This window comes from Arthrobacter sp. R4, assembly GCF_051365025.1.
Taxonomy (GTDB): Bacteria; Actinomycetota; Actinomycetes; order Actinomycetales; family Micrococcaceae; genus Arthrobacter.
Window position 1 is genome coordinate 225,350 of sequence record NZ_JBLWIJ010000008.1, and the last position, 57,064, is coordinate 282,413.

Annotated in this window: 54 protein-coding genes and 1 tRNA gene (2 of these 55 cut by a window edge); 45 read left to right on the forward strand and 10 right to left on the reverse strand. The window is 64.3% G+C overall.

All coding sequences use genetic code 11. From position 1 onward, the window contains the following. A protein-coding gene (locus tag ACLKOZ_RS05015; protein ID WP_436473269.1) for a peptide chain release factor 3 crosses the window boundary here: on the forward strand, window positions 1-1,352 show its 3' portion. Its footprint begins 262 nt before the window's first position; only the last 1,352 of its 1,614 coding nucleotides appear in the window; its start codon lies beyond the left edge, outside the window; its stop codon occupies window positions 1,350-1,352. A 107-nt stretch (window positions 1,353-1,459) separates the two neighbouring features. Next, the gene (locus tag ACLKOZ_RS05020) at window positions 1,460-2,689 is read left to right on the forward strand and encodes a beta-ketoacyl-[acyl-carrier-protein] synthase family protein (protein ID WP_436473271.1); all 1,230 of its coding nucleotides are present in this window, start codon (window positions 1,460-1,462) and stop codon (window positions 2,687-2,689) included. Here ACLKOZ_RS05020 and ACLKOZ_RS05025 read toward each other — a convergent pair. Then, the gene (locus ACLKOZ_RS05025; RefSeq protein ID WP_436473273.1) at window positions 2,676-4,394 is read right to left on the reverse strand and encodes a sensor histidine kinase; all 1,719 of its coding nucleotides are present in this window, start codon (window positions 4,392-4,394) and stop codon (window positions 2,676-2,678) included. The genes ACLKOZ_RS05020 and ACLKOZ_RS05025 overlap by 14 nt on opposite strands. 103 nt (window positions 4,395-4,497) lie before the next feature. Then, on the reverse strand, window positions 4,498-5,871 hold the full coding sequence (gene radA / locus ACLKOZ_RS05030; protein WP_337345487.1) for a DNA repair protein RadA: 1,374 nt from the start codon (window positions 5,869-5,871) through the stop codon (window positions 4,498-4,500). Between the two features lie 243 nt (window positions 5,872-6,114). Between radA and ACLKOZ_RS05035 the strand changes: the two genes are divergently transcribed. The 6 genes from ACLKOZ_RS05035 to ACLKOZ_RS05060 are packed head-to-tail and all read left to right on the forward strand — an operon-like array spanning window position 6,115 to window position 12,874. Then, entirely contained in the window at window positions 6,115-7,374 is a 1,260-nt protein-coding gene (locus tag ACLKOZ_RS05035; RefSeq protein WP_376044548.1) for an ABC transporter substrate-binding protein, read from the forward strand. A 52-nt stretch (window positions 7,375-7,426) separates the two neighbouring features. Beyond that, on the forward strand, window positions 7,427-8,449 hold the full coding sequence (locus ACLKOZ_RS05040; RefSeq protein WP_337350684.1) for a carbohydrate ABC transporter permease: 1,023 nt from the start codon (window positions 7,427-7,429) through the stop codon (window positions 8,447-8,449). A 5-nt stretch (window positions 8,450-8,454) separates the two neighbouring features. Next, window positions 8,455-9,378, forward strand: coding sequence for a carbohydrate ABC transporter permease (locus ACLKOZ_RS05045; protein WP_436473518.1), 924 nt, complete (start codon window positions 8,455-8,457; stop codon window positions 9,376-9,378). Beyond that, complete coding sequence (locus ACLKOZ_RS05050) at window positions 9,378-10,820, forward strand: GH1 family beta-glucosidase (protein ID WP_436473276.1); 1,443 nt, start codon at window positions 9,378-9,380, stop codon at window positions 10,818-10,820. Before ACLKOZ_RS05045 ends, ACLKOZ_RS05050 begins: the two co-directional genes overlap by 1 nt. A gap of 46 nt (window positions 10,821-10,866) precedes the next feature. Further along, the gene (locus ACLKOZ_RS05055; protein WP_337345492.1) at window positions 10,867-11,886 is read left to right on the forward strand and encodes a LacI family DNA-binding transcriptional regulator; all 1,020 of its coding nucleotides are present in this window, start codon (window positions 10,867-10,869) and stop codon (window positions 11,884-11,886) included. Then, window positions 11,870-12,874 (forward strand): Gfo/Idh/MocA family protein, encoded by a 1,005-nt coding sequence (locus tag ACLKOZ_RS05060; protein ID WP_436473278.1) that lies wholly within the window; start codon window positions 11,870-11,872, stop codon window positions 12,872-12,874. Before ACLKOZ_RS05055 ends, ACLKOZ_RS05060 begins: the two co-directional genes overlap by 17 nt. Here the strand turns inward: ACLKOZ_RS05060 and ACLKOZ_RS05065 are convergent. After that, window positions 12,871-13,998, reverse strand: a complete 1,128-nt coding sequence (locus ACLKOZ_RS05065) for an FUSC family protein (protein WP_436473280.1) — start codon at window positions 13,996-13,998, stop codon at window positions 12,871-12,873. The genes ACLKOZ_RS05060 and ACLKOZ_RS05065 overlap by 4 nt on opposite strands. A gap of 233 nt (window positions 13,999-14,231) precedes the next feature. On the opposite strand from ACLKOZ_RS05065, the gene pstS reads away from it, so the two are divergent. The 5 genes from pstS (at window position 14,232) to ACLKOZ_RS05090 (ending at window position 18,627) form a co-directional block, all read left to right on the forward strand. Next, window positions 14,232-15,350, forward strand: a complete 1,119-nt coding sequence (gene pstS / locus ACLKOZ_RS05070) for a phosphate ABC transporter substrate-binding protein PstS (RefSeq protein WP_436473282.1) — start codon at window positions 14,232-14,234, stop codon at window positions 15,348-15,350. A 111-nt stretch (window positions 15,351-15,461) separates the two neighbouring features. Beyond that, a complete protein-coding gene (gene pstC / locus ACLKOZ_RS05075; protein WP_376044445.1) occupies window positions 15,462-16,394 on the forward strand; it encodes a phosphate ABC transporter permease subunit PstC in 933 nt (310 codons plus the stop codon). After that, window positions 16,395-17,504, forward strand: a complete 1,110-nt coding sequence (gene pstA / locus ACLKOZ_RS05080) for a phosphate ABC transporter permease PstA (RefSeq protein ID WP_436473285.1) — start codon at window positions 16,395-16,397, stop codon at window positions 17,502-17,504. 43 nt (window positions 17,505-17,547) lie between these two features. Continuing rightward, the gene (gene pstB / locus ACLKOZ_RS05085; RefSeq protein WP_337345498.1) at window positions 17,548-18,327 is read left to right on the forward strand and encodes a phosphate ABC transporter ATP-binding protein PstB; all 780 of its coding nucleotides are present in this window, start codon (window positions 17,548-17,550) and stop codon (window positions 18,325-18,327) included. Between the two features lie 126 nt (window positions 18,328-18,453). Continuing rightward, on the forward strand, window positions 18,454-18,627 hold the full coding sequence (locus ACLKOZ_RS05090; RefSeq protein ID WP_436473287.1) for a hypothetical protein: 174 nt from the start codon (window positions 18,454-18,456) through the stop codon (window positions 18,625-18,627). Here the strand turns inward: ACLKOZ_RS05090 and ACLKOZ_RS05095 are convergent. From ACLKOZ_RS05095 to ACLKOZ_RS05105, 3 genes are all read right to left on the reverse strand, one after another. After that, window positions 18,624-19,640, reverse strand: coding sequence for an inorganic phosphate transporter (locus ACLKOZ_RS05095; protein ID WP_337350691.1), 1,017 nt, complete (start codon window positions 19,638-19,640; stop codon window positions 18,624-18,626). The two genes, ACLKOZ_RS05090 and ACLKOZ_RS05095, sit on opposite strands and share 4 nt — an antisense overlap. A 1-nt stretch (window position 19,641) precedes the next feature. Next, window positions 19,642-20,259 carry a DUF47 domain-containing protein gene (locus ACLKOZ_RS05100; protein ID WP_436473290.1) on the reverse strand — a complete coding sequence of 206 codons (618 nt, stop codon included), beginning with the start codon at window positions 20,257-20,259 and terminating at the stop codon, window positions 19,642-19,644. Window positions 20,260-20,526: 267 nt separating this feature from the next. After that, complete coding sequence (locus ACLKOZ_RS05105; RefSeq protein ID WP_337345501.1) at window positions 20,527-21,186, reverse strand: hypothetical protein; 660 nt, start codon at window positions 21,184-21,186, stop codon at window positions 20,527-20,529. A 224-nt stretch (window positions 21,187-21,410) separates the two neighbouring features. Between ACLKOZ_RS05105 and ACLKOZ_RS05110 the strand changes: the two genes are divergently transcribed. The 9 genes from ACLKOZ_RS05110 to araA all read left to right on the forward strand — a co-directional run bounded on the left by ACLKOZ_RS05110 (window position 21,411) and on the right by araA (window position 30,515). Next, window positions 21,411-21,483, forward strand: a tRNA-Lys gene (locus ACLKOZ_RS05110). A 243-nt stretch (window positions 21,484-21,726) separates the two neighbouring features. Next, window positions 21,727-22,854: a Fic family protein gene (locus ACLKOZ_RS05115; RefSeq protein ID WP_436473292.1), complete on the forward strand. Its 1,128-nt coding sequence runs from the start codon at window positions 21,727-21,729 to the stop codon at window positions 22,852-22,854. 192 nt (window positions 22,855-23,046) lie between these two features. Further along, a complete protein-coding gene (locus ACLKOZ_RS05120) occupies window positions 23,047-23,658 on the forward strand; it encodes a hypothetical protein (protein WP_436473294.1) in 612 nt (203 codons plus the stop codon). Window positions 23,659-24,451: 793 nt separating this feature from the next. Beyond that, window positions 24,452-24,664, forward strand: coding sequence for a hypothetical protein (locus ACLKOZ_RS05125; RefSeq protein WP_436473296.1), 213 nt, complete (start codon window positions 24,452-24,454; stop codon window positions 24,662-24,664). An 84-nt stretch (window positions 24,665-24,748) separates the two neighbouring features. Continuing rightward, complete coding sequence (locus ACLKOZ_RS05130) at window positions 24,749-24,973, forward strand: hypothetical protein (protein ID WP_436473298.1); 225 nt, start codon at window positions 24,749-24,751, stop codon at window positions 24,971-24,973. A 398-nt stretch (window positions 24,974-25,371) separates the two neighbouring features. Beyond that, window positions 25,372-26,394 carry a LacI family DNA-binding transcriptional regulator gene (locus tag ACLKOZ_RS05135; protein WP_436473300.1) on the forward strand — a complete coding sequence of 341 codons (1,023 nt, stop codon included), beginning with the start codon at window positions 25,372-25,374 and terminating at the stop codon, window positions 26,392-26,394. Between the two features lie 110 nt (window positions 26,395-26,504). Beyond that, a complete protein-coding gene (gene araB, locus ACLKOZ_RS05140) occupies window positions 26,505-28,247 on the forward strand; it encodes a ribulokinase (protein WP_436473302.1) in 1,743 nt (580 codons plus the stop codon). Then, window positions 28,244-28,948: an L-ribulose-5-phosphate 4-epimerase gene (locus ACLKOZ_RS05145; RefSeq protein ID WP_436473304.1), complete on the forward strand. Its 705-nt coding sequence runs from the start codon at window positions 28,244-28,246 to the stop codon at window positions 28,946-28,948. Before araB ends, ACLKOZ_RS05145 begins: the two co-directional genes overlap by 4 nt. Window positions 28,949-28,994: 46 nt before the next feature. Continuing rightward, window positions 28,995-30,515: an L-arabinose isomerase gene (araA, locus tag ACLKOZ_RS05150; protein WP_436473306.1), complete on the forward strand. Its 1,521-nt coding sequence runs from the start codon at window positions 28,995-28,997 to the stop codon at window positions 30,513-30,515. A 96-nt stretch (window positions 30,516-30,611) separates the two neighbouring features. On the opposite strand, the gene ACLKOZ_RS05155 is transcribed toward araA, so the two are convergent. After that, a complete protein-coding gene (locus ACLKOZ_RS05155) occupies window positions 30,612-31,307 on the reverse strand; it encodes a GAF and ANTAR domain-containing protein (RefSeq protein ID WP_436473308.1) in 696 nt (231 codons plus the stop codon). Window positions 31,308-31,872: 565 nt separating this feature from the next. On the opposite strand from ACLKOZ_RS05155, the gene ACLKOZ_RS05160 reads away from it, so the two are divergent. The 11 genes from ACLKOZ_RS05160 to ACLKOZ_RS05210 all read left to right on the forward strand — a co-directional run bounded on the left by ACLKOZ_RS05160 (window position 31,873) and on the right by ACLKOZ_RS05210 (window position 42,649). Next, window positions 31,873-33,399 (forward strand): alpha-N-arabinofuranosidase, encoded by a 1,527-nt coding sequence (locus ACLKOZ_RS05160; RefSeq protein WP_436473310.1) that lies wholly within the window; start codon window positions 31,873-31,875, stop codon window positions 33,397-33,399. A 60-nt stretch (window positions 33,400-33,459) separates the two neighbouring features. Beyond that, window positions 33,460-34,035, forward strand: a complete 576-nt coding sequence (locus ACLKOZ_RS05165; protein ID WP_337350698.1) for an HhH-GPD-type base excision DNA repair protein — start codon at window positions 33,460-33,462, stop codon at window positions 34,033-34,035. Between the two features lie 113 nt (window positions 34,036-34,148). Further along, window positions 34,149-35,153, forward strand: coding sequence for a LacI family DNA-binding transcriptional regulator (locus ACLKOZ_RS05170; RefSeq protein WP_436473312.1), 1,005 nt, complete (start codon window positions 34,149-34,151; stop codon window positions 35,151-35,153). Between the two features lie 26 nt (window positions 35,154-35,179). Then, on the forward strand, window positions 35,180-35,617 hold the full coding sequence (locus ACLKOZ_RS05175) for an SRPBCC family protein (protein WP_436473314.1): 438 nt from the start codon (window positions 35,180-35,182) through the stop codon (window positions 35,615-35,617). Between the two features lie 59 nt (window positions 35,618-35,676). Continuing rightward, window positions 35,677-36,231, forward strand: coding sequence for a cysteine hydrolase family protein (locus ACLKOZ_RS05180; protein ID WP_436473316.1), 555 nt, complete (start codon window positions 35,677-35,679; stop codon window positions 36,229-36,231). A 125-nt stretch (window positions 36,232-36,356) separates the two neighbouring features. Further along, window positions 36,357-37,232 (forward strand): carbon-nitrogen hydrolase family protein, encoded by an 876-nt coding sequence (locus ACLKOZ_RS05185; protein WP_436473318.1) that lies wholly within the window; start codon window positions 36,357-36,359, stop codon window positions 37,230-37,232. 81 nt (window positions 37,233-37,313) lie between these two features. Continuing rightward, window positions 37,314-38,666, forward strand: a complete 1,353-nt coding sequence (gene hisD, locus ACLKOZ_RS05190; RefSeq protein WP_436473320.1) for a histidinol dehydrogenase — start codon at window positions 37,314-37,316, stop codon at window positions 38,664-38,666. 76 nt (window positions 38,667-38,742) lie between these two features. Continuing rightward, entirely contained in the window at window positions 38,743-40,059 is a 1,317-nt protein-coding gene (locus tag ACLKOZ_RS05195) for an ABC transporter substrate-binding protein (protein WP_436473322.1), read from the forward strand. 91 nt (window positions 40,060-40,150) lie between these two features. Then, a complete protein-coding gene (locus tag ACLKOZ_RS05200; protein ID WP_436473324.1) occupies window positions 40,151-41,023 on the forward strand; it encodes a carbohydrate ABC transporter permease in 873 nt (290 codons plus the stop codon). Then, complete coding sequence (locus ACLKOZ_RS05205; RefSeq protein WP_376044433.1) at window positions 41,020-41,907, forward strand: carbohydrate ABC transporter permease; 888 nt, start codon at window positions 41,020-41,022, stop codon at window positions 41,905-41,907. Before ACLKOZ_RS05200 ends, ACLKOZ_RS05205 begins: the two co-directional genes overlap by 4 nt. A 19-nt stretch (window positions 41,908-41,926) precedes the next feature. Continuing rightward, the gene (locus ACLKOZ_RS05210) at window positions 41,927-42,649 is read left to right on the forward strand and encodes an alpha/beta fold hydrolase (RefSeq protein WP_436473327.1); all 723 of its coding nucleotides are present in this window, start codon (window positions 41,927-41,929) and stop codon (window positions 42,647-42,649) included. A 96-nt stretch (window positions 42,650-42,745) separates the two neighbouring features. Here the strand turns inward: ACLKOZ_RS05210 and ACLKOZ_RS05215 are convergent, their stop codons facing one another. From ACLKOZ_RS05215 to hisD (ACLKOZ_RS05225), 3 genes are read right to left on the reverse strand one after another with little or no spacing between them, the layout of a single operon-like run. After that, window positions 42,746-43,504, reverse strand: coding sequence for an HpcH/HpaI aldolase family protein (locus ACLKOZ_RS05215; protein ID WP_436473329.1), 759 nt, complete (start codon window positions 43,502-43,504; stop codon window positions 42,746-42,748). Then, a complete protein-coding gene (locus ACLKOZ_RS05220; protein WP_436473331.1) occupies window positions 43,501-44,259 on the reverse strand; it encodes an SDR family NAD(P)-dependent oxidoreductase in 759 nt (252 codons plus the stop codon). The genes ACLKOZ_RS05215 and ACLKOZ_RS05220 overlap by 4 nt, the downstream gene beginning before the upstream one ends. After that, complete coding sequence (hisD, locus tag ACLKOZ_RS05225; protein ID WP_436473333.1) at window positions 44,256-45,593, reverse strand: histidinol dehydrogenase; 1,338 nt, start codon at window positions 45,591-45,593, stop codon at window positions 44,256-44,258. Before hisD (ACLKOZ_RS05225) ends, ACLKOZ_RS05220 begins: the two co-directional genes overlap by 4 nt. Before the next feature lie 121 nt (window positions 45,594-45,714). Between hisD (ACLKOZ_RS05225) and ACLKOZ_RS05230 the strand changes: the two genes are divergently transcribed. The 12 genes from ACLKOZ_RS05230 to ACLKOZ_RS05285 form a co-directional block, all read left to right on the forward strand. Next, a complete protein-coding gene (locus ACLKOZ_RS05230) occupies window positions 45,715-46,710 on the forward strand; it encodes a LacI family DNA-binding transcriptional regulator (protein ID WP_436473335.1) in 996 nt (331 codons plus the stop codon). Window positions 46,711-46,821: 111 nt separating this feature from the next. Beyond that, window positions 46,822-47,802: an ester cyclase gene (locus ACLKOZ_RS05235; RefSeq protein ID WP_376044427.1), complete on the forward strand. Its 981-nt coding sequence runs from the start codon at window positions 46,822-46,824 to the stop codon at window positions 47,800-47,802. 32 nt (window positions 47,803-47,834) lie between these two features. Continuing rightward, the gene (locus tag ACLKOZ_RS05240) at window positions 47,835-49,010 is read left to right on the forward strand and encodes a cupin domain-containing protein (RefSeq protein ID WP_436473338.1); all 1,176 of its coding nucleotides are present in this window, start codon (window positions 47,835-47,837) and stop codon (window positions 49,008-49,010) included. Between the two features lie 282 nt (window positions 49,011-49,292). Further along, window positions 49,293-50,708 carry an MFS transporter gene (locus tag ACLKOZ_RS05245; RefSeq protein ID WP_436473340.1) on the forward strand — a complete coding sequence of 472 codons (1,416 nt, stop codon included), beginning with the start codon at window positions 49,293-49,295 and terminating at the stop codon, window positions 50,706-50,708. 126 nt (window positions 50,709-50,834) lie between these two features. Beyond that, the gene (locus ACLKOZ_RS05250) at window positions 50,835-51,137 is read left to right on the forward strand and encodes an urease subunit gamma (RefSeq protein ID WP_337345513.1); all 303 of its coding nucleotides are present in this window, start codon (window positions 50,835-50,837) and stop codon (window positions 51,135-51,137) included. Between the two features lie 11 nt (window positions 51,138-51,148). After that, window positions 51,149-51,478, forward strand: a complete 330-nt coding sequence (locus tag ACLKOZ_RS05255) for an urease subunit beta (protein ID WP_337345514.1) — start codon at window positions 51,149-51,151, stop codon at window positions 51,476-51,478. Then, window positions 51,475-53,205 carry an urease subunit alpha gene (gene ureC, locus ACLKOZ_RS05260; protein ID WP_337345515.1) on the forward strand — a complete coding sequence of 577 codons (1,731 nt, stop codon included), beginning with the start codon at window positions 51,475-51,477 and terminating at the stop codon, window positions 53,203-53,205. Before ACLKOZ_RS05255 ends, ureC begins: the two co-directional genes overlap by 4 nt. Before the next feature lie 21 nt (window positions 53,206-53,226). Continuing rightward, the gene (gene ureE / locus ACLKOZ_RS05265; RefSeq protein ID WP_436473343.1) at window positions 53,227-53,712 is read left to right on the forward strand and encodes an urease accessory protein UreE; all 486 of its coding nucleotides are present in this window, start codon (window positions 53,227-53,229) and stop codon (window positions 53,710-53,712) included. 103 nt (window positions 53,713-53,815) lie between these two features. Further along, window positions 53,816-54,484, forward strand: coding sequence for an urease accessory protein UreF (locus ACLKOZ_RS05270; protein WP_436473520.1), 669 nt, complete (start codon window positions 53,816-53,818; stop codon window positions 54,482-54,484). Window positions 54,485-54,496: 12 nt separating this feature from the next. Beyond that, complete coding sequence (ureG, locus tag ACLKOZ_RS05275) at window positions 54,497-55,114, forward strand: urease accessory protein UreG (RefSeq protein ID WP_337350705.1); 618 nt, start codon at window positions 54,497-54,499, stop codon at window positions 55,112-55,114. After that, complete coding sequence (locus tag ACLKOZ_RS05280; protein ID WP_436473346.1) at window positions 55,111-56,091, forward strand: urease accessory protein UreD; 981 nt, start codon at window positions 55,111-55,113, stop codon at window positions 56,089-56,091. The genes ureG and ACLKOZ_RS05280 overlap by 4 nt, the downstream gene beginning before the upstream one ends. Further along, window positions 56,091-57,064: the 5' portion of a HoxN/HupN/NixA family nickel/cobalt transporter gene (locus ACLKOZ_RS05285; protein ID WP_436473348.1), read on the forward strand. 79 nt of this gene lie beyond the right edge of the window; 974 of the gene's 1,053 nt are visible here — the first part of the coding sequence; it begins with the start codon at window positions 56,091-56,093; its stop codon lies off the right edge, out of view. The genes ACLKOZ_RS05280 and ACLKOZ_RS05285 overlap by 1 nt, the downstream gene beginning before the upstream one ends.

Here is a 57,064-nt window from a genome sequence, read left to right on the forward strand (position 1 = left end):
GCGACACCGTCATCAACCTGCTGGACACTCCCGGCCACGCGGACTTCTCCGAGGACACCTACCGCGTGCTGGCCGCCGTCGACTGCGCAGTGATGCTGGTGGATGCCGCCAAGGGCCTGGAAACGCAGACCATGAAGCTGTTCGAGGTCTGCAAGGCGCGCAACCTGCCCATCATCACCGTCATTAACAAATGGGACCGGCCAGGCCTTGACGCCCTGGCGCTGATGGACGAGATCACCGAGCGGACCGGCCTCCAGCCCATGCCGCTGACCTGGGCCGTGGGCATCTCCGGAGACTTCCGCGGCGTGTGGGACCTCCGCAACGACCGGTTCGCCCGCTTCCAGCGCAACAACGCAGGTGCCAACATCGCCCTGACCGAATACTTCACGCCGGAGGAAGCTGCCGAGAGCCAAGGAAGCAACTGGACGGACGCCGTGGACGAAGCCGGCCTGGTGATCGACTCCAACCTCGAGTTCGACGTCGACGCCTTCCACGCAGGCACCGCCACACCCATCCTGTTCAGCTCCGCCGCCCTGAACTTCGGCGTCAAGGAACTCCTGGATGCCCTGGTGGACTTCGCCCCGCCCGCGGCGCCCCGGCCGGTCGTTGACGGCAGCCCGCGCGCCGTCGAGTCCCCGTTCTCCGGTTTTGTCTTCAAAGTCCAGGCCGGCATGAACAAGGCCCACCGCGACCACGTTGCCTTCATCCGCGTCTGCTCCGGCGTCTTTGAGCGCGGCATGGTGGTCACCCAGACCCGCACGGGGAAGTCGTTCGCCACAAAGTACGCCCAGCAGGTATTCGGCCGCGAACGCGAGGTCATCGACGAGGCTTACCCTGGCGACGTCGTGGGCCTGGTTAACGCATCCTCGCTGCGCGTCGGCGACAGCCTGTTCCTGGAGGACGCGGTGGAGTACCCGGCCATCCCGCTGTTCGCCCCGGAACACTTCCAGGTGGCCCGGTCCAAGGACCCCAGCAAGTTCAAGCAGTTCCGCCGCGGCATCGAGCAGCTTGAGCACGAGGGCGTTATCCAGCTGCTCCGCTCCGACCTCCGCGGCGACCAGGCGCCGGTGCTTGCCGCCGTCGGGCCTATGCAGTTCGAAGTGGTGGAGGACCGGATGGCGCACGACTTCAGTGCCCCCATGCGGCTGGAACGCCTGCCCTACTCCATAGCCAGAATTTCGACGGCGGATGCCATGCCGGCCCTGGCCAACGTGCCGGGCGCGGAGGTGCTTTTGCGGTCCGACGGCGAATACCTCGCCTTGTTCAACGACGTCTGGGCCCTGCGCCGGATCGAGAAGAACCATCCGGACCTGACGCTGATCCCGATCGGGACGCACAACCCCGCCAAGTAGCTGTTCCCTCCAATCCGTCGACTGAACGGAGCCGAATACCCATCGGGACATCCGGGCTGCCCGGAACAACGGCAGCCGCTCCCGAACTAAGAAAGCCAGGTACCCAGATGTCTGCAGTCCAACCACGCGCGCTCATCACGGGCGCCGGCACCATCAACCCTTTGGGCTCCAACGTAGGGCAGACCTGGGAAGCGTTGCTTACCGGCCGTTCCGGGATTGCCCCGCTGGCCGAGGAGTGGGCCGGGCAGTTGCCCGTGCGGATCGCCGGCCAGGTCACCGCCGACCTGTCCGAGCACCTGACCACCCGCGAGCTCAAGCGAATGGACCGGTGCGGACAGCTTGCCTTGGTGGCCGCACGTGAAGCCTGGCAGCAGGCGGGGGCACCCGACGTCGACCCAGAGCGGTTCGCGGTAGTGATCGGCTCAGCCTATGGCGGCCTCGGTTCCACGATTGAGCAGGACAGGGCGCTGGCCAGCGGGGGCCCGCGCCGGGTATCGCCGCACACCCTGACCCGGCTGATGGTCAACGGCCCCGCCGCCTGGGTGTCCATCGACCTCGGTGCACGCGGCGGAGCCCGCACACCTGTCAGCGCCTGCGCGTCCGGAGCCGAAGCCATTGTCCAGGGTGCCGAAATGATCCGTTCGGGGGCGGCCGACGTGGTCATTGCCGGGGGCGTGGACGCCTCGGTGAACGACCTCGTTATCACCGGGTTCTCCCAGATCCGGGCGCTCTCCACGCGCAACGGCGAACCCCAGCGGGCTTCGCGCCCGTTCGACGGCGGCCGTGACGGTTTTGTGCTCGCCGAGGGCGCGGGGATTGTCGTCCTGGAGAGCGAGGCCCACGCCCGTGCGCGTGGTGCCGCCGTCCTGGCAGAGGTCGCCGGCGGAGCGGTGACCTCTGACGCGAACGACATCGTAGCTGCCGACCCGGCGATGCAACGCAGGGTCATGCAGAAAGCCCTGGCATCGGCCGGGATGGACGCCGCTGACATCGGATTTGTCCACGCCCACGCCACCTCCACCCCGGTAGGAGACCGGCTGGAAGCGCAGGCGATCACAGCCATATTTGGTGCCGACGTTCCCGTGACATCCACCAAGGGCCACACCGGCCACCTGCTGGGCGGGGCTGGGGCCCTTGCCGCCGTCGTAGTGGTCCAGGCCCTGCAGACCGGGCAGCTCCCCGGGACGCTGAACGTGGAGGCCCTGGATCCTGAAGTGGACCTCAATATCGTCACAGACAAGGCCCACATGCTGGAGCCTGGTTCCGCTCCGGCCGGGTTGGTGAACGCCTTCGGCTTCGGTGGACATAGCGTTGCGCTGGTAATTAAGGGGAACTGAACACCTCAGCCTCAGGGCCGGGGGCGCTGGTGAGGCTGCACGGCAGGACAAACGTCGCCGTCGTTCCCGCGCCCGGGGTACTGGTGAGGCTCAGGGAACCGCCGTGGCCTTCGATGATGGTCTTGCTGATGGGGAGTCCCAAGCCGGCGCCTGGGATGGCCGTTTCACGCGAACGCGAAGAACGGAAGAACTTGGTGAAGGCCTGCTCCTGGTCTTCGGCGCTCATGCCGATCCCCGGGTCCGTGATGGAGCAGATGATCTCCGGTCCGGCCCTGTAAGCCCGGGCTGTGATACGGCCGCCGTCGGGGGAGTATTTGATCGCGTTTGAGAGCAGGTTGCCCACCACTTGGCGGATGCGGGCAGTGTCCATCTTGGCTGTCAGCGGTTGCTCGGCGTCAAGCACCAGCTCGAGCCCCCTGTTGGCTGCCTGGGGGGCAGTGGACTCGACGACGTCGGCAAGGAGCCGGGCGAGATCGGCCTCCTGGAGGGTGAGGTCCACCCGTTCAGACGCCACGGCAATAAGATCGTTCACGAGGCTCAGGAGGTGCGTCGCGTTGCGGTGGACCACCTGTAGTTCCGCCTCGATCCCTTCGTGGCCAGGCTCATCCAGGACGAGTTCGAGGTAGCCGAGGATGGACGTGAGTGGTGTTCGCAGTTCATGGGAAACGGTGCCGACGAATTCGTCTTTGGCTGCCAAGGCGGTGATCAGGGCGGTCACGTCAACGAACGTAATGACGCCCCCGCCGCTGAGGCCGTCCTTGGACGGGATGGCATGTGCGCTCACCGAGTACCCACGCTGTTCCTCTTCGTCGCCGGCCCACAGCAGCTCGTCCGTGAACATTTCGCCCCGGGTAAACCGGGCGACCGGAAGCATCTCCGGTGGCACCGGGGTGGCCCGGTCGCCTTGCAGCACGCGGACCCGGGGATCAGACTCGGCAAGGCGGGCAAGTGCCGGATCAGCGCGGATAGCCCGGTTGGTCAGCACGTTGTTTCCTTCCTCGTCAACCACCCAGACCCCCACACCCACAGCGCCAAGGACGGCGTCGAGGAGCCGTTGTCGGTCCACGCTCTCGGCGAGTGTCTCCGCCAGGGCGAGGTCTTTCCTTAGCAAGGCTTTGCGCTGGCGATGGAGCGTCCCGGCGACGATATGCGCGGACACGGCGATTGCGGTCATCACGAGTGGCAGGAAAATGGTCCGGATCATTGATCCTTGCGTGGGCACTGAGCCCAGGACTGCGGCAGGGACGACAGTGCTTAGGGAGGCTCCGAGGACGGCCAGGACAACCCTTCCGCGTTGCCGGCCCACCGACAGCCAGATCACGGGGAAGACCAGCATCAGGCTTAATACGTTAAAGCTGGGCCCTCCAGCTTCACGTGTAAAGCCGATCACAAGGCAATCCAATACCGGAATCACCGCGAAGGCGCCGGCTGGCAGCCTGCCCCAGGGAATTGCCACGCAGGCCGCGAAGATTGCCGCATGCGCCAGCAAGGCCAGCCTGAAGCGTTCGTCCATGAGGGTGGCCGGGCTGAAAAACCAGGCGGCTACGACAATGAACACCACGGTGACAGTGAGCGGAAGCTGGCTCATCACCACCCGGCCCCGGACGCCAAGACCTCCGAAGATCGCGTCTATCCGCCCAGCGAGGCGGCTGCCTTCCGCGGGTTCCTCGGGCGCGGGAATGCTTTTTTGTATTCGATTAGTCACTCCGGCCCCCCCAAGGCGCAGCGGTGAGACCTCCGGCTGCCTGAAGGTCGTTTCGTCAGCCTAGCGCCTTGCCCGGCCGGGGCGCAGTTATTACCGGTGCTTCTTATCCGATCAGCAGGCTCAGAGCCTCGGTCAGGTGCTCCACCTCCCGCACGGAGAAGCCAGCCGGCACTGGTCCCGGGCCGTTGTGGCTGGCCGGGACGACGGCGTGCGTGAAGCCCAGGCGGTGGGCCTCCTGGATGCGCTGGTTGATACCAGGGACGGGCCGGACCTCGCCCGCCAGGCCTACCTCGCCGAAGGCGATCAGCCGGATGGGCAGCGGTTTCCTGGCCTTGGCCGAGGCAACGGCCAAGGCAACGGCGAGGTCTGTGGCGGGTTCGCTGAGCTTCACGCCGCCCACAGTGGCCACGTAGGAGTCGTCCTTGTGCAGGAGGCACCCCGCGCGCTGCTGCAGAACGGCCAGGAGCATGGACACGCGCGAGCTGTCCAGGCCGCTGGTGGCCCGGCGCGGCTGCGAGTTGGGGCTTTCGGCAAGCAGCGACTGGACCTCGGCCAGCAACGGGCGCCTGCCCTCCATGGTCACCGTGATGCAGGTGCCGGACACGGGCTCCTTGGTGCGGCTGACAAAGAGTCCGCTGGGATCAGCCAGGCCCTGGATGCCGTCCTCGTTAAGGTCAAAGCAGCCGACGTCGTCGGTGGGACCGTACCGGTTCTTGACTGCCCGAAGCAGCCGGAGCCTTGAATGGCGCTCACCTTCGAACTGGCACACCACGTCCACCAAGTGCTCCAGCAGCCGCGGTCCGGCGATGGAACCGTCCTTGGTCACGTGGCCCACGAGCAGCGTGGTCATGTTGCGCCGCTTGGCCGCGGCGATGATGGAGGCGGCGACCTCCCGCACTTGGGAAACTCCGCCAGCGCTGCCATCAACGTCCGCGCTGCTGAGGGTCTGCACCGAGTCCACAATCAGCAGCCGTGGCTCGATCTTCTCCACTTGGCCAAGTGCCTGCCCCAAGTCTGTCTCGGCGGACAGATAGAGGGAGTCCGCGACGGCGTCGATCCGCTCAGCGCGGAGCTTTACCTGGGCAGCGGATTCTTCACCGGTGACATAGAGGACGTCCTGGGCGGTTCGAGCAAATTTCGCGGCGACGTCCAGCAGCAGCGTTGACTTTCCCACGCCCGGCTCGCCGGCCAGCAGGATGACGGCGCCCGGGACCAGGCCGCCGCCCAGCACGCGGTCGAGTTCGTCCACGCCGGTGGGCAGGAACGCCGCGGTGGTGGCGTCTACCTCGGCAATCCGGCGGGCGGGCTCGAGGACTGTTGTTGCCGCCGTCGTGCGCGCCACAGCCGCACCCGTTTCCTCAACGGTGCCCCACGCCTGGCACTCGCCGCAGCGGCCCACCCACTTGACCGTGGTCCAGCCGCATTCCGCGCACTTATAGGCCGGCGCTTTGGATGCCCGGGAAGTCTTTGTAGCCATGGGTTCCACCCTAACTGCGGGGGCAGACATCGCTGGGCAGCGGCACGTGGGCGCTCCCGAAAATACGGAGCAGACACTTTCAGAGAGCGCTCTCTTGACAGTGATCCGCACCACCTTTAGAGTTATGGAACTTGCAAGAGAGCGCTCTCTCAGCCCCAGAGGCAATTCCCCCACAAAGGAGTGACCGTGAAATTCTCACGACGAAATACCGCTGCCGCGATAGCGGGAGCAGCAGCCCTGGCCATGATCGCCACGGGCTGCGGAAGCAGTGCAGACCAGGCGGGCAGTTCGGAGAAGACTGTTGAACTGACGGTCACCACATTCGGAACCTTCGGCTACAACGACCTCTATGGCGAGTACGAGCAGGCGAATCCCGGAGTAAAGATCAAGGCCACGAACATTGACCGCGGGTCAAATGCCCGCACGGATGCCTTCACCAAGCTTGCGGCAGGATCCGGGCTTAGCGACGTAGTGGCCATCGAGGAGGGCTGGCTGGGCTCCATCATGGAGGTCTCCGACCAATTCGTGGACCTCAACGAACACGGCGCCGCGGACATCAAGGCCAACTGGGTGGACTGGAAATACAAGCAGGGCACTGATCCCGAGGGCCGCGTTATTGGCTACGGCACCGACATCGGACCGCAGGGACTCTGCTATAACGGCAAGCTCTTTGAAGCAGCAGGCCTGCCCAGCGACCGCGAATCCGTGGCGAAGCTCTTCGGCGGACAGGACGCCACCTGGGAAAAGTACTTCGAACTCGGGAAGCAATACAAGGAAGCCACCGGCAAGGCCTGGTATGACCAGTCCGGCTTCGTCTGGAACTCCATGGTGAACCAGATGGAGGAGGGCTACTACACCAAGGACGGCGAGCTCAACATCGACGGCAACGCGGAAATGAAGGACAAATTCGAGATGCTGGCGGCCGGAACTGCGGCAGGACTCTCGGCCAACCAAACCCAGTGGGACTGGGGAAACGGGAAGGCCTTCGTTGACGGGTCCTTCGCCACCTTCGTCTGCCCCGGCTGGATGCTCGGAACCATCAAGGGCCAACTCGAATCCGCAGGCGGCGGCGCCGACAGCGGCTGGGACTTCGCAGATGTTTTCCCAGGCGGTGCCTCCAACTGGGGCGGTGCCTTCCTCTCCGTGCCCAAGACCTCGGAACACCCTGCAGAGGCCGCCAAGCTGGCCGCTTGGCTCACCGCCCCCGAGCAGCAGGTCAAGCAGTCCGCCGCCGCCAACAACTTCCCCAGCACACTCAAGGCCCAGGAAAAGCTGGTCCAGGACGCCACACCCAACGTGCTCTTCAACAACGCTCCCACGGGCGCCATCCTGGCAAACCGGGCCAAGGGCGTCGTAGCCCAGTTCAAGGGCCCGGACGATTCGGTCATCCAGGAAAACGTGTTCGGTCCGGCGCTGAAGAGCCTCGACGCCGGAACCGCTGACGCGGACAAGGCCTGGACTGAAGCCCTGCGCCTCCTCAACGACCTGGTCGTCAACAACTAACCCGCTGTGGGGCCTCCCGGCTGGGAGGCCCCCCGATGAAGCGCGAGACCCCATGACAACCACCTTGAACCGATCCGCCAAGCCGGCCGCAGTCAAATCCAAACCCACCTTCAAACAGCGACTGAGTATCTTCGACGTCAAAGCCTCGCCCTACTTCTACGTTGCGCCGTTCTTTATCCTGTTCGCCCTCGTAGGACTCTTCCCGCTGGTCTACACGTTTTTTGTCAGCCTCTTCGACTGGCACCTGCTCAAAGGGCAGGGGCAGTTCGTGGGGCTGGAGAACTTCGCTGAGGTCCTGCAGGACCGCTTCTTCTGGAATTCCCTCTTCAACACGGTGAGCATCTTCCTGCTCTCCTCAGTCCCGCAACTGGCCGTGGCCCTTTTCCTGGCTGCGGTGCTGGACCAGAACCTCCGGGCCAAGACTTTTTGGCGCATGAGCATCCTGCTGCCCTACATCGTGACGCCAGTAGCGGTGGCCATGATCTTCACCAACATGTTCGGCGAGCAGTACGGCCTGATCAACAACATCCTGGGGAACTTCGGCCTTGACCCGGTGATGTGGAAGAACGAGACCATCCCCAGCCACATCGCCATCGCCACCATGGTCAACTGGCGCTGGACAGGCTACAACGCCCTGATCCTGCTGGCCGCGATGCAGGCCGTCCCGCGGGACCTGTACGAATCTGCCGCCCTCGACGGTGCAGGTGCCGTCCGCCGGTTCTTCAGCATCACACTGCCCAGCATCAGGCCCACCATGGTCTTCGTGGTCATTACGGCAACCATCGGAGGCCTCCAGATTTTCACGGAACCCAGATTGTTCGATCCGGCCACCGCCGGCGGATCACAGCGCCAGTTCCAGACCACCGTCCTGTACCTGTGGGAGATGGCCTTCCAGCGCCAGAACTTTGGGAAGGCCTCAACCATCGCCTGGCTGCTCTTCCTGATCATCGTCCTGTTCGGCCTGGTCAACTACTTGATCTCACGCCGGATCGCCACAGCGGATGCCGCCAGGCCATCCCGAGCCGCCCGGAGGACAACCGCCGCCCGGAAGCGTGCTGAAAGGACTACCCAATGACCATCATGGACCACGTAAAACCCGGATCTGCGAGGCCCGCTTCCGGCAGCGCCTCTTCGCCCGGCTCCGCGCCGCCGAGGCCGGCCACCCTGCGCAAACGCATCTTCGGCACCGGCGAACGCCCCGGCTTCCTCAGCTATGGGCTGCTGCTGGCCTTCCTGCTCTCGTCCGCCTACCCGCTGTGGTGGTCCGTAGTGATCGGCAGCAGGTCCAACGAAGCCCTGGGAGAAGCCTGGCCGCCGCTGCTGCCCGGCGGGAACTTCTGGACGAACGTGGGCGAAGTCTTCGACACCGTTCCGTTCTGGCTGGCACTCGGAAACAGTGTCCTGATTTCCGGAATCATCACCATCTCTGTGGTCGGCTTTTCCACCCTCGCCGGCTACGCCTTCGCCAAGCTGCGGTTTCGGGGCCGGAACGGCCTCATGCTGATGGTCGTTGCCACCATGGCCATCCCCACGCAACTGGGCATCATCCCGCTCTTTATGGTCATGCGGACCCTTGGCTGGACCGGCGAGATCGGCGCTGTCGTTGTGCCCACCCTGGTTACTGCTTTTGGTGTCTTTTTCATGCGGCAATACCTGGTGGACGTCATCCCGGATGAGCTCATCGAATCGGCCCGCATGGACGGGGCCAACATGATCTCCACGTTTTGGCACGTGGCCATCCCGGCCGCCCGCCCGGCCATGGCCATCCTGGGCCTGTTCACCTTTATGACGGCCTGGACGGACTTCCTCTGGCCGCTCCTGGTGCTAGACGCCGGCAACCCCACGCTGCAGACCGCACTCAGCCAACTGCAGTCTGCCCGTTACGTGGACTACTCCGTGGTCCTGGCAGGCGCGGTTCTGGCCACCCTGCCGCTGCTGGTGCTGTTTGTGCTGGCAGGAAAACAACTTATTTCAGGAATCATGCAAGGAGCAGTGAAGGGCTGATGCCACATTCGACGTACTCACGGCAGTGGCCGGAAGGATTCATCTGGGGATCCGCGACGGCGGCGGCCCAGATTGAGGGGGCCAGCCACCAAGGCGGCAAGGAGGACTCCGTGTGGGACCACTTTGCGCGGATCCCCGGCGCCATCGCCCAGGGCGACACCCTGGAACACGCCGTTGACCACTACCACCGGATGCCGCAGGACGTTCAGCTCATGAAGGAACTGGGGTTGGACTCGTACCGCTTTTCCACCAGTTGGGCGCGGGTGCGGCCGGGAGACAAGGCCGTCAACCAGGAGGGCCTGGATTTCTACTCCCGGCTGGTGGACGAACTGATGGAGGCCGGGATCCTGCCATGGCTGACCCTGTACCACTGGGATCTGCCACAAGCCCTGGAGGAGAAGGGTGGCTGGGCAAACAGGGACACGGCCTACCGGTTCGTCGACTACGCCAACGACGTCTACACGGCGCTCGGCGACCGGGTCCAGCACTGGACCACTTTCAACGAGCCCTTCTGCTCCTCGCTGCTGGGCTACGCTTCGGGGGTCCACGCCCCCGGGCGCAAGGAACCGCGCGCTGCAATATCGGCCGTGCACCATCAGCACCTCGCCCACGGCCTCGCCGTCAATGCCCTGCGGCAACGCGGCGCCCAGAACCTCGGGATCACGCTTAACCTAAGCAACTCCATTCCGCGGGACCCGCAGGACCCCATCGATTTGGACGCAGCCCGGCGCTTCGATTCGTTGCAGAACCGGATCTTCCTCGACCCCATCCTGCGCGGAAGCTACCCGGAAGACACCTTGAATGACCTGGCGCCGTTCGGCCTGCCGGACCTTATCCTTCCCGGGGACCTGGAAGCCATTAGTGCGCCGCTGGAGTTCCTCGGAGTCAACCATTACCACGATGACCTCATCAGCGGGCATGCTGATGATGCGGGAAGCGACGGCCACTCCGGCGGGGCCGAACGCGTTGCTGCTTCGCCGTGGGTGGGGTCCGAGGACATCGCCTTTCCCAGCCGCGGCCTTCCGCGGACTGCGATGAACTGGGAAGTGAACCCGGATGGACTGCGGAAACTCCTGGTCCGCCTCGGTGAGGAATACCCCACCTTGCCGCCGCTGTACATCACCGAAAACGGTGCCGCCTACGAGGACACCGTAAGCCCGGACGGCGGCGTTCACGACGCGGAGCGAACCGGCTTCATCCTTGACCACATAGCCGCCGTAGGAGAGGCGATGGACCAGGGTGCCGACGTCCGCGGCTACTTCGTTTGGTCGCTGTTGGACAACTTCGAGTGGTCCTGGGGGTACGGCAAGCGCTTCGGGATAGTCCGTGTGGATTACGGAACCTTTGAGCGCACCGTCAAGGACAGCGGCCTGGCCTATGCCCGGTTGATCGCTGCTGCAAAACGGAACGTCGCACGGCTGCCCGCGTCATTGCCTGCCTAAACTGGAGTCCCGGGCGGAAGCCCGCTTAACCTCACGGAGCGAAGAAGTGAAGCAAGATCAACGCGGAAGCCGGCCGGCGCCCACCCTGGAAATGGTGGCTGCGCTGGCGGGCGTGTCCCGCGCTACGGTCTCGCGCGTGGTCAATGACGTGCCCAGCGTGGACGAGGACATTGCCGCGAAGGTCCGCCAAGCCATCCTCGCCGTGAACTACACGCCCAACCGCGCGGCCCGGTCCCTTGCCAGCCGGAAACCCAACTCAGTGACCCTGATCGTGCCGGAGTCCACGTCGAAGGTCTTCGCCGACCCGTTCTTCGCCTCCGTGGTCCAAGGCGTGGCGTTGTATCTCGCAGACACCGATTACACCCTCAACATGGTCATTGCCTCCGAAGCGAAGCCGGAAAAGACCCGGGCTTTCCTGCTCGGCGGCAATGTTGCGGGTGCGCTGGTGGTCTCCCACCATGCGGGGGACCGCTCCTGGGCACACGTCAGCGACCACATCCCCATGGTGTTCGCGGGCAGGCCGCTGGGCGAGGGCGGAAGCTACTACGTGGACGTGAACAATGAGGCAGCCGCCGAAGGTGCTACCCGCCTGCTGATCCAGGGCGGACGTTCGCATATCGCTACGATCGCCGGACCGCAGGACATGCCGCCCGGCGTCGACCGGATCAACGGCTGGAGGAAGGCCCTGGAGGCGTCCGGCCTGGACGACTCCCTGGCGGAATATGGCGATTTCACCCTCGCTTCCGGCGCCAAGGCCATGCGCCGGCTCCTTGAACGCGGCAAACCCATCGACGGACTCTTCGTGGCCAACGACCAAATGGCTGCCGGGGCCTACACAGTCCTCCAGGAGCGCGGTATAAGGATTCCCGACGACGTTGCGGTAGTGGGGTTCGACGACGACTCGTTTGCCACATCCGTGAACCCCCAACTGACAACCGTGCATCACCCCATCATCGAAATGGGCAAGAAGATGGCCGAGATCCTGGTCGACCTCATCGAAGGGAAGCCCACGGACCGGGTCACCCAGATCCCTACGTCGCTGGTGATTCGTGATTCGGCCTCTTAACTGGGGCGTGGTGGCCACCGGACGGATCGCCCACCGCGTCACCCGCGACCTCGCCCTCCTGGAAAACACTGTCCTGCATGCAGTGAGCTCGCGCAGCCCGGCCGCTGCGAAGGAGTTCGCCGGGCAGTACGGCTTCGCGGCCAGCTACCATGACGGGCCTGCCGGCAAAGGTTACGATCTGCTCTTCGGCGATCCTTTGGTGGATGTGGTCTACATCGCCACGCCGCACGCCCAGCACTTTGAGGTTGCCAAAGCTGCCCTGGAAGCCGGAAAACACGTCCTGTGCGAGAAGCCCCTAACAGTCAACGCCAGGGAAGCCCGCGATCTGGCACAGCTGGCGGGGGAGCGGAAACTGTTCCTGATGGAGGCAGTGTGGACCCGGTTCCTGCCGGCGACCCTACGGGCACTGGAAGTGGTCCGGGGCAAGGGAATCGGCGCTGTCCGGTGGGTTCAGGCCGATCTGGGTTTCGCGGCCACCTATGACCCAAACAGCCGGCTTTTTGATCCGGCGGCCGGCGGCGGCGCCCTCCTGGACCTCACTGTCTATCCGCTGACGTGGGCCGTCAGCGTGCTCGGATTTCCCACGAAGGTCACCGCGGCGGGCTTGCTGAACCATGACCGGATAGACCTCCAGAACACGGTGACCCTTGAGTACCCGGACGGCGCCACTGCCCAGCTGGTCTCCTCGTTGCAGTCCAGCAGCCCTGGCACCGTCACCATCAGTGGCACGCAGGGCTGGCTACGCACCGGTTCACCCCTCTACCGCCCGCGCAGGATCGAATACCAAGGCGCTGACGGCGTGGTCCGCGTCGAGGAGTTCCCGGAGGAGGCCGAAGGCTTCATCCATGAGCTGCGGGAAGCTGCCCGGTGCATTCGGGCGGGTCTTCTGGAGAGTCCCCTGATGCCTTGGGACGAAAGCGTGCGGATCATGGGGCTTCTGGACAGTGTCAGGGACCAGTTGGGCGTGCACTACGCCAACGACCGCTAAAGCCCTGGCAGGACGTCCCGTGCTTCGCGTGAATCCATCCCCGTAGCCTCCAGCAGGTCCACCATCAGCGGCCGGAACAGCATGACCACGGTCTCGCCCTCCAGCCGCTGCACTTCCAGAAGTTTCGGGTGCAGGCGCAGGGCGATCTCGCTCAGGTCCTGCCGGGCGGTGCGCAGGTGGGCGCGGCGGGCGCCGTCGTGCGTTTCCGCCAGGCCGAGCGACAGCTCATCAATGGCGGCAGCGGTGTCCTGGAGTACCCCGGCGATGTTGTCAGTAGCCTCATCCGAGAGTGCGGCATGGTTGATGGCGCTGGTCAGCCGGCGCGCAAAAACGCGGCTGTTACGCAGGGCGAGATCGATGAAGTCCAGTGACTGCTTCAGCCGGTCCAGCTCGTCGCGGTGGCGGCGGTAAGCGGGCGAAAGCGTGGCCACCTCCCCGGAAGCGCGCAGGGAATGGCGCATCGCGTCCACCAGCGGCTGGCAGTTCCGGCCCCGGATCAGCGCATGCCAGGCCTGGGTGGAGTCGCTGTTCGTCAGCGCGGTGGCGCATTCCCGCAGCACTTCCGCCAGTTCATGGAGCAGGTTTTGGACATCCTTGCGGGGCTCCCGGCGCGGATCCTTGGGCACGAGGATGGTCACCAGCAGCGCGAACAGACCGCCGATGATGGCGTCGATGCTGCGCGTGAACGGCCCGCCGGCCGGCGCCGGCAGCAGCACCACCAGCAGCGATTGCAGGCCCAGCTGCGTCGTGAAGATGTTGCCGCTGTCCAGGAAGCGTGCCAGCAGGATGGAGACAAAGAGTACGACGGCGGCAACCCAGATTTCGCCGCCCAGCCAGTGCAGGAGCAGATCACCCACCGCAATGCCGATGGTGCAGCCCAGCCCCACCTCCACCACCCGGCGCAGCCGTGGCTCCCGGGAGAAGCCCAACGCAATCAGCGAAGATGTCGCCGCGAACAGCGGACCCGAGTGCCCCAGCACGTACTCGGCGAACGCATAGGCCCCCACGGCACAGCCGGTCATCTGGACCGCGGGAAACAGTGAGTTGCGGCTACGGATCAGGCCGGTGCGGATGCGGCCGCGCAGGAATCGCCCGCTTGCTGAGAGTCCCGCAGAAATGGCCATGCGTTCAAGTCTATTCACCGGCGGTGCACTACGGCCGGACATGTGATCTGCGCAATGGTGACGCTGCACATGTAAGCCAATATCCCGCCGTCGTTAATTTCCCGTTCACTTTGGACAGCCCATCCCGTTACCTGCGGCCCATAACTTCAATGAAGGTACAGAACGTACGCATCGCGCTGCAGGGCGTCTCCGGCCCTGCCCGCAACTGAATAACCCTGGAAGGGGTACATCTAGTGAAGGCTCTCCGCTTCGGCCGCCACGCGGCTATCGCTGTTATTGCAGCCGGCGCACTCGCGCTCACCGCCTGCGGTTCAGACCAGGTCACGGGCGCAGCGCCCGCTGGCAGCCAGTCCGCCGGCCCCAAGGTCACCGGCACGCTCACCGGCATCGGCTCCTCGGCGCAAGGCGCAGCCATGGATGCCTGGAAGACCGCATTTGCTGCTGCCAACCAGGGCGCAACTGTGCAGTACTCCCCGGACGGTTCCGGCGCAGGCCGCAAGGCACTCCTGGACGGCTCGGCCCAGTTCGGCGGCTCGGACGCCTACCTGAAGGATGAGGAATACGCATCCTCCAAGACCATCTGCGGCCCGGACGGCGCGCTGAACATCCCGGTCTACATTTCTCCGATCGCCATTGCCTTCAACCTCCCGGGCATCACCGAACTCAAGCTCGACGCTGCCACGGTGGCCAAGATCTTCCGTGGCGAAATCGCCACTTGGAACGACCCCGCCATCGCGGCCCTGAACGAAGGTGTGGCCCTCCCGGACCTGAAGGTCACCCCGGTGAACCGCTCTGACGACTCCGGCACCACCACCAACTTCACGGACTACCTGGCAGCAGCTGCTCCCGAGGTCTGGACCGACAAGGCCGCTGGCATCTGGCCGGCAACCCTGCAGGGCGAGAACGCCAAGGGCACCTCCGGCGTGGTCAAGACCGTTACCGACACCCCGGGCGCCGTGACCTACGCGGATGACTCTGCCGTCAGCGGCAAGCTCGGTGTTGCCCAGATCAAGGTTGGCGAGTCCTTCACCAAGATCTCCGCCGACGCCGCCGCCAAGGCAGTTGACGCTGGCAAGGCCGTCGAAGGCCGCTCGGCCAACGATCTGTCCATCAAGCTGGACCGCAAGACCAGCATCGAAGGCGCCTACCCGATCGTCCTGGTTTCCTTCCACGTTGTCTGCTCCACCTATGACAAGCAGGAAACCGTAGACCTGGTCAAGGCTTTCGAGAACTACGTTGTCTCCGAGGAGGGCCAGCAGGCTGCCGCCGATTCCGCCAAGTCCGCGCCGCTCTCTTCGGCCCTCGCCGAGAAGGCCACGAAGGCCATTGAAAGCATCAAGGTCAAGTCCTAGCACCTGCCCTGACCGAGTTCCCCGCCACGCCGAGAGGCGGGGCGGGGTACTCGGCTTTGTAACCCCATCGCTTTACGCTTCCCAAGCACCACCTCAACCGAAGGGTCGGGAATGACCGTCACCTCCCTGAAAAGCTCCCAGGGCGCAGGCCGCGCCGGGGACAAGATCTTTTCCGGAGCAACCCTGGCCGCAGGGTGCCTGATCCTTGCCGTCCTGTTCGGCGTTGCGCTGTTCCTTGTGGTGCAGGCAATCCCTGCGCTCACCGCACCGGCCGCCGAGATCCAGGGCGGAGAGGGATTCTTTTCCTACATCTGGCCCATCGTGATCGGCACCCTGATCGCCGCTGCCATCGCGCTGGTGATCGCCACTCCCATCTCCATCGGCGTGGCACTGTTCATCTCACACTTCGCACCGCGCCGGCTTGCCTCCGGGCTGGGCTACGTCATCGACCTGCTGGCTGCTATCCCCTCCGTGGTCTACGGTGCCTGGGGCGCTGCCTTCCTGGCCAAGGAAATCTCCCCGGCCTACAACTGGCTCGCGGACAACATGGGCTGGCTGCCCATCTTCCAGGGGCCGGCGTCCGCCACCGGCAAGACCATCCTCACTGCCGGCATCGTGCTGTCCGTCATGGTCCTGCCCATCATTACGTCCCTGAGCCGCGAGATCTTCCTGCAGACCCCCAAGCTCCACGAAGAAGCGGCATTGGCGCTGGGCGCGACGCGCTGGGAAATGATCAAGATGGCTGTGCTGCCCTTCGCCCGCCCCGGCATCATCAGTGCCATCATGCTGGGCCTGGGCCGTGCCCTCGGCGAAACCATGGCCGTTGCCCTGGTCCTTTCTTCCGGCGCCCTGACCGCCAGCCTGATCCAGTCCGGCAACCAGACCATCGCAGCCGAGATCGCCCTGAACTTCCCCGAAGCCAGCGGGCTCAAGGTCAGCACCCTCATCGCCGCAGGCCTGGTCCTGTTTGTGATCACCCTGGGCGTGAACATGATCGCCCGCTGGATCATCACCCGGCACAAAGAATTCTCGGGAGCCAACTAAATGACCTCCACCCTTACCCCGGTCCGTAAGCGCTCAGCGCTCACCAAAGGCCAGCTGCCGAAGTACGCGCCCTACGTGGTGCTGGCGCTTGCCCTGGTGGCCGGTGCCGCCATCCTCGCCCTGATCGGCTTCAATGCCTTCGGCTGGGGCATCGTCTCGGCCATCCTGTTCGCCGCCGGCCTGGTGGGCTGGAGCGCCGCCGTCGAAGGAGCCCGCAAGGCGAAGGACAAACTGGCCACCTGCCTGGTGGTGGGCTCCTTCCTGATCGCCCTGCTGCCCCTGATCTCCGTCATTTGGACCGTATTGGCCAACGGCATCCCCGGCCTCATCACGCCCGGGTTCCTCGGCAGCTCCATGAACGGCGTCACCGGCGTCTATGACAACCGGGCCGTCGAAGAAGGCGCTCCAGTGCTGGGCGGCATCTACCACGCGCTGCTGGGCACCGTGCAGATTACGATTTTGGCCACCATCATCTCCGTGCCTGTTGGCCTGCTCACCGCGATCTACCTGGTGGAGTACGGCAACGACGGCCGGCTGGCCCGGGCCATCACTTTCTTCGTGGACGTGATGACCGGTATCCCTTCCATCGTTGCGGGCCTCTTCGCCGCGGCGTTCTTCTTTGCCGTGGTGGGACCGGGCACCAAGACCGGTGCCGTGGCCGCCGTCGCGCTTTCCGTCCTGATGATTCCCGTGGTGGTGCGATCCAGCGAGGAAATGCTGAAGATCGTGCCCAACGAGCTGCGCGAAGCTGCCTACGCCCTGGGCGTGCGCAAGTGGCGCACCATCCTCAAGGTGGTCATTCCGACGGCGATCTCCGGCATCGCGTCCGGCGTCACCCTGGCCATCGCCCGCGTCATCGGTGAGACGGCACCCATCCTGGTCACCGCCGGCTTCGCCACGAGCATCAATGGCAACGTGTTCGGCGGCTGGATGGCCTCGCTGCCAACATTTATCTACACCCAGATCCTGAACCCCACCTCACCGGCCAACCCGGACCCGTCCTCGCAGCGGGCCTGGGGCGCGGCCCTGGTGCTGATCCTCCTGGTGATGCTGCTGAACCTCGGCGCCCGGCTCATCGCCAGGGTGTTCGCCCCCAAGACCGGCCGCTAGGCCGCATAAACTTAATCCGTACCCCAGCAAGTGAAGGAACACCATGTCTAAGCGCATCGACGTCAAGGACCTGAACGTCTACTACGGCAATTTTCTCGCCGTGGAAGACGTCAGCATCAACATCGAAGCCAAGTCCGTCACGGCGTTCATCGGCCCCTCGGGCTGCGGAAAGTCTACGTTCCTGCGGACCCTGAACCGCATGCACGAGGTCCTCCCGGGTGCCCGCGTTGAAGGCGAAGTCCTGCTTGATGGGGACAACCTCTACGGCCCCGGTGTCGATCCCGTGACCGTGCGATCCCAGATCGGCATGGTGTTCCAGCGGCCCAACCCCTTCCCCACCATGTCCATCCGCGACAACGTGCTGGCGGGCGTGAAGCTGAACAACCAGAAGATCTCCAAGGGCGAGGCCGATGCCCTGGTGGAGCGCTCACTGCAGGGAGCCAACCTCTGGAACGAGGTCAAGGACCGGCTGGAGAAGCCGGGCTCCGGGCTCTCCGGCGGACAGCAGCAGCGCCTGTGCATCGCCCGCGCCATTGCCGTGGAGCCGCAGGTGATCCTGATGGATGAGCCGTGCTCCGCCCTGGACCCGATCTCCACCCTGGCCATTGAGGACCTTATCAACGAGCTCAAGGACCAGTACACCGTAGTGATCGTGACCCACAACATGCAGCAGGCCGCACGCGTCTCGGACAAGACGGCGTTCTTCAACATTGCAGGGACGGGCAAGCCGGGCAAGCTGATCGAATTCGGCAACACCCACACGATCTTCAGCAACCCCACGGTGAAGGCCACGGAAGACTACGTCTCCGGCCGCTTCGGGTAGTCCCCAGCCGCTTCCCAGGCTCGCAAGCTCTCCCGGGGACCCCTGCGGCTGTGGGCCCACCATCGATTGCTCCACTGGCGCCCTTTTGACGCCCCAAAAGGGCGGCCACGGAGCAATCGATGCGATATGCAGGAAGCCCCGGACCACATGAACTGGTCCGGGGCTTCTTACTGGCCTGGCTCAGACCAGGGAACCCTGGTGGCGTGGGGTGCCCACCCCACCATCGATTGCTCCACCAGCGCCCTTTTGACGCCTCAAAAGGGCGCCCATGGAGCAATCGATGCGGCGGTCAGGGCCTAGGAGTCAGCCAGCGGTGACAGCGCCAGCGCCAGGATAAAGGCACCGGCCGCCGTCGCAGCCGGCGTCAGCACCCACAGCGCGAGGATCCGGATCACCAGTTTCCGGTTGGTGACGGAGAAGTGCTGGTTCTCGCCGGCGCCCAGCACACCAGCAGTCACGGTGTGCGTGGTGGACACAGGCCAGTGCAGCCCGATGGCCCCCACAAACAGGATCGCTGCACTGAAGATCTGCGCCACGGAACCCCGCAGCGGGTCAATCCGGGTGATTTTGTAGCCGATGGTGTGGGAGATGCGCCAGCCGCCGAAGAGTGTTCCGGCTGAGATCATCACGGCGGAAAGAAGTGCCACCCACACGGGGATGGTGCCGCCGTCGGCATAGCCGCTGGCCAGCAGGGCGAGCAGGAGGACTGCGCTGACGCGCTGCCCGTCCTGCAGGCCGTGGCCAAAGGCGACGGCGCCGGCCGCGATGGCTTGGCTGCGGCGGAAGCGGGTGTTGATGACGTTGGGCTGGGCGTAGCGTGCCGCCCAGGTGGCCGGGTAGACCAGGAGGAAGGCTCCGCTGTAAGCAACGAGCGGGGAGAGCAGCAGTGGCAGGACCACCTGGAAAAGGAGCGACTGGTCCACGCCGCCCACCGCACCGCCGCCCACCGCAAGGCTGGCCAGGCCGGCACCGGCGAGTCCGCCCACGAGCGCATGCGTGGAGGAGGACGGTATTCCCCGCCACCACATCAGGATGCCCCAGCCGCAGGCGCTCGCCAGCCCGGCAACCAGGATACTGAGCCCGTTGGCGCCGCCGGGGAGCGTGATCCAGTGCTGGCTCACGGCCACTGCCAGGCTGGCACTGAGCAGGGCGCCGAGGAAGTTGAAGAAGGCCGCCAGCAGGACGGCGACGCTGGGAGTGAGTGCCCGTGTGCGGACAGTGAGTGCCACGGAGTTGGAGACGTCGCGGAAGCCGTTGAGGAAAGCAAACGCCGCAGTCAGCAGCACCACCGCGGCGAAGATGGCTGCGGTCACCTCAGGATTCCTTGACGATGATGCTGCCCACCTGGGTGGCGATGCGTCGCATGTCCTTGGTGACTTCAACGAGCTGGTTGGCGATGTCCCGGTTGCGGGAATACTGAGCCCACTTCATGTCTGAAATCATGTCTGCCACCCAGACGCGGTGAGTGCGTTCGGCACGCTTGGCCAGCCGCAGTATTTCGATCCAGTAGTCCTCTAGGTCATCAAGGTTGTTCAGCCGGCGCATGGCGTCCACTGTCAGCTCGGCCTGGCGGCTGATGATTTCCAACTGCTCCGCAGCCCGCTTGGGGAGGCGCTCCAGCTTGTACAGGGCCACCAGTTCTGCGGCGGCGTCGAGTTTCTCGATGGCCTCGTTGAGGTAGCGGGACAGCGCGTACATGTCCTCGCGGGGGAGGGGGTTCACGAAACTGGTGCGCATGTGGGTGAGCAGGGCGAAATGCAGTTCGGCGGACTTGGCCTCGTGGTTGTGCATGTCCTCCACGAGTTTGCCGTGCTCGGCTGCCGGGACGCCCAGGATCTCGGCGAGCGTGGCGGTGGCCAGGACGATCTGGCGTGCCATCTCTGAAAGGAGGTTCAGCCCGGCGGGCTCCTGGGGAAAAAGGCGCAGCTTCACGTGGGTACCGTCTCCGGGAAATGTACTGGGATGGGGAAGCCGGCTTTGTGACTTGACCGCAGCCCGCAACTGACCATTACTCTACCGGGCGGTTACGGGGCGCCGAAAAAATGGCATAAAAATGGTGCCGAACCGGATACGCCTCTCGGCGGTAGGCCGCTCTAGGCGGCTAAATGTTGAAGCCCGGGGGTTTCGCGGTTCGACACCAGTTTCAGTGAACTACGTTGGATCGCCCAAGTCAACATTGACAGATCCGGCCTTCTGGGGTCAGTCCAGCTCGCCCAGGCGCCAGGCGTTCGCCGCATGTTCGAGGTCCTCGGCTGTCTTCACCAGTTGGTGGGAGTTGCGCGTGAGCTTGCTCGCGTGGGCCTCGTTGCCGTGCTCGGCACCGTCGGCGATGGTCGCCTGGCCGAGCGCCACGACCCGGCAGAACGCGGCCGAACGTTCCAGCGCGACGTCGAACTCGCCGTCGAACGCCCCCGAGAGGATGGCATCAGCCATGGTCCGCATTTCATCCGCACCGGGCGGCTCGGCGGCGCCGGCCACCACGTTGGACACCTGCGCGGTGTCCTTGCCGGCACGGAAGTAGACCGAAATCCTCTCCGGGTCCTGGACGGTGGCGGCGCGCAGGGCGTACAGCCGCCAGAGGGCGCCGGGCAGGGACCGGGCCGGGCTTTCGGCCCACATCTCCGCGATGGCTTCCAATCCTTGTTCATCGGTCAGCTTGACCAGCCGTTCGGTGATGACGGGGTCGTCGCTGTCGCGTCCGTGGCGCACCAGTGCCTGCGCGGCGAGGTGTGCAGCCTCCGAGACGCGTGCGGGATCCGGCCCCCCGGCAAACGGCTCAAAGTCGATGGGGGCGAAAGGCTTGGGCTTGTGATGCCGGTTGGCTCCGCCGTAGTGACTGGGTCCTGTTTGCTCGCTCATGCCCCCACGCTACTCCTGTGCCCAAAGGGAATCGAGTGCGTCCCGGAAGGGATGCGGGCCCCGTCGGGGAGCTGGAAACCAGTGCCGGAAAAGCACGGCGGGAAACGGCAGTGTCGGCGTACGACGGCGGCGCCCACCTGCGTGCCGGATCAGCCCCCGGTCTGGGGTACAGTATTAACGTCCAGAAATGGACTGGGCTGATCGGCTCTTTTGACGGTCAGTTGGGGCCTTTAGCTCAGTTGGTAGAGCATCGGACTTTTAATCCGTGGGTCGTGGGTTCGAGCCCCACAGGGCCCACCCGCGGCGCAGGTCAGAGGCATTTAGCCTCTGGCCTGCTTCTGTTTTAAGCCCCCAACCCAACGGAAACCCAACTAATTGATGAACAGGGCCCCGACCCTCTTGGTTTTGTAACTTCTCCCGCCCCTATACCACGCTCGATCCTGTGGATAAGCCATGCATACTTCTTTACACATCCTCCGAACGTTTAAAGAAAATCGTGATTTCTTTACATGTTCGGCTCTACGTTGATAATTTCTTTCTATGTCGAACTGGGATCCCAAGAAGCCACATAACGAACTTCCACTCTTACCGCCAAAGGTAGAGGTGGAAACTGTCAGCGTGCTAAAACTTGCCATCGAGGCTCGGGCCGCGCTGGCAGCGCTGAACCAGGCGACTCTCTCAATGACGAACCCCGGAGTCCTTATTAACGCGATTCCACTCCTTGAGGCTCAGGCCAGCTCCGAGGTGGAAAACATCGTCACCACCACGGATGAACTCTTCATGCATGCACAAGACGAGTCCTCGGCTAATCCAGCGACTCGAGAAGCGCTGCGATACCGGACCGCCTTGTTCGAGGGCTTCGAGAGTGTCACCCGCAGGGGGATCCTGACTACCAACACGGCTCGCGAAGTATGCTCCATCATCAAGATGCACACTATGGATTTGCGGCATTCAAGCGGCACTTTCATAGGCAACTCTGAGATGCAGACGGCCATCTACACCCCGCCCGAGGGCTACTCGGTGATTGATGCGAAGTTAGGCGATTGGGAGATGTTCGTGAACTCGAGCGCTGGTTACGACCCATTGGTGAGAATGGCCATTGCGCACTACCAGTTCGAGGCAATTCACCCGTTCGAAGACGGCAACGGTCGAACTGGACGCGTTCTCAACGTTCTCATGCTCGTGGCAGCCAACCTGCTAAGCCAGCCAGTGCTCTACCTTTCCCGCTACATCATCGGCAACAAGAACGACTACTACAAGAAACTGCTGGCCGTAACGGCTGATGGGGCATGGACAGATTGGATTGAGTACATGCTGGAGGGGGTCCGGCAAACATCGATCTCAACGCTAAAGAAGATCGATGCGATAAGGGCGCTCCAGGGGGAGATGAAGTTGGAGATGAGCAAGGCCATAAACGGTGGTGGCCATGTCGGTCTCTTGGATGTCTTGTTTGAGCAACCATACTGCCGGATTTCGAACGTCATGGACGTCTGTAAGGTATCGCGGCCAACCGCGACCAACTGGTTGAACGCATTGAAAGACGAGGGCGTCCTTGTGGACCTAAAAGTTGGCCGGGAGCGGCTGTTTATCAACACCCGCTACATGCGTCTCCTCGTCGAGGATGAGTTGCCGGCCGAGGAGCCAGCAGCCGAGGAGAGACTGTTCTAAGCCAATTTCACAACCCGGACTAAGGCATCCGCCACTTCTGTGTGAACCGTCTTTCGTCCCATATACACATCCTGCGTCATAGAGACCTGCGCGTGCCCCAGCTGGTCGGCTCCGAAGGTCACTCGCCGCATCAACATCCCGGCTACCCCGGGCGGCTACGTCCTCGTCCGGGCGCACGACTACCAGCCAGGCGTGGACAACCTCATCATCCAAAGCCTCACCGGGTTACTGGAAATTGAGTCGATCACGTTCGTCCCGACGTATAACCCGATTGCGCAGAAGGCCATCACGCAGACCACGCGCCGCAGCTACATCGCCAGTTCCACCATCAACGGCACATCCTCCAACTGGGACTTCCAGTTGGACGACGCAACCCCCGTCGCGACCATCAACAGTGCTGGGGCGAACGCCTACGCCCGGTTTGATTTCCATGTGACGCTGGACCAGCCAGGTTCGGGTGACTATGTGGGCGTCTGCATTGCTGCCGGTGGCGGCGACGCTACGGCGGGTATCCGTTCGGGGTACGCACTGCTTCGCTCCAACGCCGGATCTCTGGTCCTGCGTACCTACACGGATGGGGCCATTGCGGACAACGCCATCGGTGCCCAGTTCGCCGCGGGTAGGCAGCAGGTAACCCTGACGTTCGAGTTCGACACGTCGGGGAACATGCGGACCCTGCTGGACGGTGTGGAGAAGCACACGCCCGCCGCGCACGTTTGGCGGCACTACGTCCCCGGCGCATTCGGTAAGGCGCGAGCGAACATCCTCGCGGCGACCGTGACGGGTGATGTGAACGCCTCCTAGCCGAGGCGAGCGTCTCCCTAATCCTCTAGTCGGTTCCGCCCCAGTAGGAAGTGCCCCCGCGCAATCTGGGGGGGCACTTCCCGTTACTTCAGCAATTCCTTGACGGCAAGAGCCACGATGCATGCGGCGGGCCCGGACCACTGTTTCAAAAGGTGAGGTACAGCCGTGCACTTGGCACACTTACACGGCCTGTGTTCGTATGACTTCGCCATAGGGCGTCTTCTACTTTCTGGCGATGCCAGAGTGCCCCCATTATCCAACAGCGGTTGCTTAGCCTGGATAAGGCTGCCTACTATTGACTCCGAAGCACCCAGCATTGCGCTGTGTGATTTGATCGGCCGGTACCCCAAGTTTGCGAGACAGACGGGTACCGGCCGCTGACGTTAACAAGCCTAGGCACGTCGGCAACATTCACCTAGCGGCCCAACACCGAAACCTGTGGATAACCTGTGCACTAGCTGGCTTACCTTGTGCACAACCTGTGGATAACCTGTGCACTAGCTGGCTTACCTTGTGCACAACCTGTGGAACACATTGTGGATACAAATCTGACCGACATGCCCCATAAGCACCTGAGCAGGGAAAACTTCGTGCTTGGCCTGTGGAGTAAATATTCTTTGGCCCGTTCCCAATCCACACGTTCCCTCGATGATGAGAAAGCTGGCACGGCGGGCCGCCCAGCATGTAACTCAAGGGAACCCTGCCGTACCAGTCTCGGCAACTTTGGGGAGCCTCGCGGAAGAACACTGCGGATGACCGATGATCGTTGAGGTCCGACCATAGGTTATTGACCATGACGAAATTACAGCCAATTGAACGCGATTTGAAGGTGTCCGGGGTGGCCGAAGCCTTGGGGATGCATCCGGAGACGATCTGCACGATGGCCAGGTCCGGGAATTTCCCGAACGCGTACAAGACCGGCCGGGGCGCGCATTCGTCCCCGATCCGGATCCCTTGGTCCGACGTAGAGGACTACCGCCGCAAACAGCCCCGGGTAAACCGCTAAAAGGGCACCGGCACCGCAGGGGGCATGATGTAGGTTTGCCCTCATCACCAGCAACAGGCTGGCTCTAGGGGGAGGACTACAGTGATGGCCGGAATATCAGGGTTCGATGACCTCAGCAAAGACCTGAATGACTTCGTGGATAACCTCAGCAAGCTGGACGGGCTCAGCGTCAGCATCGAGCCCGCGGACACAGTCGCCAATGTCGAGGACAAACTACGTAGGGAAGTGGCCCGCAGGGGAGTGACAGGGGTGACGCCCTCAGAGCTGCGCAGTATGGCCCAGGACATGCATAGCGAGGCTCGCCGGTAGAACGGGGCAAACCCAACGTTTGCCCAACGAAAACGGTGACAGACAACCGAATACAGCGAATGACCGTAGCGTTGCCTAAGCCGAAAAATCCCCGCCAAATCAATGATTTCCGCAGACATTGGATGTCAGCGGAATATCAGGCCAGCTAATCCGTGGGTCGTGGGTTCGAGCCCCACAGGGCCCACTCTTTCACCGAAGAGTGGCAAGTCCCCGGCATCCTGGAAACAGGCTGCCGGGGACTTTTCTTTGCCGTGAATCCCGGCTTTCCTACCCTGTTGCCGTTCCCGCCCTTCAAGGCCCGGATCTGCGGACAAGCGTAGGACGGGGCGGCAAGGCCGGACATCCACTACTCGATCAGGCATCGACCGTTGGCGCATGGCACCGGGCACAATGGGTACATGTCAAAAAGCAGCAACGGGCGACTGCCGCGCCTTGAAGACGTGGCCGAGCTCGCGGGCGTCTCCCACCAGACGGTCTCACGCGTCATCAACAACCACCCGAACGTCAGCAAGGGCACCCGGGAAAAAGTGGAAGCTGCCATTGCGGAGCTGGGCTACCGCCGGAACACTGCGGCCCGCAGCTTGGTGACCAGGCGCTCGCAGACCATCGGCGTGCTGGGCAGCGAACTCTCCCAGTACGGGCCGGCCAACACGCTGCTGGGAGTGGAACAGGCCGCGCGGGATGCCGGCTACTTCGTCAGCATCGCCGCACTCCGCTCCGTCAGCCGCGACGCCATTTTCGACGCCCTGCGGCACTTCACGGACCAATCGGTTGACGGTATCGCGGTGCTGGTGCCGCACTCCGAAACCCTGCAGATCCTTGAGGAATTCAACCCCGGAGTGCCCGTGGTTGCCGTCGGATCCCTGGGCAACGACGCGGTGAGTGGCGCCATGGTGGACCAAAGACGCGGCGCCGAACTCGCCGTCGGGCATCTCATCGAGCTGGGACACCGCAGGATTGGTCATGTGGCGGGTCCTGGGGACTGGATCGACGGCGCCCTCCGCGCCGAGGGCTGGCGGGCAGCCCTCGAGGAGGCCGGGCTCCCGCAGGATCTGGTGGTCGAAGGAGACTGGAGCGCTGGCAGCGGTTACGAGATCGGCCGCCGGCTCGCAGCGAAGCGCACCGCCACGGCGCTCTTTGTGGGCAACGACCAGATGGCGCTGGGACTGCTCCGGGCGTTCAACGAGGCCGGGGTCCGCGTTCCCGACGACGTCTCCGTGGTTGGGTTCGACGACCAGCCGGAGTCGGGGTACTTCACTCCGCCGCTCACCACCGTGCGCCAGGACTTTGAGGAGCTCGGCAGGCGCTGCATGGACATCATGCTGAAGGAGATCGAGGCTGGTGCCGCCGTGAGTTCCACCGTTGTCACCCCCCAACTGGTCCTTCGGGCCAGCACGTCAGGACCCGCCGCGGCCCCGTAGTCCTGCTGCCGTAGTCGTTGAGCTATTTCGGACTCTTGACTTCAATGTTGTTAGCGCTCACAATTGACAGCAGGCCGCGAGGTGGCGGCAGCTCATTGGAGGAACTTTTTATGGACGTCACAGTAGACGGCACAGACAACTACGTCATTGGCGTGGACTACGGGACGCTCTCCGGACGCGCGGTGGTGGTCCGGGTCAGGGATGGCAAGGAACTCGGCAGCGGGGTTTTTGACTACCCGCACGCGGTAGTCACCGATGCGCTACCGGCGGATGTGGCAGGTGCAGCCGCCGCACGGCTGCCTGGCGAATGGGCTCTCCAGGTTCCCAACGACTACCGCGACGTCCTCCGCAACGCAGTTCCAGCAGCGATCGCTGCCGCAGGGATCGACCCGGCGGCCGTCGTCGGCATTGCCACTGACTTCACTGCCTGCACCATGGTGCCGGTGAAGGCGGACGGAACCCCGTTGAACGAGCTGGAAGGCTTCGCCAACCGGCCCCACGCCTACGTGAAACTGTGGCGCCACCACGCCGCGCAGCCGCAGGCGGACCGGATCAATGACCTGGCCGCGGAACGCGGCGAATCGTGGCTTCCCCGCTACGGCGGGCTCATCTCCTCCGAGTGGGAATTCGCCAAAGGCCTGCAGCTGCTGGAAGAGGACCCGGAAGCCTACGCCGCCATGGACCACTGGGTCGAAGCAGCCGACTGGATCGTCTGGCAGCTTTGCGGGCAGTACGTACGCAACGCCTGCACTGCCGGCTACAAGGGCATCTACCAGGACGGCCGCTACCCGTCCGAGGACTTCCTGGCCGCGCTGAACCCGGCGTTCAAGGACTTCGTCAGCGCCAAACTCGAACACACGATCGGCCGTCTCGGCGATGCGGCGGGCTACCTCACGGCCGAGGCAGCCGAGTGGACGGGCCTGCCGGAGGGCATCGCCGTAGCGGTGGGCAACGTGGACGCGCACGTCACCGCCCCGGCTGCCCGGGCAGTGGATCCGGGCCAGCTCGTGGCCATCATGGGCACCTCCACCTGCCACGTCATGAACGGCACCGAACTGCACGAGGTGCCCGGCATGTGCGGCGTGGTGGACGGCGGAATCGTCGACGGGCTGTGGGGTTACGAGGCCGGACAGTCCGGTGTGGGCGACATCTTCGGCTGGTTCACCAAGAACGGCGTCCCGCCGGAGTACCACGAGGCCGCAGCCGAAAAGGGCCTGGGCATCCATGAATACCTCACCGAGCTCGCCTCCCGCCAGGGGATCGGCGAACACGGCCTGATCGCCCTGGACTGGCACTCCGGCAACCGCTCGGTGCTGGTGGACCACGAGCTCTCCGGCGTGGTGGTGGGCCAGACCCTCGCCACCAAGCCAGAAGACACCTACCGTGCCCTGCTCGAAGCAACGGCCTTCGGTACGCGCACCATCGTGGACGCCTTCCGCGATTCCGGCGTGCCGGTGAAGGAATTCATCGTGGCCGGCGGCCTCCTGAAGAACAAGCTCCTGATGCAGATCTACGCGGACATCACCGGGCTGCAGCTCTCCACCATCGGCTCAACCCAGGGTCCGGCACTGGGCTCGGCCATCCACGCAGCCGTCGCGGCCGGAAAGTTCGCCGACATCCGCGAGGCTGCGGCGGCCATGGGCTCCGAGCCCGGGGAGGTTTACACTCCGATCCCGGAAAACGTTGCCGCCTACGAGGAACTGTTCGTCGAATACCGCGCCCTCCACGACTACTTCGGCCGCGGCGCCAACGACGTGATGCACCGGCTCAAGGCCATCGCGCGCCGGTCCGCCAAAGCGTCCAGTGCTGGCACAGCAGCCGCCACCCCCGCCACCGTTGGAGCCTCCGCATGAGCACCGCAACCGCAAACACGCTGGAAGCCATTGCCCGGATCCGGGCGGAAGTTTGCGCCCTGCACGCCGAGCTCACCCGCTACGAACTGGTGGTGTGGACCGCCGGCAACGTCTCGGCCCGAGTTCCCGGCCGAGATCTGCTGGTCATCAAACCTTCCGGCATTTCCTACGACGACCTGACGCCCGGGCAAATGGTGGTCACCGACCTCCATGGGGTGCCAGTGGATGGCGATGCGGACGGTGAGTGGGGCAACCCGCCGCTGTCGCCGTCGTCGGACACCGCGGCGCACGCCTACGTCTACCGGAACATGCCCGACGTCGGCGGCGTGGTGCACACGCACTCCACGTACGCCACGGCCTGGGCCGCCCGGGGCGAATCGATCCCGTGCGTGCTGACTATGATGGGCGACGAATTCGGCGGCTCCATTCCAGTGGGCCCGTTCGCACTGATCGGTGACGACTCGATCGGCCAAGGCATCGTGGAGACGTTGAAGAACTCCAATTCACCCGCCGTGCTGATGCAGAACCACGGCCCGTTCACCATCGGCAAGGATGCCCGCTCCGCGGTGAAGGCTGCCGTGATGTGTGAGGAAGTGGCGCGCACCGTGCACATTTCGCGCCAGCTGGGCGAGCCGATCCCGATCGACCAGGGGCATATCGACTCCCTTTACGCCCGCTACCAGAACGTCTACGGCCAGTAACGCTGCCCGTCAGCCCACCCGAACTTTTACTTTTGCAGGAGAACCCATGAGTACCGCAGCAAACACTTCCCTTGACGGCTACGAAGTCTGGTTCCTCACCGGCAGCCAGCACCTCTACGGCGAGGACGTCCTCAAGCAGGTGGCCGCCCAGTCCCAGGAGATCGCCAACCAGCTCAACGCCTCCTCGGCCGTCCCGGTCAAGATTGTCTGGAAGCCGGTCCTGACCGACTCGGACGCCATCCGCCGCACCGCGCTGGAAGCCAACTCGGACGACTCCGTCATCGGCGTCACCGCGTGGATGCACACCTTTTCGCCGGCCAAGATGTGGATCCAGGGCCTGGACCTGCTGCGCAAGCCGCTCCTGCACCTGCATACCCAGGCCAACCGGGACCTGCCCTGGGCGGACATCGACTTCGACTTCATGAACCTCAACCAGGCCGCCCACGGCGACCGCGAGTTCGGCTACATCCAGTCCCGCCTGGGCATCGCCCGCAAGACCGTGGTGGGGCACGTCTCCAACCCGGAGGTGGCCCGCCAGGTGGGCGTCTGGCAGCGCGCCGCCGCCGGCTGGGCCGCCGTCCGCACCCTGAAACTGACCCGCTTCGGCGACAACATGCGCAACGTCGCCGTCACCGAGGGTGACAAGACCGAGGCCGAGCTGCGCTTCGGCGTCTCGGTCAACACCTGGTCCGTCAACGAACTCGCCGAGGCCGTGCACGGCGCCGCGGAGGCCGACGTCGACACCTTGGTAGCGGAGTACGAGGACCTCTACGACGTGGTTCCGGAGCTCCGCGCAGGCGCGGCCCGCCACGACTCCCTCCGCTACGGCGCCCGCATCGAACTGGGCCTGCGCAGCTTCCTCGAAGCCAATGGATCCGCCGCCTTCACCACCTCCTTCGAGGACCTCGGCGCGCTCCGCCAGCTCCCGGGCCTGGCCGTGCAGCGGCTCATGGCCGATGGCTACGGCTTCGGTGCCGAGGGCGACTGGAAGACCGCCATCCTGGTCCGGGCGGCCAAAGTGATGGGCGCCGGCCTGCCCGGTGGGGCCTCCCTGATGGAGGACTACACCTACCACCTTGAGCCCGGCTCGGAGAAGATCCTGGGCGCGCACATGCTGGAGGTCTGCCCGTCCCTGACGGCCGGAAAGCCGACCCTGGAGATCCACCCGCTGGGTATCGGCGGCCGCGAAGACCCGGTCCGCCTGGTGTTCGACGCCGACGCCTCCCCAGGCGTGGTGGTTGCCCTCTCGGACATGCGGGACCGCTTCCGCCTCGTGGCCAACGCCGTGGATGTCGTCCCCCTGGACCAGCCGCTGCCCAACCTCCCCGTCGCCCGCGCCCTGTGGCAGCCGAAACCGAACTTCGCCACGAGTGCCGCCGCGTGGCTCACCGCCGGCGCCGCACACCACACCGTGCTCAGCACCGCCGTCGGCATGGATGTGTTTGAGGACTTCGCCGAGATCGCCAAAACCGAACTCCTCACCATCGACGAAGACACCACCATCCGCCAGTTCAAGAAGGACCTGAACTGGAATGCTGCCTATTACAAGTTGGCTGGCGGAATCTAAGCCCGTGGTAGTTCGCAGGGTTAATTGAGGTCAGGGCGCGCGAACACCGCGCCCTGATTTCAGTTAATGGGCCTTACTCCAACACCTAGCGCCCACCTACTGGTCGAAGTGGGTTCGGGGTGCGCCATCGGGGAGTTTGTCCAGAATGTCCTCGGCCACCTTGCGGAGTTTGATGTTCCGGTGGCTTGAAGCATTGGAGATGATGCTGAAAGCCTCACGATAGGAGCATCTGTTCTGCGCCATGATGACGCCGCAGGCGATGTCGATCGAGGTCCGGCTCTCCAGGGCTGAGCGGAGGTCGGCTGCGGATGACCGGGCTTCCCTGAGCTCCGTGACCAGCCTGAGGCTCCGGGAGGCGAGGTCCGCAAAGCCGAGGGCGGCGGCAACCACAGCATGTGGAAATGCGGCCGTTCTGGCGGCAAAAAACACCAGGGCGGACTGCGCGCCGTCGTCCAGTTGCAGCCGCACCGCCATCATGCTCTTATAGCCGGCGGACCTCAGGTAGCGCCTGTATTGCGGCCAGCGGAAATCAGCTGACATGTGGTTTGCGGCTACAGGAAGCCCTGTACCCAGCGCATCCGTTAGCGGCCCCTCTCCGAGTTCCAGTTCGAGCGACGCCAGCTCGCGGGCATGGTCGACTGTGCCCGCAAGCGTGGTGTGCTTGCCGTGGTGCAGCACAACAGCGCATTCGACAGCGCCACCCGTGGCCTGGCTGAGAGTTGCGCCAGCCATCCTGGCCAGCGTGTCCAGCGATTCCGTGAGGCTTTGGGCGCCCGTCGCGAGATCGAGCAAGAGGCCTTCACGCAGGCCGTCAATTTCGGGGACGTCGAAGGCGCCGCGGGATGATTGCCCTCCATCGCTGGGGGACGGAGGAGGCGGACACGGACTCGTCATGGCTGTGTCAGCTGGTCCCGGGCGCGGTGGCGCAGGCACGGGCAGATTGCGCGAACAGAGGGCCGGCGACGGCTGGGGGAGAGGCCTTGGTCTCAAAGACCTCCTCGTCGCCGGCCCCGCTTGGTGCCCCGGTCATGAGGGCCGGGAAGTCGCAGCATTCGGGTCCTGCCTGCATCCTTTTCTCACACCCCCAAGTGAGCAATTCACGTTCCTTCTCTCAGTCGAAACTAGTTCTCGACGGCAGCTGAGAGAACGGTAACCGGTACTCGTTTTTCAGATTAGGTACTACTTGGTTTTGTGACTGAGTACTCACATTTGGGCTCTGCGTGCATTGTTGCCCGCCTCGGGTTTTTTGCGCCTTTCGCCGGAACCAATCTCCGAACAGACCTTGACTCACCTCGCTGTCAACGCTAACAATTGATTTCTATAACGTTGTAGAAAAATCAGAAACGAGGAAGTTTTCGTGGGCACATCAGAGTCAGCCGCAGCTAAGGTCACCATCGACCCGTCCTTCACCGTAGGGCCCGTCCGCCGCCGGACCTTCGGTGCGTTCGTGGAGCACCTGGGCCGCTGCGTCTATACCGGGATCTTTGAGCCGGAGCACCCCAAAGCGGATGAAGACGGTTTCCGGACGGACGTCCTGGACCTGACCCGCGAGCTGGGCGTCTCCACCGTCCGCTACCCCGGCGGAAACTTCGTGTCCGGCTACAGGTGGGAAGACGGGGTGGGCCCGGTGGAACAGCGCCCCGCACGGCTTGACCTCGCCTGGCACTCCACGGACCCCAACCTCGTGGGCGTGGACGAGTTCGCCAGGTGGTCCGCCAAAGCCGGCGTCGAAACCATGATGGCCGTTAACCTTGGCACCCGTGGCACGCAGGAAGCGTTGGACCTTCTCGAATACTGCAATATCGACGGCGGCACTGCGTTCTCGGACCAGCGCAAAGCCAACGGCGCGGAGAACGGCTACGGCATCAAGATGTGGTGCCTCGGCAACGAGATGGACGGACCGTGGCAGATCGGCCACAAGAACGCCGTCGAATACGGCCGGCTCGCGGCAGACACTGCCCGCGGCATGCGCATGATCGATCCGGACCTGGAACTGGTGGCCTGCGGCAGCTCCGGACCCACCATGCCCACCTTCGGCGAGTGGGAGCGGGTGGTCCTGACCGAGACCTACGAACTCGTTGACCTGATCTCTGCGCACCAGTACTTCGAGGACTTCGGCGACTTGCAGGAACACCTCGCCGCCGGACACAAGATGGACTCCTTCATCCGTGACATCGTGGCCCACATCGACCACGTGAAGTCGGTCAAGAAGTCTGACAAGCAGGTTAATATCTCCTTTGACGAATGGAACGTGTGGCACATGAGCCGCGGCGAGTCCAAGTCCCCGAGCGGCCAGGACTGGCCGGTGGCTCCCGTCCTGCTGGAGGACGTCTACACGGTGGCGGACGCCGTCGTCGTCGGGGACCTGCTGATTACGCTGCTGCGCAATACGGACCGTGTGCACTCAGCGAGCCTGGCGCAGCTGGTCAACGTCATCGCGCCCATCATGACCGAACCGGGCGGCCGGGCGTGGAAGCAGACCACATTCCACCCGTTCGCGCTGACCTCCCGCCACGCCGTCGGCACTGTGCTGCAGCTCGCCGTCGAATCCCCGCTGGTCAGTGGCGGCAAGACAACGGGCTTCACTGCATTGTCCGCCGTGGCAACGCTCGACGCCGACAAGGGTGAGGCAGTGGTCTTCGCCGTGAACCGCTCGGCAACGGACGCACTCACCCTGGACGCCGCCGTCGCCGGACTGGGCAACGTCAAGGTCATTGAAGCGGTCACTTACGCCAACAAGGACCCGTACTGGCAGGCCACTGCAGACGACTCGACGTCGGTCCTGCCCGTCGAGAACGTCAGCGTCAAGGCCGACGGCGGGCGGCTCACGGCGGAACTGCCCGCAGTGTCCTGGTCCATGATCCGCCTGGCACTGCAGCCCTAACGGCCGCCCCGCCTTCCCTGGCCATGACGGGGGCGGTGGGTTGGTGGAAAGATAAGGGCCATGGAACTCCACATCACCGGTGACCCGGCTGCCGACAAACTCCTGAGCGACGACGCGTTTGCGCTCCTGACCGGCATGCTGCTGGACCAGCAGGTGACCATGGAATCCGCCTTTGCGGGCCCGGAAAAGATCCGGGCCCGCATCGGTTCGATCGCGCCGGCCGCCGTTGCCGCCTATGAACCGCAGGCCTTTGTGGAGGTGTTCAAAGAGCGGCCGGCAGTGCACCGGTTCCCCGGCTCCATGGCGGGGCGCGTCCAGGCCCTCGCCGAGACCGTGCAGCGCGACTGGGACGGTGATGCCACGCTGATCTGGACCAAGGGCGAGCCCGATGGCAAGGAAGTCCTGCGCCGGCTTCAGGAATTACCGGGCTTCGGGGAGCAGAAGGCAAAAATCTTCCTGGCGCTCCTGGGCAAGCAACGCGGACTGCAAGCTCCCGGCTGGCGTGAAGCCGCCGGCCACTACGGCCAGGAGGACGCGTTCCTCTCCGTCGCGGACATCGTGGACCCTGACTCGCTCGCCAAGGTGCGGGCTTCGAAGCAGGCGGCAAAAGCTGCCGCCAAGGCTGCCAAAGGCTGATCCCTCCCCCTGGCCGGTCAAACGGCGGATGCCCTGACGACGGCGGGTTGTTCCGGTTGCGACAATATCTGCAACGATGTACGGAAACAGATCGCAAGGAGAATGAAGCACCGATGGCAGTCACCATGAACGACGTTGCGCGCGCCGCGGGTGTATCGCTGAAAACGGTATCGAATGTGCTCAACGACTATGAGTTCATCCGGCCGGCCACTAAGCAACGGGTCCACGATGCCATCGCGGAACTCGGCTACGAGGCAAACCTGACCGCGCGGAGCCTCCGCTCGGGCAAGACGCGCATGCTGGGCCTGGTCCTGTCGGACTTGTCCGCGCCGTACTACGCGGAACTGGCGTCCCGGCTGATGACGGTAGCCTCCGGTCGAGGCTACCGGGTACTGATAGAGCAGTCCGGAGCCGCGGCCGAAAACGAGCGGACGGCCCTGCAGGGGGCCTTCCGCCAACTGACCGACGGCCTTCTCTTTACGCCGCTGGCGATGGATGCCGACGCCGTAGCCTCCTTCCGCGGCAAGAAACCGGTGGTGCTGCTGGGGGAGCACATCATGGATCCCCGCCTGGACCTTGTCACGATGAAGAACGCGGAAGCTGCGCAGGCGGTCACGGCCCACCTGCTGGCGGCAGGCCGCCGTCGGATTGCGGTGATGGGTGCCCATCCGGAGGAATCGGCCGGTGGCGCGGGCCTGCGCCTGCGTGGTTACCGCAAAGCTTTGGAAGCTGCCGGCGTGGGCTTTGACCCTGCGCTGGTGGCGCCCGGCGAATGGCGGCGCGATGCGGGGGCGGCGGCCGTTGCAGGCTTGCTGGATCGCGGTGTTTCCTTTGACGCGGTGTTCGGTCTTAACGATGCCATCGCGCTCGGTGCCATGCACGAACTGCTGGTCCGCGGTGTGAAGGTCCCGGAGGATGTTGCCGTTGCGGGCTTTGACGACATCGACGAGGCACGATTCGCGTCGCCGTCACTCACCACGGTGTCGCCGGGCATGGATGAGATTGCCGAGCGGTCCATCGGACTTCTGATTGACCGGATCGAAGGGCTGGAAACGGCGGACGTCGGAGTGCATATCGAAGCCGGCTTTGTGCTGAAAGTCCGGGAATCCGCACCGTAAACCGGACAGGCGCGAAAGGGAAAACCATGATTGATGTCCGGACTGAAACAGTGATCAACAGGCCGCGCGCGGAGGTGGCCGGGTACGCGGCGGATCCGACCAATGCGCCGGAGTGGTACAGCAACATCAAGTCCGTGCGCTGGGAAACGGCGCCCCCGCTCGGTGTGGGTTCCCGGCTGGCGTTTGTGGCCGAATTCCTGGGACGCACCCTTGAGTACACGTACGAATTCACGGAACTGGCGCCGGGATCCTCGCTGACCATGCGCACAGCCCAGGGTCCGTTCCCGATGCAAACCAGCTACACCTGGCAGGATGCCGGTCAGGGAGGCACCCGGATGACGCTGCGCAATACAGGTAACCCCGCCGGCTTCCCGAAGCTGGCCGGGCTGGTCATGGCGCCCATGATGCGTCGCGCCATGCGCAAGGACCTGGCCCGGCTGAAGTCGCTGCTGGAAGCCCACTGAGGGTTCGTTCTCTCAGGTAACCTTGGCAGCACCTCTTCCGGAGCCGAAAGGGTGGATCCATGATTGCTCTGCTGGTGATCGATATGCAGAACGCCTACTTTGAAGACCCGGCGCTCGCCGCCCAACAAAAAGACCTGGTGGCGGCCTGCAACGAACTCGTGGAAGCCTTCGCATCCAACGGACACAAGGCCCTGCTGGTCGGCACCGAACACGAGCGGGACAAATCCACATGGTCACTGAACATGCTCGACGACGACCAAGGGTTCATCTTCCGCGGCAGTGAACAGGCCCGGTTCGTGCCTGGGCTGGCGATTGACGGCCTGCCGCAACTGGTGAAGACCCGCGACAGCGCGTTTATCGGCACGGACCTCCTCTCCCGGCTCCGGAACTGGGGCGTGGACGAGGTAGTTCTGGCCGGAGTGTCAACCCACAACTGCATCGCGCAGACGGGGGCGGACGCCTTCGCCCGGAACATCCGCGTCACGTACGCCGAAGATGCCACGGGATCAGAGAACACCCGGGCCGCCACTGACATGCTGCGCATCCTCTCTGATGAGTACCGCCAACGGGTGCAGTCCAATGCGGAGATCCTGAAGCGTCTCGGTGCCCCTTAGACTTTCGTCAGCGCCAACAAGCGTCCACCCGTCGCTGTTGGACCTTGCGCCCGCCCTTGCCACACCCCTCAGCGGATCAAGGATGATCCGTTGAGCCCATGCAGGATCTGAATCGAGGTTCCCCCATGCAACGAAACCTTCCTCTCGTCGCCGTGCAGGCTCCGCCGCAGCTCATCGGAGCTCCGCCGGAGGCTTTTGCCGAGGAGGCCGCCAAAGCCTTGGAGAGCCATCCCGGCGCCAAGCTCCTGGTGTTCCCCGAACTCCACCTCTTCGGCGACGGTTCTCCCGACCGGCATCGGACCGAGGCCCTTCGCGCCGCGGCCGAACCACTGAGCGGACCCCGCATGCAAGGACTGGCGGAGCTGGCGCGCAGCCTCGGCGTCTGGCTCGTTCCGGGAAGCCTGTGCGAGGCTGGCCCGAACGGTGAGCTGTTCAACACCCAGGTGGTGCTGTCACCCACAGGCGAACTCGCGGGAAGCTACCGGAAGATCTTCCCGTGGCGCCCGCACGAGCCCTACGACCCCGGCGACCATTTCGTCGTCGTCGATCTCGGCGGTGTCGGCAGGGTGGGACTGAACATCTGCTACGACGCCTGGTTCCCGGAAGCCACCCGCCAACTCGCCTGGATGGGCGCCGACGTCATCCTCAACGTCGTCAAGACCACCACGCCGGACCGAGCACTCGAGCTCGTCCTTGCGCGGGCGAACGCCATTGTGAACCAGGTCTTTGTGGTGAGCGTCAACTGCGGCGGACCCACTGGGGAAGGCCGCAGCATCATTGTGGACCCCGAGGGTGCCGTCATCGTTGAGGCCCCCGATGCGGCCGCAACCACGCTGGCAGCAAACCTTGACCTGGGGGCGGTCGACCGCGTGCGGGCCAACGGCACAGCCGGAGTGACCCGCATGTGGTCCCAGTTCCGGCCCGGTGAGCCGGACATCCAACTGCCGGTCTACGGTGGACGGATTAGTCCCGCAACGTGGCAGCCCGCGCAGCGTACCTGAGCCGGGCGGCCAGCGCGGGAATGCTGCTTCCGTGACAGTGTGCCTCTTGTCACATCCCCTTCAGATCATTACTGTATACGTATGCACCTCACTTATGCAGATAAATCACGCCTCTCTGGCGCAGTGACCGTCGTCCGCGAACCAAACCGTCCCGATGTGGCCGCGCAGTCCGATCCCAAGGTGATCTCCACGGTCTCCGAGATGCTCTCGACAATCGAGGCAAAGGGTATCGAGGCAGTGCGCGACTACGCCGAGCGGCTCGATGGCTGGAAGGGCGGTACCGCCTTTGAAATTTCGCCCGCCGACGCCGACAGGCTCACCGCCGACCTTCCCGCCGACCTGCGGGAAGCGCTCGACGCCGGCGCGGAGCGCACGCAGCGCTTCGCCCGGATGCAGCGGGCGAGGCTGACTGACTTCGAGGATGAAGTCATTCCGGGCGTCGTCTGCGGCCAGAAGTATGTCCCGGTCGGCACGGTGGGCGCCTACCTGCCCGCGGGCAGGTTCCCCCTGCTCGCAAGCGCCTTTATGACTGTTGGTGTTGCCCGGGCGGCCGGCGTGCCAAACATCGTCTCCTGCACGCCACCTTCCAAAAACGGCCAGGTCCACCCGGCAGTCCTCTACTCGGCACGGGTGTCCGGAGCTGAGCGAATCTTCGCTTTGGGCGGCGTGCAGGCACTTGCCGCAATGGCCTTCGGACTCCTCGACGCCAGCCCGGCGGATATGATCGTCGGCGCCGGCAACGCCTTTGTGGCCGAGGCCAAACGCCAGTTGTACGGCACCGTAGGGATTGATGTCCTGGCCGGTCCTTCGGAGGTGGCGGTCATCGCCGATGACACGGCCAGCGCGGCGATGGTTGCCGCGGACCTGCTGGCGCAGGCCGAGCACGGGCCCACCTCCCCGGCATGCCTGGTGACGACATCGCACCGGCTGGCGGCGGAGGTTGAGCTCGAGATTGAACGGCAGCTCCGGGGACTCGCTACCGGCGAGATCGCGGGTGCCGCGTGGCGCGACTGGGGCTCGATCTACGTTGCAGACTCGCCCCGGACCGCCGTCGAAATCATGGATACCCTTGCCCCCGAACACCTGGAAATCCTGACGGCGGACCCCGACTACTACCTTGAAAACCTGAGGAACTATGGGTCCTTGTTCCTTGGTGAGTGGTCCACCGTTGCCTACGCTGACAAGGGTATGTCCGGCACCAACCACGTCCTGCCTACTGGCCGCGGCGCACGCTATACCGAAGGCCTTTCGGTGGCGCGGTTCCTCAAACAGCTCACGTACCAGCGGGCAACCCGCGAGTCCACTGCGGCACAAGCCGGACCCGTGGTGACCATCGCCGATTTTGAGCAGATGCCAGCCCATCGTGACAGTGCCCAGCTTCGCTTGGACCTGATCCGCGCGCTTGATTCGGGCGGCCTCGTGACAGCACCTTGAGAGTACATACGTATAAATATCGGGTGGGCCAAAGTTGCCCCACCACCGCCAAAACAGCATTAGGAGAGGAAACATCATGCGATTCCACAAACACCTCCGGACGGGCCTAGCGGCGCTGGCCGTAACGGCAAGCCTCGCCGGAGTCACTGCCTGTGGTGCGGGTTCGCGCACCGGAGACCAGGCCGCGACGGCCGTAGAATGCGACTACACGATGCCCGCCGCGGACACGACGGTGAACGTCCTCGCCTACAACTCGTCGGCGATCGATCCATTCACGAACACGATGGTCAAGAGTTGCACCCGCGAGAAGGTCACGCTCAAGCACGATCCCATCGACTTCGGCGGCCAGGTCACCAAGACGACGGCCACCCTCGCGGGGGAGACGGGCAGCTACGACATTCTTGAGACCTACGGCTTTGTTGTTCCCGGCTTCGCAGCCAAAGGCGACATCCTTCCACTCGATGACTACGTCGCCAAATACTCCGACAAGTACAAGCTCGACGCAATCAGCGAAGAAATGCGCTCGGCGATGTCCTACAACGGCAAGCTCTATGGGCTGCCCATGCAGGCCCAGATGTACGTGATGGCCTACCGGAAGGATGTCTTCGACTCCCTGGGACTCAAGCCGCCCACTTCCTTCGCAGAGATGATTGATGCCGCCAAGGCCATCCAGGCCAAGGGAGAGATCAAATTCCCCATTGCCCTGCCCTTGAATGCAACCGCCGATATCTCCACGAACTACCAGGCAGCGATGAACTCCAACGGAAAGGACTTCCTGGATTCGTCCGGGAAGCCGCAGTTCACCTCCGGTGAGTCGCGGAAGGCGCTCGAGGCAATGAAGTCGCTCCTGCCCTACATGGATCCGCAGGTCACCACATTCGACCAGCCGAAGGTCCAGCAGCAGATGTTCAACGGTACGGCCGCAATGGCCATCATGTTCTCCGGCCGCATGAACGACCTCACGCTTCCAGCCAACACCAAGCTCGCGGACCAGTTCGCCTTCGCGGCCCCGCCTGCCCTTGAAGCGAGCTCGCCGCATCTTTACAGCCGGCTTTCAGTGGATGGCTGGTCCATTCCGAAGAACACCAAGCTGGACAAGGACATGCTCTTCCAGATGATGGCGGCTTCGGTCAGCGAGGACGCCTCCAAGGCGTCCGTTCCGGCGGCCTACCCTGCGCGGGAAGGCATGGTGAGCGAGGACAGCTCGAAGTACGCGGCGGCCGCGAACGCAACCATCGGCAAGACCATGCCGACGCCGGGCCACCCGTCAGGAGCTCCGGTCACCAACGCCATCCGGCCCGTCCTGGTCCAGGTCATTACTGGCCAGCTGGACATCGAAGCGGGCATGCAGCAAATGCAGAGCCTTGCGGAAAAAGCAATAGCGGGCAGTTGACGGCGTGCCGTAGCCGGTGGAGTGCTGAGACACTCCACCGGCTGCGGCCTGACACCGCGACATACTCGACACAATCGAGAGGAAATGAGCGATGCGAAGACGCGAGTTCTCGCTACTGATAGGCCCCAGCCTGCTCGTGATGTTGGGCCTCCTGGTGGTCCCGTTGGTCCGCACCATCCAGTGGAGCTTCCAAAAGGTGGAGTACGGATCCCCTGGAGATTTCATCGGGCTGTCCAACTACACCCAAGCGCTGACCGATGCGCGTTTCGGCCGTGCAGTGCTTTTCACCCTGCTCCTGACGGTCATCGTGACTGCAACCATCCTCGTGCTGGGATACCTGATTGCCACCGGGATGAACGGCCTCGGAAAGCTCCGGCCCTACATCCTCGGTGCAATGCTCGTTGCCTATGTGCTGCCGAACATCGTCGGTGCTGTCTCGTTCTCGTGGCTCTTCGACCAGAACTTCGGCGGCGTCGTGAACTACATCATCCAGGCACTCACCGGCCAGAACATCCTCTGGTTCACCGACACCTGGCCCAACCGCGTCATGGTCATGGCACACACTGTCTGGCACCTGCTGCCATTTTCCATGCTCATGATCCTGGCCGGCCTGCAGGGCGTGCCCAAGGAGTTGCGCGAGGCGGCCACGATCGACGGTGCGTCAACGGGAAAGACACACTTCTATGTCATCATCCCCACTATCCGGGGCATCCTGGGCTTCGTTTGCCTCATCACGATCATGGATGTGCTGCGCACCTTTGACAATCTCATCCCGCTCTCTCCGCAGGCGGACGCCATCGGCAATGAGTCGATCATGCTCTACGTCTTTGACACGGCGTTCCGCGACGGGTCGGCGCAGCTCGGCCTCGGCAGCGCGATCAATGTGCTCTCCATCCTCCTCATCCTGATTTGCCTGTTCCCGTTTATCCGGGGACTCCTCAAGGAAGCGAAAGCCAAAGCATGATCGCCGACACCATCAAGGCCCCCACCGGAAACGTCATCAAGGCGCCCCCTACGGCACGACGACGGCGTCCGGCGGCCAGCCGCATTTCTGCGGTCCTGCTCATCCTGACGGCCGTCATCATGCTTGCACCGTTCATCTGGACGGCGCTCTCGGTCACCAAGCCAACAGACGTCGCTTTCGCCAACCCTCCAGTCCTCACCGGCTACACGCCAACGTTGGAGGCCTTCCAAAATCTCTGGGAAACTACCTATTTCGCCCAGTACCTCATTAACACCATCGTTGTGGCAGTGATCTCCACCATCGTGGCACTGGTGCTGGGCATCCCTGCGGCGTACGCACTCTCGCGCTTCCCGGGATATGTTTCGGCCATCCTGCTGCTGCTGGCGCTGATCTTCCGGTCGCTTCCGCGCTTCTCCGTCGTATTGCCCATGTACGAGATCAGCAGGTCGCTGGGAATCTATGACACGACGTTCGCCTTGGCTGCTGCCCTCGTGGCGATCAACCAGCCCTTCAGCATCTGGCTCCTGCGAAACTTTTTCGCCGAGATCCCGAAGGAACTCGACGAAGCGGCCATGATCGATGGCTGCACCCGGCTGGGCACGCTCCGCCGGGTCATGATTCCGCTCATGCGGCCCGGCATCCTGACGGCGGGGATTTTTGTCTTCCTCTTCGCCTTCCAGGAGTACCTCACGGCGCTCGTACTCACCGACACGTCCTCAAAGACTGTGCCCGTGTTCATCACCACGCAGCTGGGGCAAACCTTGCCCATGCTCCAACAGGCAGGGGCGGCGGCCATGCTGCTCACGCTGCCAGTCATCGCCATCTCCTTCGTCGCCCAGAAATACCTGGTGGCCGGCCTGAGCGACGGCTCCGTCAAGGGCTGAGCGGGGTCGAAGAAAAACGATGGAGTCTTCCACCGCGGGTCCGCCGTCAACGACGGCGGACTTCCGCGTCCCCCTTGTCCTGCTCGCCGGCATGAACTGCACCGACGATTTGTGGTCCGGCTGCGGGCTCGAGGGATCCATCACGCCGACCCTTGATGAACCGGGCATGGATGCCCAGGTCGAGGCCCTGCTGGACATACTCCCCGAGCGCTTCGCGCTGGCCGGGCTCTCCCTCGGCGGGATCGTTGGCATGGCGCTGTGCCGCCAAGCCCCGGAACGGGTGGTCCGCCTTTGCCTCATGTCCACCAACGCGCAGGCTCCAACGCAGCGTCAACGCGACGGCTGGCGCACCTGGCGCGACCGCCTCGCGGACGGCGAAACCCCGCGAGACCTTCAAGGCGACATCCTTTACGCGCTCCTGAGCGCTCCGGCGCGGGACCGGGACCCGGGACTCGCAGAGCGTGTCCTGCAAATGGGCGAGGACACCGGCGCCGCCCGGTTGGATGCCCAGCTACGCATGCAGGCAACGAGGGGGAATGAGCTTGCCTCGCTCCCGGAGCTCCGCATACCGTTGCTCGTCGTTTCGGGCACGGCCGACGCAATCTGCCCACCGCGCTTCCACCAGGACATTGCGGCGGCGGTACCTGGGGCGCGCCTGGCCTCGGTCAACGCCGGCCATCTTTCACCCATGGAACGCCCGGAGGAAGTGGGCCGGCTCCTCAGGTCCTGGCTGAACGCCTAGCAACGCGTTGCGGCACGAAACCAAGGAACCGGCCATCCCCTCCCTGCGCGAAGCATCGGATGAGGATGGCCGGTTCTGTTATGGGCCCGTTCAGGATCAGGGGAGGGGGCGCGGCTTCAGAAGCGCCGCAAACTGCGCCATGAGCGCCTGGGTAAGGTTGTACGCCACCATCTGGGCGCCATCGGCATAAGAAGCGGCAGCAGCCTCGGCATCGCCCACCAGGTCCAGCCTTAGCGATCCGGCCGAGGCCAGTGCCGCGTTGACGCGCGCCCGCGATTCCGGCACTGACAGGTCCCCGGGGCCGCTGGACGCTGCCAGGTCGGCGGCTCCGAGCAGCAGCCCGTCCAATCCATCAACAGCCACGATCTTGTCCACCGCCGATACGGCGAGCGGGGACTCAATCATGCCGATCACCAGTGTTTCCTCGGCCAGACGCGCCTTATGGTCCGGGCCGCTGACGGCACCATAGGACCCAGCCCGCCCATAGGTCGCGAAGCCGCGCCGCCCGCGCGGGGGATAGTGGGCAGCGGCGACGACGTTCCGAGCCTGCTCCGCACTGTCCAGGTGCGGCATAACCACCCCGGCAGCTCCACTGTCCAGTGCCCGCAGAATCAGGGCGTCCTCACCCTCCCCGACGCGCACCAGTACATCGGCGCCGTGCATGGCTGCGGCAGCAATGTGCTGGCGCAGGGCCCCCACATCTGCCGGCCCGTGCTCACAGTCGATCAGAATGAAGTCGAACCCCGCCACGGCGAGCATTTCCACGAGTTCCTCCGAGGGCATGCGGAGGAGGACCCCGCAGACGCGCTCACCCGCGAGGACGCGTGTGCGCAGGGCACGCCGTTCCGGCTTCATGCCACCATCCCTGCAGACAGGTCCACGTCGGCACCGCAGAGGCCGGGCATCCCGAGCATCGCGACCACCGCCGCGCCGACCTCTTCCTCAGTTACCATCCGGCCCAGGGCGGCGCGCGAGACAAAGACGTCCTGAGCCTGCTCATACGTCTTGCCGGTCCTTTCGGCCTCCAGGCGGAAATTGCGGTCCATCCTGGGACCGTCCACCGGCCCCGGCGAGAGGGTGTTGACGTTGACTCCCGCCGGTCCTACTTCGAAGGCCAGGGTTGAGCTGAGCCCGATCACAGCCATCTTTGAAGCACAGTAGGGTGTCCGGCGTATGAGGGGCCGCTTTCCTGATACCGAGGCGAGATTGATGATGTCTCCGCTGCCCCGGCTGACCATGGCAGGCAGGAAGGCCCGGCACATCAGGAAGGTACCTCGGACGTTGACGTTGAAGACCTCGTCCCATTCATCCGGCGAGATATCGGTCAGCGGTGCGACTGGTCCGGCGATTCCGGCGTTGTTGACGAGGATCGACACTTCGGTCCCGGACAGGCTCTTTTCAAGCTGCCCGACAGACTCGGGATCGGCCACATCCACGGTGCGCCAGGTTGCGCCATTCCCGAGCGCGGCCGCGACTTCCTGCAGTGGCTCCGGGCGCCGGCCTGCGATCACAACCTCTGCGCCGGCGTCGTGAAGGGCCCGCGCAATGGCAGCGCCCAGCCCCGTACCGCCCCCGGTGACGAGCGCCGTGCGGCCGGTTAGGGATGTCATAGGGTCGCTCCGGCGGAGGTGGTGCCCGCTAGGGCGCGGTCGATCCACTCGAACTGTTCGCCGCTGTGGCGCCAGGCCCGCACGTCGCCCGAACGGGCATGTCCCTCGAAAAGCTCAACGCGTGCTGCCCGGCCCAGGACCCGGCCCAGCTCGGCGGATGATTCGGCATTCTCAATGGTCTGGTAGGTCACGGTCTTGAGGTACTTCCCCACCCAGAGGCCGCCGGTGTACCTTGCCGCACCGAGAGTCGGGAGGACGTGGTTGGTGCCGATAACCTTGTCGCCGTAGGAGACGCACGTGTTCTCGCCGAGGAAGAGGGCTCCGTAGTTGTGCATCCTTGTCAGTGCAAGGGCGGGGTCGGCGGTGAAGATCTGGACGTGCTCGGCGGCGAACTGATCCGCGACACTGTACGCCTCATCAAGGTCGTCGACCACGATGACCTGGCCCCAGTTCCGCCATGCCGGTTCGGCGAAGTCCTTGGTGGGCATGTCCGGCAGGATGCGTTCAATGTGCTCAAGCGCCTCGCGGGCCACCTTTTCAGAGGTGGTCACGAGGATCGCGGGCGAGTCCGGTCCGTGCTCGGCCTGGGAGAGGAGGTCGACGGCGACAATGAACGGGTCAGCGTCGGCGTCCGCGACGATGAGGACCTCCGTGGGCCCGGCAAAGAGATCGATGCCGATCTCGCCGAAGAGCTGCCGCTTGGCCTCGGCGACGTAGGCGTTGCCGGGACCGGCAATCATGTCCACGCGGTTGATCGTCTCGGTGCCGAGCGCCATTGCTGCGACTGCCTGGACGCCGCCCAGCAGGTAGATCTCATCTGCCCCGGCCAGCTTCATGGCGGCGATCGTCGCGGCCGGAATCTCTCCCCGGATCGGCGGCGTGCAGGCCACGACCCGCGGGACTCCGGCCACTTTGGCGGTGATGATGGTCATGTGGGCCGAAGCTGTGAGGGGGTACTTGCCGCCCGGAATGTACGCACCGGCGGCTTGCACCGGAACATGCCGGTGACCGAGGAAGACACCAGGGAGGGTCTCGATCTCGACGTCCTGCATCGAGTCCCGCTGCGCCTGGGCGAAGGTGCGGACCTGGTCCTGGACGAAAACGATGTCCTCGATGACCTGCTGGTCCAGTGTTCCCATGATCTCTTCGATCTGGTGGTCCGAGAGCCGGAATGAGTCCAGGGTCTGCTTGTCGAAGAGTTCGGCGTATTTGCGGACGGCAGCGTCGCCGTCGGACCGGATTTCTGCGATGATCTGGCCCACACGCTCTGCCACGTCGGCCTGGCTTGTGTCTGCGAAGGACTTGGACGGTGCTTGCTTCAGGTACTTGACCACAATTACTCCTCGTTGTTGCATACGTATGTCTATAATAGGAACGGGCCAACACCGAGGTCAATAGTCTGATTCGATAGAACCTTGCAGCGCCTGGAGCGCCGAAGACCGTAGGGAGAACTAGATGACTGTCACAAGCCGTGATGTCGCTCAGCTCGCAGGCGTTTCGCAGCCAACTGTGTCCCGGGCGTTGAGGGATGATCCCCGCGTCTCCGAGGCAACCAAGGAGCGGGTCCGCAGGGCCGCCGAACGCCTGGGCTACGTTCCCAGCGACGCCGGACGGGCCCTGTCCAGCGGGCGGACGCGGCGTGTCGGCCTCCTGCTCACGGACCTCGAAAACCAGTTCTATCCGCATATCATTGCGCCCGCGTTCCACCAGCTGGAGTCGCGCGGCTACCAGCTCATGTTGCATACCGAGGCGGCGGATAACGACGTCGTCGCGGAGCGGCTGATCTCCAACGGGCTCGATGGCGTGATCCTGGCGACCTCCACGATCGACTCCGTGGTGCCGCTCAGGCTGCGGGACCGCGGGCTTCCGTTCGTCTACTTCAACCGGACATCCGCGGCCGTACGGGCCGATGCGGCCGTTGTGGATCCCGCGCAGGGCATGGGCGAGGCCGCCGAGGTCCTCTTCGAGCACGGCCACCGCCGGATTGCTGCAATCCTCGGTCCGGCCAACACAAGTACTGCCATCAACCGGGAGATTGCACTGCGCGAGGCGCTCGCCCAGCATGGCATTTCCATTCCCGCACCCTACGTTCATCGGGGTCCGTTCGACACGGCCACCGGCCAGGCCGGCACGGAGCGTTTCCTGCAGATGCCGGAGCCGCCCACCGCCATCGTCTGCGGCAACGATGTGGTGGCGTTCGGCGCCCTCAATGCCGCGCGAAGCGCGGGTGCAGAGGTTCCCACTGACGTGTCGATCATAGGGTTTGACGACCTGCCGTCCGCTTCCTGGCCCATTATCCGGCTGACCACCATTTCCTACGATCTCGATGCCATGGTTCGCCGGGCGGCGGACCTGCTCATCGAACGGATAGAGAAGCCGGACCGGCCTGTTGAGGAGTCCGCCTTCCAGTCCCGGCTGGTCATGCGCGACACGCTGGCACGCATCCACTGACCCGTCGCTGATTGAAAAGTTCAGCCAAAAGGGGTTGCCAGCATGTTGTGCATACGCATACACTCGCTGTTGTCCCCACCTAACTTCCGTTCCTGAAAGCGAGTGAAAAGCGTGTCTCTCGACCCCGCTGCCTACAAGCCCTACAACGATCCTGACGACTTCATCCGCGAGGTCACCGACTACATCTGGGTTGAGCGCCAGATCGGCTTCATCCGCGACAACTACGAGCCCGACTCCATCGTCCACGGCTCCTACGGCACGTCCACTACGCGGCAGGAAGTCATCGAAGGATGCCTGATGCGGATCTCGCAGGCACCGGACCACATTGGCCAGGCGGGGGATGTCATCTGGGAGGCCCGCGGCAACGACGCCTTCCTCAGCTCGCACCTCGTTCTTTCCGGGGAGGCCGGCTTCAAGGTGGTAGGCCGAACAATCGCGAACTGCCTGTACCGCCGGGGCCGGATGGTCGAGGAGTGGGTGGTCCGTGACGAACTCGCCCATGCACTGTCCAAGGGCCTGGACCCCGATGAGGTTGCTCGGACCAAAGCCTTCCGTGGCTACACCGGATCGTTCACCGAATCCGCACCGGCAGACGTCATCGCCGTGGGTGATTCAGGTCCCAGGCCCGACGACTACCGTGACGAGGTCGAGAATGTCCTTGCCATGATCGGGCAAGTGTGGAACGACCGTGACCTCAAGAAAGTCGACGAATTCTTCGTTCGCGACCTGACTCTGCACACGGTCGGCAACGACCTCATCATCCGCCCCGAAGGCTACCGGCGTCAGCTGCTGCGGTTCCTTGATGCCTTCCCTGGCGGCCAGTTCGAAGTCCGTGACATCCAGACGCACAACGACCCGCGTTATGGCGGCCTTCGAGTTGCTGTCACGTGGAAGTTCACAGGCGACTACATCGGCCAGGCCCGTTACGGCGCAGTCACCGGCAAGCCGGTGGATGTCCTGGGCATCTCGCAGTTCCTCGTCCAGAACGGTCGGATCGTCAACGAGGTCAAGCTGTGGGATGACATCGCCATCCGGGCGCAGATCAACGCCACCCGCGGCGACGGCCCTGAGCCGGCCGCCAACATCTACTGACCCCGCTCGACATCCCCGAAGGAGGGATCATCATGACCAGCACCATCGATTCAGAGCAAAACATCGACAGCAGTGAGATCCAGCGGCGGACCATCCGCCGCACGGACTGGGTTCCATGCAACTCGGCATTTATTGACTGCCGCACTCCGGGCTCGGACAAGAAGGAGAACTACGCCTTCGTCGGCCCCGGCGTGTCCCAGAACCCCAACCAGTACGTCAACCTCACCGAACCGCATGGCTTCAACACCGGCGCCGCCGGCATGCCCAATGGCATCAGCAACAACCTGCACCTGCACTTCACCGCCGAAGTGTTCATCAACCTCGGAGGCGAGTTCCGGCTCCGCTGGGGCGCAGATGGCAAACAGGGGGAGTACATCGCCAAGGACGGCGACATCATCTCCGTTCCCACCTGGATTTTCCGCGGCTTCACCAATGAAGGGCCGGACGAGGGGATTCTTTACACGGTCCTTGGCAGGGACGACACCGGCGGAATCATCTGGGGCCCGTCCGTGCTCCGGGAAGCCGAGTCCTATGGGCTGTACCTCACTGCAGACAACCGCCTGATCGATACTGTGGCCGGCGACGAGCTCCCGGAAGGCGTGGCCCTGATCAAGCCTATGCAGCAGCATTTCATCGATGACCTGACCACGTACACGCCGGAGCAGATGCGCTCCCGCGTGGTTCAGCCCGGCGACCGCATCTACAGCCAGCACGCGCTCCTATGCAACGCCCTGCCCGGCGGCCGCGCTGAACTAAGCCTGGTGATCGGCTACGGAATGTCCGAGGACAGGCGCCAGGTCCCGCCGATCCATGAGCCGCACAGCTTCAACCTTGCGTGGCTGCGGGCGGAGCCGGGCGAGGGCGTGCTTCGGCACCGCCATGACAGGCCGCAGGTAGTGCTTGTTAAGTCCGGTCGCTGGGCGCTGACGCTGAACGGGGATGCGAGCACGACGCTGGAACTGGGCCCAGCCGACTCCTTCTCCGTTCCCGCCAACAGTTGGCGGGAGTTCCGTTGCCTGGAGGGCGGCGAAGCAGCAGCGACGCCGGGTACCGGTGAGCTCCTGGTGATCAACCCGGGCGATGACCGCGTGCGCCTTGAATGGGCACCAGAGGTGGCAGCCGCGGCCCACGACGCCGGTTGGGTCATCGACCCCAACGGCTACGTTGCCCCTACGGCCGTCATGGAAGGCGCAGCCGAGGACGACTGACGAGGGACGGGGCAGGAGGCCGCCGCAGGATGCGGCGGCCTCCCGCTTTTAACCGTTGCCCACTTCGGCCCTTACGCCAGACCAACGCGAGGAAAGCCATGCAACGTCCAGTCACTCTCCGCCGCGTAAGTCCAGCCACATGGAACTCGCCACCCGGCTTGTGGTCAGGGATTCAACGGCGCCTCACGCCGGGTGAATTTGGCACCTAGCCGTCTCCAGGCGATGCCCCTCACCGGTCTCCTGCCATGTCCGTGCCGGGTGGTTGTCAGTACACTGGGACGCATGACCGAGCAGGAACCGGCCGGGCAGCTGGCCGATCCGGACGCCATCGATACGTCATTGCGCACCCCGGCGCAGCGGTCCCGCACGTTCGCAGGGATCCTGGCGAACACTGCCCTCGCCAACATCACCACCAGCTACCTGTGGTTCGCCCTGACTTTTTGGGTGTACCTGGAGACGCGCAACGTGATCGCCACCGGCGTCATCGGAGGGGCCTATATGCTGCTGATCGCTGTTTCCAGCATCAGCTTCGGCACGTTCGTGGACCGCTACCGCAAACTGGCCGTGATGCGCTTCGCCGCCGGCTTCACCCTGGTGATGTTCGTGCTCTCCGGGGTGATGTTCCTGCTGACACCCGCCCGCTCGATGCTGGACCTGACGCAGCCGTGGTTCTGGATCTTTGCCGTGATCATCCTGACCGGTGCGGTGGTGGAAAACATGCGCAATATCGCCCTGTCCACCACGGTCACCATTCTCATCGAGCCGGATCGGCGGGCCAATGCCAACGGGCTGGTGGGCATGGTGCAGGGACTCATGCTCATCGTCACCTCCGTGCTCTCAGGGCTTTCGGTCGGGCTGCTGGGGATGGGCTGGACGGTCGTGGTGGCCCTTGTGCTAACGGCGCTGGCATTCGCGCACCTGCTCATGCTGCGCATGCCCGAGGAAGTGCGGCCGGCGGCCACGGATGCGCACGGCGGTTTCGACCTGCGCGGCTCCCTCGCCGCCGTACTGGCGGTTTCGGGTCTGTTCGCGCTGATCCTGTTCTCCACGTTCAACAATTTCATCGGCGGCGTCTACATGGCGTTGATGGATCCCTACGGCCTGGAAATGTTCTCCGTGGAGCTGTGGGGCACGTTCTTTGCTGTGGCCTCCACTGGGTTCCTCATCGGCGGAGCGCTGATCGGCAAGTTTGGACTCGGGGCCAACCCCTTGCGCACCATGCTCATCGCCGTGATCGTCATGGGTGTCCTCGGCGCCGTCTTCACGCTGCGGGAGTGGGCGTGGCTCTACATTGCGGGCATTTGGCTGTACCTGGTCCTGATACCTTTCGTGGAGGCCGCGGAGCAGACCGTCATCCAGCAGGTGGTGCCTCTGCAGCGGCAAGGCCGGGTGTTCGGATTCGCCATGGCCTTTGAGTCCGCTGCGGCGCCAATCACCGCGTTCCTCATCGCCCCGATCGCCCAGGTGTGGATTATCCCGTACGCCCGGTCCGCTGAGGGCGCCGCCGAGCTGGCCCCGCTGCTGGGCGAGGGTACTTCCCGTGGCATCGCCCTGGTGTTCCTGGTAGCTGGGATCATCATGATCGCGGCCGCGCTGCTGGCCTTCCTGACCCCCGTTTACCGCCGGGTCTCGGCGTCCTATGCGCAGGCTGCTGCTGAGGAACCGGGGATGGCGGAGAGCAGGACGCCGGAAATCTGACGGAAACCTAACGGGCCTACGCTGATCAGGAAAACCGCCACGGAGGCGATGCGTCGGAGAAGCTGGCTTGCATGATCCTCCGGGTCTATAAACGTAGGACCGTGCCCGGCACCAGAAGGGAACCTGATGCATCTGATGCCCCGTGAGCAGGAAAAGCTCATGATCGTGGTGGCCGCCGACCTTGCCCGGCGGCGGCAGGCCCGAGGACTTAAGCTCAACTACCCCGAAGCCGTTGCCATCATCAGTTACGAACTCATCGAAGGCGCCCGTGATGGCCGCACCGTGGCGGACCTGATGAGCTACGGCACCACAATCATCACCCGGGAAGACGTGATGGAAGGCGTCCCGGAAATGATCCATGACGTCCAGATTGAAGCCACGTTCCCTGACGGCACCAAGCTTGTCACCGTCCACGATCCGATCCGATAAGGCAGGCGGCCATGATTCCAGGCGAATACATCCTTCGGTCTGAACCGGTAACGGTGAACGCCGGACGGGAGGCGATCGACGTCGTCGTCACTAACACCGGTGACCGGCCCGTGCAGGTGGGCTCGCACTTCCATTTTGCCGAAGCGAACGCTGCGCTCACCTTCGACAGGCAGGCTGCCTACGGGCGCAGGCTGGACATCCCCGCCGGAACGGCTGCACGCTTCGAACCGGGGGACAGCAGGACCGTGCGGTTGATTGAACTGGCAGGCAGCCGCCAGGTCTACGGCCTGAGCAACGCGGTCAACGGTCCGCTGGTAGCTCCGGAAGCAGGTTCCAAATGAGCTTCGACCTTCCCCGCCGGCAGTACGCGGACCTGTATGGCCCGACGACGGGCGACGCCATCCGGCTGGCGGACACCGAATTGTTCCTTGAAATCGAGAAGGACCTCACGGTCTACGGCGAGGAAGTGGTGTTCGGCGGCGGCAAAGTGATCCGCGACGGCATGGGCCAGAACGGCCAAGTGGTGCGGAGTGAAGACGTTCCGGACACTGTCATCACCAACGCCGTCATCCTCGACTACACGGGCATCTACAAGGCTGACGTTGCGCTTCGGGATGGCCATATCTTTAAGATCGGCAAGGCAGGCAACCCGCAGATCACCGACGGCGTGGACATCGTCATCGGCCCCAGCACCGAAATCATCGCCGGGGAACGGAAAATCCTCACGGCCGGCGGCATCGACACCCACATCCACTTCATCTCCCCGGACCAGGTCCCCACCGCCCTCACCAGCGGCGTGACCACCATGGTGGGTGGTGGCACAGGCCCGGCCGAAGGCACCAAAGCCACCACGGTCACCCCCGGCAAATGGCACATCCAGCGCATGCTGCAGGCCGCAGAGGGGCTGCCCGTCAACATCGGCTTGCTCGGAAAGGGCCATGCGTCCGCCGTCGAACCCCTCGCCGAGCAGATCCGCGCCGGTGCCATCGGGCTCAAGGTCCACGAAGACTGGGGCTCCACCACCTCCTCGATCGACAACTCGCTCAAGGTGGCCGACGAATACGACGTCCAGGTGGCCATCCACACCGACACGCTCAACGAGTGCGGCTTCGTGGAGGACACCATCCGCGCCATCGACGGCCGCGTCATCCACACCTTCCACACGGAAGGTGCCGGTGGCGGGCACGCGCCGGACATCATCCGGATCGCCGGGCTGCCCAACGTCCTGCCGGCGTCCACCAACCCCACGCTGCCGTACACACGGAACACCATCGAAGAGCACCTGGACATGCTCATGGTCTGCCACCACCTCAACCCGGACATCCCCGAGGACGTGGCCTTCGCCGATTCCCGCATCCGCGCCGAAACCATCGCCGCCGAGGACGTCCTGCAGGACCTGGGCATCTTCTCCATCACATCCTCCGACTCCCAGGCCATGGGCCGCGTGGGGGAGGTAATTACCCGCACCTGGCAGGTGGCGGACAAGATGAAGAAGCAGCGCGGCGTTTTGAACGATCCCGACGGCGGCACGCACGGCACTGCGGGCAGCGACAACTTCCGCCTCAAGCGCTACGTGGCGAAATACACCATCAACGCTGCCATCGCGCAAGGCATGGCCGAGTCCATCGGATCCGTGGAGGAGGGCAAGTTCGCTGACCTGGTGCTCTGGGACCCGGCGTTCTTCGGCGTCAAACCCGAACTCGTGCTCAAGGGCGGCCAGATCGCCTACGCGCTCATGGGCGACGCCAACGCCTCCATCCCCACCCCGCAGCCACGGACCATGCGCCCCATGTTCGCCGCATTCGGCAAAGCGGTGCAGCAGTCCTCCATCACGTTCCTGTCGCAGGCAGCCATCGACGCCGGGGTCCCCGAAGAACTGGGCCTGCAGAAAGTCATCCGGCCCGTCTCCGGCATCCGTTCCCTGACCAAAGCCGACCTCAAATACAACGGCGCCACTCCCGACATCCAGGTGGACCCGGAGACTTACCAGGTGACCGTCGACGGCGAGGACGTCACCTGCGAGCCCTCCGACGTCCTGCCCATGGCCCAGCGCTACTTCCTCTTCTAACTTTCCCCACCGGAGCCCTACGTGATCATCGAAAAAGTCCTCGGCAACCTCCACGAACTGCCCACCGCCGACCTGGCCGCCTACATTGGGCTGCACCGCGAGAAAGTGGTGCTTCCCAGCGCCCAGCTGGTCAAGCGCATCCAGCGCGTTACTACCGACCACGGCAAGGAAATCGGCATCCGGCTGCCCTCCGGCTCCGGTGACCTTCGCGACGGCGACATCCTGCACGTTGCCGAAACGAACATGATCGTCGTGTCCGTGCTCCCCACCGACGTGCTCGTGGTGAGCCCGCGGAGCATCCACGAAATGGGCGTCGTGGCACACTCCCTGGGCAACCGTCACCTCCAGGCCCAGTTCTTTGACTCGACCTCGGAATATGAAGCCGACGTCATGGTGTGCGCCTATGACCACACCGTCGAGGACTATCTTCGCCACGTCGGCGTGCCCTTTACCCGCCAGGAGCGCGTCATGCCTGTGCCTTTTCGCCATGCTGAGCACTCGCACTAACCCCGCGTCCGCTGGGCCCGTTCAGGCTCCAGCGGGTGAAGGGGGCTGTGCCCGCTTCGCGGTGCCCACCACACCGCAGCCCCCTTCACCCGCCTCCGCCGGTGTGCCCACGTACCAGTTAGCGCTGCAGCAATTGGTGGATTCCGCTTTGCCTACTGGAGCTTTTGCACACTCGCTTGGGTTTGAGACTTACGTCGACGCTGGGGTCATTTTTGATGAGGGGTCCTTCGGCACCTGGCTGTCCGCCTTCTTGGCCCAGCAGTTGACATACTCCGATGGCTTGGCCATCCGGTTCGTCTTCGAGGACGTTCCGCTTGAGGAGTTGGATGAGCTCTTGTCTGCTTCTTTACTGCCTCGGCAGGTTCGGGAGGCGAGCTTGAAGATGGGTGGGCGGTTGTTGGAGATCGGGGCTGAAGTGTTCCCTTCCCCTTCGCTCACGCTGTACCGGGACCTGGTGACCACTGGCCAGGCCGCCGGGCATCAGCCGCTGGCGTTCGCCGTCGTCGCACGCTCCCTGGGGGTGCCGCTCGGAGAGGCGCTCAGCGCCTACCTTTTCGCCGCCGTCACATCACTGACTCAAAACGCCGTCCGGGCCATCCCGCTGGGGCAGAACGCCGGCCAGCGGCTGCTGCGGACAGCGGCCGACGACGTCGCTGCCGCCGTCGAACGCGTCGCCCTCCTGACGCCGGACGACTTCGGGGCCCTCAGCCCCGGACTGGAAATTTCACAGATGCGGCACGAGCGGCAACGCGCCCGAATGTTCATGAGCTAGCAGGAGGACACAATGACTGAACCCATCAAAATCGGCATCGGCGGCCCGGTGGGGGCCGGCAAGACCCAGCTCGTGGAGCGGCTCACCCGGCACATGAGCCGCGAAATCTCCATGGCTGCCATCACCAACGACATCTACACCATCGAGGATGCCAAAATCCTGGCGGCCAACGGCATCCTGCCCGAGGACCGGATCATCGGCGTCGAAACCGGCGGCTGCCCGCACACCGCCATCCGCGAAGACACCTCCATGAACACCGCCGCCATCGAGGAACTCAAAGCCCGCCACCCCGACCTGCAGGTCATCTTCGTCGAATCCGGCGGCGACAACCTCTCGGCCACCTTCAGCCCCGAACTGGTTGACTTCTCGATCTACATCATCGACGTGGCCCAAGGCGAAAAGATCCCCCGCAAAGCCGGCCAAGGCATGATCAAGTCCGATCTCTTCATCATCAACAAAACCGACCTCGCCCCCCACGTCGGCGCCGACTTGTCCGTCATGGAGAGGGACTCCAAGGAATTCCGCGGTAACAAGCCGTTCTGCTTCACCAACCTGAAAACCGACGAAGGGCTGGACGCCGTCATCGAATGGGTGCGGCGCGATGTCCTGATGCTTGACCTCGCTCAATGAGCACGACGGCGGCAGCTCAGGTGGTCACCTCGCCGGCCGGGCTGGGTCCGGCGGCTTCGCCGGATTTGGGGCCGTGCCCGCTTCGCGGTGCCCACCACGCCGCGGCCCCCAAACCCGGCCTCGCCGCCTCAGCGCTAAAGTCGCCGATGGGTGCGCTTGAACTGCAAATCACCGTTCGGCAGGGGCGGTCGATTGCGACGCACCAGTTTCATCAAGGCGCCTTGAGAGTTTTGCGGCCGCATTACCTTGATGAGTCTGGGCAGGTTTGCTACGTCGTGGTGAATCCTGGCGGGGCTTATCTTGGGGCTGATTTGTTCCTCATCGACGTTGAAGTGGGGGATGGGGCTGATTTGTTGTTGACTACGCAGTCGGCGACGAAGATTTATCGGACTCCGGGGTCTTTTGCTGAGCAGCGGATGACCCTGCGGCTGGGGGAGGGGGCCCGGCTGGAGCTGATGCCTGACCAGCTGATCGCCTACCGGGAGGCCAGCTACCGGCAGAACACGCACATCACGGTGCGGCCGTCGTCGAGCCTGGTGATGGCCGAGGTGATCACGCCCGGCTGGTCACCGGACGGGGCGTCCTTCCGGTATGAGGAGTTGCGGCTGCGCAATGAAATCCGCGTGGAAACCGGGGACCGCGGGCAGCTGCTGGCCCTCGACAACCTCCTGATCCGGCCGCCCGCCGGTGACGTCACGGGGCTGGGCTTTATGGAGGGCTTCAGCCATCTCGGCTCGCTGGTGGTGGTGGACCCGCGTGTTGACCAGGCGCTCGCCGACGAGCTCCACGCTGTCACCGCGGACCATCAGGCGCACACCGGCATCTCCCTGACGCGCTCTTTGGCCGGAACCACCGGACTGGCGCTGCGCTCGCTCTCGAACAGCACGGAGGAGCTCAACGGCCTGCTCGGCGCCTGCACGGCGCTGCTACGGGAACGCTGGTATGGGCAGGCGCCCCTGAACCTGAGGAAGTACTGATGGCCGCCCTGACCCAGTTCGCCGTCATGTACCGCGAGCGCGACACCCTGCCGCTGCGGACCCGGCTGTTGTTCACCTTTGGTGCGGTGGCCGCCCTGCACATTGCCGCCGTCGTACTTCTGTTCACAGGGACAGCGGGAGGCGGCCAGCCGCTTGCCCTGGGCCTGGTGCTGACCGCGTACCTGGCGGGCGTCAAGCACAGTTACGACTGGGACCACCTGGCCGCGATCGACAACTCCACCCGCAAGTTCGTGGCGCAGCGGCAGGACCCGGTCAGTGTGGGCTTCGCGTTCAGCCTGGGCCACAGCTCGGTGGTGATCCTGGCCGGCGTCCTGGTGGTGGCCGGCGCCACCATGGTGGGGCAGTTCATGGAGGAAGGTTCCGCCGGCAACCTGGTGCTGGGCCTGATCGGCAGCGGGGTGTCCGGCCTGTTCCTGCTCGCGATGGGGATCTTCAACGGCTCCGCATTCGTCCGGGCGGCCCGGGCCTACCTGGGCGCACGGGCCGGGGGCAGTATCGCCGTCGAGGACCTGGAAGCGAAGGGCCTGGTGGCGCGACTCCTGGCCAGGCCGCTGTCCCGCGTGCGCCGGCCGCGGAACATCTACGTGATCGGATTCCTGTTTGGGCTTGGTTTTGACACCGCCACCACCATCGGCCTGCTGGTGATGACGACGGCGGCCTCGCTGGCCGGTGTTTCTCCGCTCGCCCTGATCGCCCTGCCCGTCGCATTCACCGCCGCCATGACGCTCTGCGATTCACTCAATGGCGTGGCGATGATGCGGATGTACCGCGCGGCCCTGGACGACCCGCAGAGGAAGCTCGGCTTCAATGCTGCGGTGACCGGCATCTCCGCGCTCTCTGCACTCTTTGTCGCAGTCATCACGCTGGGAGGCTTCGTCAACGCAGCGTTCGGGCTGGAAGATCCGCTGACCAGCTGGCTGGGCGCCATCGACCTCGGTGACGCCGGGCTCCT

Bases quoted from the DNA above. Each gene is read 5' to 3' on its own strand.
- ACLKOZ_RS05040 (WP_337350684.1), top strand. From the start codon at position 7,427: ATGACAACCACCTTGAACCGATCCGCCAAGCCGGCCGCAGTCAAATCC.
- ACLKOZ_RS05065 (WP_436473280.1), bottom strand. From the start codon at position 13,998: ATGGCCATTTCTGCGGGACTCTCAGCAAGCGGGCGATTCCTGCGCGGC.
- ACLKOZ_RS05205 (WP_376044433.1), top strand. From the start codon at position 41,020: ATGATCGCCGACACCATCAAGGCCCCCACCGGAAACGTCATCAAGGCG.
- ACLKOZ_RS05165 (WP_337350698.1), top strand. From the start codon at position 33,460: ATGGAACTCCACATCACCGGTGACCCGGCTGCCGACAAACTCCTGAGC.
- ACLKOZ_RS05200 (WP_436473324.1), top strand. From the start codon at position 40,151: ATGCGAAGACGCGAGTTCTCGCTACTGATAGGCCCCAGCCTGCTCGTG.
- ureC (WP_337345515.1), top strand. From the start codon at position 51,475: ATGAGCTTCGACCTTCCCCGCCGGCAGTACGCGGACCTGTATGGCCCG.
- ACLKOZ_RS05220 (WP_436473331.1), bottom strand. From the start codon at position 44,259: ATGACATCCCTAACCGGCCGCACGGCGCTCGTCACCGGGGGCGGTACG.
- hisD (WP_436473320.1), top strand. From the start codon at position 37,314: ATGCACCTCACTTATGCAGATAAATCACGCCTCTCTGGCGCAGTGACC.
- ACLKOZ_RS05180 (WP_436473316.1), top strand. From the start codon at position 35,677: ATGATTGCTCTGCTGGTGATCGATATGCAGAACGCCTACTTTGAAGAC.
- ACLKOZ_RS05035 (WP_376044548.1), top strand. From the start codon at position 6,115: ATGATCGCCACGGGCTGCGGAAGCAGTGCAGACCAGGCGGGCAGTTCG.
- ACLKOZ_RS05245 (WP_436473340.1), top strand. From the start codon at position 49,293: ATGACCGAGCAGGAACCGGCCGGGCAGCTGGCCGATCCGGACGCCATC.
- ACLKOZ_RS05280 (WP_436473346.1), top strand. From the start codon at position 55,111: ATGAGCACGACGGCGGCAGCTCAGGTGGTCACCTCGCCGGCCGGGCTG.
- ACLKOZ_RS05210 (WP_436473327.1), top strand. From the start codon at position 41,927: ATGGAGTCTTCCACCGCGGGTCCGCCGTCAACGACGGCGGACTTCCGC.
- ACLKOZ_RS05195 (WP_436473322.1), top strand. From the start codon at position 38,743: ATGCGATTCCACAAACACCTCCGGACGGGCCTAGCGGCGCTGGCCGTA.
- pstA (WP_436473285.1), top strand. From the start codon at position 16,395: ATGACCTCCACCCTTACCCCGGTCCGTAAGCGCTCAGCGCTCACCAAA.
- ACLKOZ_RS05130 (WP_436473298.1), top strand. From the start codon at position 24,749: ATGGCCGGAATATCAGGGTTCGATGACCTCAGCAAAGACCTGAATGAC.
- ACLKOZ_RS05230 (WP_436473335.1), top strand. From the start codon at position 45,715: ATGACTGTCACAAGCCGTGATGTCGCTCAGCTCGCAGGCGTTTCGCAG.
- ACLKOZ_RS05255 (WP_337345514.1), top strand. From the start codon at position 51,149: ATGATTCCAGGCGAATACATCCTTCGGTCTGAACCGGTAACGGTGAAC.
- ACLKOZ_RS05115 (WP_436473292.1), top strand. From the start codon at position 21,727: ATGTCGAACTGGGATCCCAAGAAGCCACATAACGAACTTCCACTCTTA.
- ACLKOZ_RS05170 (WP_436473312.1), top strand. From the start codon at position 34,149: ATGGCAGTCACCATGAACGACGTTGCGCGCGCCGCGGGTGTATCGCTG.
- ACLKOZ_RS05125 (WP_436473296.1), top strand. From the start codon at position 24,452: ATGACGAAATTACAGCCAATTGAACGCGATTTGAAGGTGTCCGGGGTG.
- ACLKOZ_RS05215 (WP_436473329.1), bottom strand. From the start codon at position 43,504: ATGAAGCCGGAACGGCGTGCCCTGCGCACACGCGTCCTCGCGGGTGAG.
- araA (WP_436473306.1), top strand. From the start codon at position 28,995: ATGAGTACCGCAGCAAACACTTCCCTTGACGGCTACGAAGTCTGGTTC.
- araB (WP_436473302.1), top strand. From the start codon at position 26,505: ATGGACGTCACAGTAGACGGCACAGACAACTACGTCATTGGCGTGGAC.
- ACLKOZ_RS05050 (WP_436473276.1), top strand. From the start codon at position 9,378: ATGCCACATTCGACGTACTCACGGCAGTGGCCGGAAGGATTCATCTGG.
- radA (WP_337345487.1), bottom strand. From the start codon at position 5,871: ATGGCTACAAAGACTTCCCGGGCATCCAAAGCGCCGGCCTATAAGTGC.
- ACLKOZ_RS05250 (WP_337345513.1), top strand. From the start codon at position 50,835: ATGCATCTGATGCCCCGTGAGCAGGAAAAGCTCATGATCGTGGTGGCC.
- pstB (WP_337345498.1), top strand. From the start codon at position 17,548: ATGTCTAAGCGCATCGACGTCAAGGACCTGAACGTCTACTACGGCAAT.
- ACLKOZ_RS05105 (WP_337345501.1), bottom strand. From the start codon at position 21,186: ATGAGCGAGCAAACAGGACCCAGTCACTACGGCGGAGCCAACCGGCAT.
- ACLKOZ_RS05135 (WP_436473300.1), top strand. From the start codon at position 25,372: ATGTCAAAAAGCAGCAACGGGCGACTGCCGCGCCTTGAAGACGTGGCC.
- ACLKOZ_RS05020 (WP_436473271.1), top strand. From the start codon at position 1,460: ATGTCTGCAGTCCAACCACGCGCGCTCATCACGGGCGCCGGCACCATC.
- pstC (WP_376044445.1), top strand. From the start codon at position 15,462: ATGACCGTCACCTCCCTGAAAAGCTCCCAGGGCGCAGGCCGCGCCGGG.
- ACLKOZ_RS05145 (WP_436473304.1), top strand. From the start codon at position 28,244: ATGAGCACCGCAACCGCAAACACGCTGGAAGCCATTGCCCGGATCCGG.
- ureG (WP_337350705.1), top strand. From the start codon at position 54,497: ATGACTGAACCCATCAAAATCGGCATCGGCGGCCCGGTGGGGGCCGGC.
- ACLKOZ_RS05240 (WP_436473338.1), top strand. From the start codon at position 47,835: ATGACCAGCACCATCGATTCAGAGCAAAACATCGACAGCAGTGAGATC.
- ACLKOZ_RS05045 (WP_436473518.1), top strand. From the start codon at position 8,455: ATGGACCACGTAAAACCCGGATCTGCGAGGCCCGCTTCCGGCAGCGCC.
- ACLKOZ_RS05175 (WP_436473314.1), top strand. From the start codon at position 35,180: ATGATTGATGTCCGGACTGAAACAGTGATCAACAGGCCGCGCGCGGAG.
- ACLKOZ_RS05185 (WP_436473318.1), top strand. From the start codon at position 36,357: ATGCAACGAAACCTTCCTCTCGTCGCCGTGCAGGCTCCGCCGCAGCTC.
- ACLKOZ_RS05090 (WP_436473287.1), top strand. From the start codon at position 18,454: ATGCAGGAAGCCCCGGACCACATGAACTGGTCCGGGGCTTCTTACTGG.